The 54,954-nt window shown below is 62.4% G+C and carries 60 protein-coding genes (2 of these 60 running past the window's edge); 53 read left to right on the forward strand and 7 right to left on the reverse strand.

What is annotated here, in order from left to right; genetic code table 11:
- Positions 1-264 carry the 5' portion of a glutamine--fructose-6-phosphate transaminase (isomerizing) gene (gene glmS, locus P1U55_RS01680; protein WP_301045736.1) on the reverse strand. 1,551 nt of this gene lie to the left of the window's left edge, so the window shows 264 of its 1,815 coding nt (coding positions 1-264); the start codon lies at positions 262-264; its stop codon lies beyond the left edge, outside the window.
- Positions 265-1,623, reverse strand: coding sequence for a bifunctional UDP-N-acetylglucosamine diphosphorylase/glucosamine-1-phosphate N-acetyltransferase GlmU (gene glmU, locus P1U55_RS01685; RefSeq protein ID WP_301045737.1), 1,359 nt, complete (start codon positions 1,621-1,623; stop codon positions 265-267). It abuts the gene before it with no gap.
- A 112-nt stretch (positions 1,624-1,735) separates the two neighbouring features.
- Here glmU and P1U55_RS01690 point away from each other — a divergent pair, with 112 nt between their 5' ends.
- From P1U55_RS01690 to P1U55_RS01740, 11 genes are all read left to right on the forward strand, one after another.
- Positions 1,736-2,404, forward strand: a complete 669-nt coding sequence (locus P1U55_RS01690) for an HAD-IA family hydrolase (RefSeq protein ID WP_301045738.1) — start codon at positions 1,736-1,738, stop codon at positions 2,402-2,404.
- Between the two features lie 31 nt (positions 2,405-2,435).
- Positions 2,436-3,644 (forward strand): aminotransferase class I/II-fold pyridoxal phosphate-dependent enzyme, encoded by a 1,209-nt coding sequence (locus P1U55_RS01695; protein WP_301045739.1) that lies wholly within the window; start codon positions 2,436-2,438, stop codon positions 3,642-3,644.
- Entirely contained in the window at positions 3,641-4,537 is an 897-nt protein-coding gene (locus P1U55_RS01700) for a serine hydrolase (protein ID WP_301045740.1), read from the forward strand. Before P1U55_RS01695 ends, P1U55_RS01700 begins: the two co-directional genes overlap by 4 nt.
- Before the next feature lie 60 nt (positions 4,538-4,597).
- Positions 4,598-5,758, forward strand: coding sequence for an acyl-CoA dehydrogenase family protein (locus P1U55_RS01705; protein WP_301045741.1), 1,161 nt, complete (start codon positions 4,598-4,600; stop codon positions 5,756-5,758).
- Positions 5,759-5,968: 210 nt separating this feature from the next.
- A complete protein-coding gene (locus tag P1U55_RS01710; RefSeq protein WP_301045742.1) occupies positions 5,969-6,784 on the forward strand; it encodes an EcsC family protein in 816 nt (271 codons plus the stop codon).
- Positions 6,781-8,391, forward strand: coding sequence for a carboxyl transferase domain-containing protein (locus P1U55_RS01715; protein WP_301045743.1), 1,611 nt, complete (start codon positions 6,781-6,783; stop codon positions 8,389-8,391). The genes P1U55_RS01710 and P1U55_RS01715 overlap by 4 nt, the downstream gene beginning before the upstream one ends.
- 10 nt (positions 8,392-8,401) lie before the next feature.
- On the forward strand, positions 8,402-8,872 hold the full coding sequence (locus tag P1U55_RS01720) for a hypothetical protein (RefSeq protein ID WP_301045744.1): 471 nt from the start codon (positions 8,402-8,404) through the stop codon (positions 8,870-8,872).
- Positions 8,862-10,793, forward strand: coding sequence for a biotin carboxylase N-terminal domain-containing protein (locus P1U55_RS01725; protein WP_301045745.1), 1,932 nt, complete (start codon positions 8,862-8,864; stop codon positions 10,791-10,793). Before P1U55_RS01720 ends, P1U55_RS01725 begins: the two co-directional genes overlap by 11 nt.
- Positions 10,790-11,488 (forward strand): glutathione S-transferase family protein, encoded by a 699-nt coding sequence (locus P1U55_RS01730; RefSeq protein ID WP_301045746.1) that lies wholly within the window; start codon positions 10,790-10,792, stop codon positions 11,486-11,488. Before P1U55_RS01725 ends, P1U55_RS01730 begins: the two co-directional genes overlap by 4 nt.
- On the forward strand, positions 11,485-12,339 hold the full coding sequence (locus tag P1U55_RS01735; RefSeq protein ID WP_301045747.1) for a hydroxymethylglutaryl-CoA lyase: 855 nt from the start codon (positions 11,485-11,487) through the stop codon (positions 12,337-12,339). Before P1U55_RS01730 ends, P1U55_RS01735 begins: the two co-directional genes overlap by 4 nt.
- Positions 12,340-12,527: 188 nt before the next feature.
- Positions 12,528-13,655, forward strand: coding sequence for a lytic murein transglycosylase (locus P1U55_RS01740; RefSeq protein WP_301045748.1), 1,128 nt, complete (start codon positions 12,528-12,530; stop codon positions 13,653-13,655).
- 27 nt (positions 13,656-13,682) lie between these two features.
- On the opposite strand, the gene P1U55_RS01745 is transcribed toward P1U55_RS01740, so the two are convergent.
- Positions 13,683-13,982, reverse strand: coding sequence for a DUF1127 domain-containing protein (locus P1U55_RS01745; protein ID WP_301045749.1), 300 nt, complete (start codon positions 13,980-13,982; stop codon positions 13,683-13,685).
- Positions 13,983-14,084: 102 nt separating this feature from the next.
- Here P1U55_RS01745 and P1U55_RS01750 point away from each other — a divergent pair, with 102 nt between their 5' ends.
- The 32 genes from P1U55_RS01750 (at position 14,085) to P1U55_RS01905 (ending at position 39,999) form a co-directional block, all read left to right on the forward strand.
- On the forward strand, positions 14,085-14,957 hold the full coding sequence (locus P1U55_RS01750) for a LysR family transcriptional regulator (RefSeq protein ID WP_301045750.1): 873 nt from the start codon (positions 14,085-14,087) through the stop codon (positions 14,955-14,957).
- A 154-nt stretch (positions 14,958-15,111) separates the two neighbouring features.
- The gene (locus tag P1U55_RS01755) at positions 15,112-15,477 is read left to right on the forward strand and encodes an NADH-quinone oxidoreductase subunit A (protein WP_301045751.1); all 366 of its coding nucleotides are present in this window, start codon (positions 15,112-15,114) and stop codon (positions 15,475-15,477) included.
- Positions 15,477-16,001, forward strand: coding sequence for an NADH-quinone oxidoreductase subunit B family protein (locus tag P1U55_RS01760; RefSeq protein WP_301045823.1), 525 nt, complete (start codon positions 15,477-15,479; stop codon positions 15,999-16,001). Before P1U55_RS01755 ends, P1U55_RS01760 begins: the two co-directional genes overlap by 1 nt.
- A 46-nt stretch (positions 16,002-16,047) precedes the next feature.
- Positions 16,048-16,659, forward strand: a complete 612-nt coding sequence (locus tag P1U55_RS01765; RefSeq protein ID WP_301045752.1) for an NADH-quinone oxidoreductase subunit C — start codon at positions 16,048-16,050, stop codon at positions 16,657-16,659.
- A gap of 5 nt (positions 16,660-16,664) precedes the next feature.
- Positions 16,665-17,561, forward strand: a complete 897-nt coding sequence (locus tag P1U55_RS01770) for a sulfotransferase (RefSeq protein WP_301045753.1) — start codon at positions 16,665-16,667, stop codon at positions 17,559-17,561.
- A 4-nt stretch (positions 17,562-17,565) separates the two neighbouring features.
- A complete protein-coding gene (locus P1U55_RS01775) occupies positions 17,566-18,780 on the forward strand; it encodes an NADH-quinone oxidoreductase subunit D (protein WP_301045754.1) in 1,215 nt (404 codons plus the stop codon).
- On the forward strand, positions 18,777-19,061 hold the full coding sequence (locus tag P1U55_RS01780) for a hypothetical protein (RefSeq protein ID WP_301045755.1): 285 nt from the start codon (positions 18,777-18,779) through the stop codon (positions 19,059-19,061). The genes P1U55_RS01775 and P1U55_RS01780 overlap by 4 nt, the downstream gene beginning before the upstream one ends.
- Positions 19,040-19,300, forward strand: coding sequence for a hypothetical protein (locus P1U55_RS01785; protein ID WP_301045756.1), 261 nt, complete (start codon positions 19,040-19,042; stop codon positions 19,298-19,300). The genes P1U55_RS01780 and P1U55_RS01785 overlap by 22 nt, the downstream gene beginning before the upstream one ends.
- Positions 19,300-20,709 (forward strand): NADH-quinone oxidoreductase subunit NuoE, encoded by a 1,410-nt coding sequence (nuoE, locus tag P1U55_RS01790; protein ID WP_301045757.1) that lies wholly within the window; start codon positions 19,300-19,302, stop codon positions 20,707-20,709. The genes P1U55_RS01785 and nuoE overlap by 1 nt, the downstream gene beginning before the upstream one ends.
- Positions 20,710-20,715: 6 nt before the next feature.
- The gene (locus P1U55_RS01795; protein ID WP_301045758.1) at positions 20,716-21,516 is read left to right on the forward strand and encodes a hypothetical protein; all 801 of its coding nucleotides are present in this window, start codon (positions 20,716-20,718) and stop codon (positions 21,514-21,516) included.
- A complete protein-coding gene (locus P1U55_RS01800) occupies positions 21,513-21,725 on the forward strand; it encodes a DUF5337 family protein (protein WP_301045759.1) in 213 nt (70 codons plus the stop codon). Before P1U55_RS01795 ends, P1U55_RS01800 begins: the two co-directional genes overlap by 4 nt.
- 94 nt (positions 21,726-21,819) lie before the next feature.
- Positions 21,820-23,103 (forward strand): NADH-quinone oxidoreductase subunit NuoF, encoded by a 1,284-nt coding sequence (nuoF, locus tag P1U55_RS01805; RefSeq protein WP_301045760.1) that lies wholly within the window; start codon positions 21,820-21,822, stop codon positions 23,101-23,103.
- A gap of 350 nt (positions 23,104-23,453) precedes the next feature.
- Positions 23,454-23,906, forward strand: coding sequence for an NINE protein (locus P1U55_RS01810; protein ID WP_301045761.1), 453 nt, complete (start codon positions 23,454-23,456; stop codon positions 23,904-23,906).
- 25 nt (positions 23,907-23,931) lie between these two features.
- Positions 23,932-24,231, forward strand: a complete 300-nt coding sequence (locus tag P1U55_RS01815; RefSeq protein ID WP_301045762.1) for a hypothetical protein — start codon at positions 23,932-23,934, stop codon at positions 24,229-24,231.
- Positions 24,232-24,391: 160 nt separating this feature from the next.
- Positions 24,392-24,808 (forward strand): DUF5333 domain-containing protein, encoded by a 417-nt coding sequence (locus P1U55_RS01820; RefSeq protein WP_301045763.1) that lies wholly within the window; start codon positions 24,392-24,394, stop codon positions 24,806-24,808.
- 240 nt (positions 24,809-25,048) lie between these two features.
- Positions 25,049-27,079, forward strand: a complete 2,031-nt coding sequence (gene nuoG / locus P1U55_RS01825) for an NADH-quinone oxidoreductase subunit NuoG (protein ID WP_301045764.1) — start codon at positions 25,049-25,051, stop codon at positions 27,077-27,079.
- A gap of 27 nt (positions 27,080-27,106) precedes the next feature.
- On the forward strand, positions 27,107-27,544 hold the full coding sequence (locus tag P1U55_RS01830; protein WP_301045765.1) for a hypothetical protein: 438 nt from the start codon (positions 27,107-27,109) through the stop codon (positions 27,542-27,544).
- Positions 27,545-27,558: 14 nt separating this feature from the next.
- Positions 27,559-28,599 carry an NADH-quinone oxidoreductase subunit NuoH gene (nuoH, locus tag P1U55_RS01835; RefSeq protein WP_301045766.1) on the forward strand — a complete coding sequence of 347 codons (1,041 nt, stop codon included), beginning with the start codon at positions 27,559-27,561 and terminating at the stop codon, positions 28,597-28,599.
- A gap of 1 nt (position 28,600) precedes the next feature.
- Positions 28,601-29,050: a hypothetical protein gene (locus tag P1U55_RS01840; RefSeq protein WP_301045767.1), complete on the forward strand. Its 450-nt coding sequence runs from the start codon at positions 28,601-28,603 to the stop codon at positions 29,048-29,050.
- 9 nt (positions 29,051-29,059) lie between these two features.
- A complete protein-coding gene (gene nuoI / locus P1U55_RS01845) occupies positions 29,060-29,554 on the forward strand; it encodes an NADH-quinone oxidoreductase subunit NuoI (RefSeq protein WP_301045768.1) in 495 nt (164 codons plus the stop codon).
- Positions 29,551-29,895 (forward strand): carboxymuconolactone decarboxylase family protein, encoded by a 345-nt coding sequence (locus P1U55_RS01850; protein WP_301045769.1) that lies wholly within the window; start codon positions 29,551-29,553, stop codon positions 29,893-29,895. The genes nuoI and P1U55_RS01850 overlap by 4 nt, the downstream gene beginning before the upstream one ends.
- Positions 29,892-30,302 (forward strand): carboxymuconolactone decarboxylase family protein, encoded by a 411-nt coding sequence (locus tag P1U55_RS01855; protein ID WP_301045770.1) that lies wholly within the window; start codon positions 29,892-29,894, stop codon positions 30,300-30,302. The genes P1U55_RS01850 and P1U55_RS01855 overlap by 4 nt, the downstream gene beginning before the upstream one ends.
- Positions 30,299-30,913: an NADH-quinone oxidoreductase subunit J gene (locus P1U55_RS01860; protein WP_301045771.1), complete on the forward strand. Its 615-nt coding sequence runs from the start codon at positions 30,299-30,301 to the stop codon at positions 30,911-30,913. Before P1U55_RS01855 ends, P1U55_RS01860 begins: the two co-directional genes overlap by 4 nt.
- Complete coding sequence (locus P1U55_RS01865) at positions 30,913-31,065, forward strand: hypothetical protein (RefSeq protein WP_301045772.1); 153 nt, start codon at positions 30,913-30,915, stop codon at positions 31,063-31,065. Before P1U55_RS01860 ends, P1U55_RS01865 begins: the two co-directional genes overlap by 1 nt.
- A complete protein-coding gene (locus tag P1U55_RS01870; RefSeq protein WP_301045773.1) occupies positions 31,065-31,343 on the forward strand; it encodes a hypothetical protein in 279 nt (92 codons plus the stop codon). The genes P1U55_RS01865 and P1U55_RS01870 overlap by 1 nt, the downstream gene beginning before the upstream one ends.
- Positions 31,343-31,648, forward strand: a complete 306-nt coding sequence (gene nuoK / locus P1U55_RS01875; protein WP_301045774.1) for an NADH-quinone oxidoreductase subunit NuoK — start codon at positions 31,343-31,345, stop codon at positions 31,646-31,648. The genes P1U55_RS01870 and nuoK overlap by 1 nt, the downstream gene beginning before the upstream one ends.
- 6 nt (positions 31,649-31,654) lie before the next feature.
- The gene (gene nuoL, locus P1U55_RS01880; RefSeq protein ID WP_301045775.1) at positions 31,655-33,781 is read left to right on the forward strand and encodes an NADH-quinone oxidoreductase subunit L; all 2,127 of its coding nucleotides are present in this window, start codon (positions 31,655-31,657) and stop codon (positions 33,779-33,781) included.
- 1 nt (position 33,782) lies between these two features.
- Positions 33,783-35,339, forward strand: coding sequence for an NADH-quinone oxidoreductase subunit M (locus P1U55_RS01885; protein ID WP_301045776.1), 1,557 nt, complete (start codon positions 33,783-33,785; stop codon positions 35,337-35,339).
- A 1-nt stretch (position 35,340) separates the two neighbouring features.
- On the forward strand, positions 35,341-36,783 hold the full coding sequence (gene nuoN / locus P1U55_RS01890) for an NADH-quinone oxidoreductase subunit NuoN (protein WP_301045777.1): 1,443 nt from the start codon (positions 35,341-35,343) through the stop codon (positions 36,781-36,783).
- Positions 36,773-37,537, forward strand: coding sequence for a biotin--[acetyl-CoA-carboxylase] ligase (locus P1U55_RS01895; protein WP_301045778.1), 765 nt, complete (start codon positions 36,773-36,775; stop codon positions 37,535-37,537). The genes nuoN and P1U55_RS01895 overlap by 11 nt, the downstream gene beginning before the upstream one ends.
- A gap of 15 nt (positions 37,538-37,552) precedes the next feature.
- Positions 37,553-38,329, forward strand: a complete 777-nt coding sequence (locus tag P1U55_RS01900) for a type III pantothenate kinase (protein ID WP_301045779.1) — start codon at positions 37,553-37,555, stop codon at positions 38,327-38,329.
- Positions 38,326-39,999 carry a ribonuclease J gene (locus P1U55_RS01905; protein WP_301045780.1) on the forward strand — a complete coding sequence of 558 codons (1,674 nt, stop codon included), beginning with the start codon at positions 38,326-38,328 and terminating at the stop codon, positions 39,997-39,999. Before P1U55_RS01900 ends, P1U55_RS01905 begins: the two co-directional genes overlap by 4 nt.
- A 99-nt stretch (positions 40,000-40,098) precedes the next feature.
- On the opposite strand, the gene P1U55_RS01910 is transcribed toward P1U55_RS01905, so the two are convergent.
- Positions 40,099-41,658, reverse strand: a complete 1,560-nt coding sequence (locus P1U55_RS01910; protein WP_301045781.1) for a DEAD/DEAH box helicase — start codon at positions 41,656-41,658, stop codon at positions 40,099-40,101.
- A gap of 126 nt (positions 41,659-41,784) precedes the next feature.
- Positions 41,785-42,615, reverse strand: a complete 831-nt coding sequence (locus P1U55_RS01915) for an alpha/beta hydrolase (protein ID WP_301045782.1) — start codon at positions 42,613-42,615, stop codon at positions 41,785-41,787.
- A gap of 259 nt (positions 42,616-42,874) precedes the next feature.
- On the opposite strand from P1U55_RS01915, the gene P1U55_RS01920 reads away from it, so the two are divergent.
- Genes P1U55_RS01920 through P1U55_RS01955 form a run of 8 tightly spaced genes read left to right on the forward strand, consistent with a single transcriptional unit; the run spans position 42,875 to position 51,323 of the window.
- Positions 42,875-43,618, forward strand: a complete 744-nt coding sequence (locus tag P1U55_RS01920) for an IclR family transcriptional regulator (RefSeq protein ID WP_301045783.1) — start codon at positions 42,875-42,877, stop codon at positions 43,616-43,618.
- Positions 43,615-44,385, forward strand: coding sequence for an enoyl-CoA hydratase/isomerase family protein (locus P1U55_RS01925; RefSeq protein WP_301045784.1), 771 nt, complete (start codon positions 43,615-43,617; stop codon positions 44,383-44,385). Before P1U55_RS01920 ends, P1U55_RS01925 begins: the two co-directional genes overlap by 4 nt.
- The gene (locus P1U55_RS01930) at positions 44,382-45,992 is read left to right on the forward strand and encodes a methylmalonyl-CoA mutase (RefSeq protein ID WP_301045785.1); all 1,611 of its coding nucleotides are present in this window, start codon (positions 44,382-44,384) and stop codon (positions 45,990-45,992) included. The genes P1U55_RS01925 and P1U55_RS01930 overlap by 4 nt, the downstream gene beginning before the upstream one ends.
- Positions 45,993-45,996: 4 nt before the next feature.
- Positions 45,997-46,392: a cobalamin B12-binding domain-containing protein gene (locus tag P1U55_RS01935; protein ID WP_301045786.1), complete on the forward strand. Its 396-nt coding sequence runs from the start codon at positions 45,997-45,999 to the stop codon at positions 46,390-46,392.
- On the forward strand, positions 46,392-47,507 hold the full coding sequence (locus tag P1U55_RS01940) for a CoA transferase (protein WP_301045787.1): 1,116 nt from the start codon (positions 46,392-46,394) through the stop codon (positions 47,505-47,507). The genes P1U55_RS01935 and P1U55_RS01940 overlap by 1 nt, the downstream gene beginning before the upstream one ends.
- Positions 47,508-47,512: 5 nt before the next feature.
- On the forward strand, positions 47,513-48,397 hold the full coding sequence (locus tag P1U55_RS01945; protein WP_301045788.1) for a GTP-binding protein: 885 nt from the start codon (positions 47,513-47,515) through the stop codon (positions 48,395-48,397).
- Positions 48,398-48,419: 22 nt separating this feature from the next.
- Positions 48,420-49,391 (forward strand): TAXI family TRAP transporter solute-binding subunit, encoded by a 972-nt coding sequence (locus P1U55_RS01950; RefSeq protein WP_301045789.1) that lies wholly within the window; start codon positions 48,420-48,422, stop codon positions 49,389-49,391.
- 27 nt (positions 49,392-49,418) lie between these two features.
- Positions 49,419-51,323, forward strand: a complete 1,905-nt coding sequence (locus tag P1U55_RS01955) for a TRAP transporter fused permease subunit (RefSeq protein ID WP_301045790.1) — start codon at positions 49,419-49,421, stop codon at positions 51,321-51,323.
- A 199-nt stretch (positions 51,324-51,522) separates the two neighbouring features.
- Here the strand turns inward: P1U55_RS01955 and P1U55_RS01960 are convergent, their stop codons facing one another.
- The gene (locus P1U55_RS01960; RefSeq protein ID WP_301045792.1) at positions 51,523-53,115 is read right to left on the reverse strand and encodes a peptide chain release factor 3; all 1,593 of its coding nucleotides are present in this window, start codon (positions 53,113-53,115) and stop codon (positions 51,523-51,525) included.
- Between the two features lie 72 nt (positions 53,116-53,187).
- On the opposite strand from P1U55_RS01960, the gene P1U55_RS01965 reads away from it, so the two are divergent.
- The gene (locus tag P1U55_RS01965) at positions 53,188-53,451 is read left to right on the forward strand and encodes a Rho termination factor (RefSeq protein WP_301045793.1); all 264 of its coding nucleotides are present in this window, start codon (positions 53,188-53,190) and stop codon (positions 53,449-53,451) included.
- Here the strand turns inward: P1U55_RS01965 and P1U55_RS01970 are convergent.
- Positions 53,448-54,458 carry a Hint domain-containing protein gene (locus P1U55_RS01970; RefSeq protein WP_301045794.1) on the reverse strand — a complete coding sequence of 337 codons (1,011 nt, stop codon included), beginning with the start codon at positions 54,456-54,458 and terminating at the stop codon, positions 53,448-53,450. The genes P1U55_RS01965 and P1U55_RS01970 overlap by 4 nt on opposite strands.
- Positions 54,459-54,728: 270 nt before the next feature.
- Here P1U55_RS01970 and P1U55_RS01975 point away from each other — a divergent pair, with 270 nt between their 5' ends.
- Positions 54,729-54,954: the 5' portion of an SDR family oxidoreductase gene (locus P1U55_RS01975; RefSeq protein ID WP_301045795.1), read on the forward strand. It continues 554 nt past the right edge of the window; the window shows 226 of its 780 coding nt (coding positions 1-226); its start codon is at positions 54,729-54,731; its stop codon lies off the right edge, out of view.

Genomic DNA, 54,954 nt, shown 5'->3' on the forward strand with positions numbered 1-54,954 from the left:
GTGGGGGTGGGCGTTGCTTTCGGTTGGCGCGCCGTGTGTGGCCCAGCGGGTGTGGCCGATGCCTGCCTTGCCCGCCAGCGGCTCATGCACCAGCTTATCGGACAGGTTCACCAGCTTGCCGGTGGCGCGGCGGCGCTCCAGCGTGCCTTCGTTGACGGTGGCGATGCCGGCGCTGTCATAGCCGCGATATTCCAGCCGTTTGAGGGCTTCAACCAGCAGCGGCGCTGCCTCGTGATCGCCCAGAACTCCAACGATTCCGCACATTTACTTTGCCTCTTTCATCTTGGCCATCTTCGCGGCCTTGAGTTTGCCCATGAGTTTGCGCGCCAGTCCGGGCTTGGTGGTTTGGCGGGCGCGGCCAAGGGCAAGCGCGCCATCTTCAACATCGCGGGTGATCACCGAGCCGGAGGCGGTGAGCGCCTCGTCGCCCACCCGAACCGGGGCGACAAGCATGGTGGAGGAGCCGATGAAGGCGCGCGCGCCGATCTCGGTGTGGTGTTTGAAATACCCGTCATAATTGCAGGTAACGGTGCCTGCGCCGATATTTGCGCCGTCGCCAACCGTTGCATCACCGATGTAGCTGAGGTGGTTGATCTTTGCGCCTTCGCCCACTTCGGCGTTCTTGACCTCACAAAAGTTGCCGACCTTGGCGTTATTGGCCAGCTCCGCGCCGGGGCGCAGGCGGGCATAGGGGCCAACAATGGCCCCGGTGGACACATGGCAGCCTTCAAGGTGGGAAAAGGCGCGGATGGTGGCGCCGGTTTCAACCGTAACGCCGGGGCCGAAGATAACATGCGGCTCAATGGTGGCGTCGCGCCCGAGGTGGGTATCGTGGGCGAAATACACGGTTTCAGGGGCGGTGAGGGTGACGCCTGCGGTGAGGGCTTCGGCGCGGGCGCGGGACTGAAAGGCGGCCTCGGCGGCGGCAAGATCGGCGCGGGAGTTGATGCCCATGGTTTCGGCCTCGTCACAGGTGACGACCCCGCAGGAGAGGCCGCGGGCGCGGGCAATGGCGATGACATCGGTGAGGTAATATTCGCCTGAGGCATTATCGTTGGTGACATCATCGAGCAGCGAGAACAGCTCTGCCGCATCCGCGCAGATAACGCCTGAGTTGCAGAGGGTTATGGCGCGTTCTTTATCTGTGGCGTCCTTGAATTCGACGATGGCATCAAGGCTGTCACCAGACATTTTGAGGCGGCCATAGCGGGCCGGGTCGACAGGTTCGAAGCCGAGCACCACGACGGCATGGCCAGAGGCGCGGGCCTTGGCCATGGCGGAGAGGGTTTCGGGGCGGATGAAGGGCGTGTCGCCGTAAAGTACGATGGCATCGCCGGTGACGCCTTCCAGAGCGGAGCGGGCTTGCTGCACCGCGTGGCCGGTGCCGAGCTGCTCGGATTGCAGCACGACCTGCGCTTCGGGGGCGGCCTCATTGGTGGCTTTTGCCACCGCTTCGGCCCCGTGCCCGGCGACCACGACGATGCGCTCTGGCGCAACGGACGCGCCGGCGCGAATGGCATGGGCGATCAGCGGCGCATGGGCGATCTGGTGCAGCACCTTGGGCTGGTCTGACTGCATCCGCGTGCCCTGGCCTGCCGCAAGGATGATGAGGCTGGTGGTCATCTGCTCTTTTCCGCCCTTTTATTCTGATTGTCTCCGTTTTATCGACAAGGGCCGAAACGGCAAGGGGCTGGGGCCTCAATTGACGTGTCAGAATGTGACAGGAGGCCAAGAAATGCGCGCTGTGATCTTTGATCTGGACGGAACGTTGGCGGATACCTCGAAAGACCTGATCGCGGCGGCCAATGCCTGCTTTGAGGCGCGGGGGTTGGGGGCGTTGCTTGATCCGGTTGGCGATGCGGGCACGGCCTTTCGGGGCGGGCGGGCGATGCTGACCCTTGGGGTTGAGCGGGCCGAGGGCTATGGCGCGGCGCTGGTGGAGGAGGATTATCCACGGCTGTTGGCGTTTTATGGCGAGAACATTGATGCGCAGACCGAGCTTTATCCCGGTGCGGTAGAGGCGGTGGAGGCGCTGCGCCATGACGGTTTTGCGGTGGGCATTTGCACCAACAAGCCGGAGGGGCTGGCAGAGGAGTTGCTGGCGCGGCTTGGCATCAGGGGGTTGTTTGGCTCGATGATCGGGGCCGATACGCTGCCGGTGAGAAAGCCGGACCCGGCCCCCTATTTTGCCGCGTTGGAGCAGGCAGGCGGCACGCGCGGCCTGTTGGTGGGCGACACCGAGACCGACCGCAAGACGGCGCGGGCGGCCAACTGCCCTTCGGTGCTGGTCACCTTCGGTCCGGATGGGCGGGGTGTGGAGGCGCTTGAGCCTGAGGCGACGATTGATCACTTTGATGAGTTGCCGGGCGTTGTAGCGCGTTTGCTCGCCGAGGGGACCGGTTGACGGGGCGCAACCCGCGCCGCAGGGTGCAGAGATGAGCGAGATATTCAAAGGCAATTTCACCCAGCAGGAGCCGCTGCCAGAAGCGTCGCTTGCGGCCGCGCAAGAGGTGCTGGGGCATGGGCGATTGCATCGCTATAACCTCACGCCGGGTGAGGCGGGCGAGGTGGCGCTGCTGGAGCAGGAGTTTGCCGCGTTTACCGGGGCGAGCTATTGCCTTGCCACGGCTTCGGGCGGCTCGGCCATTGGGGTGGCGTTGAGGGCGGTTGGGGTGCAGCCGGGCGATGCGGTGCTGACCAATGCCTTCACGCTGGCGCCGGTGCCGGGGGCGATTGCGGCGCTTGGGGCGCGGTCGATCTTTGTGGAGGTCACCGAGGATCTGGTGATTGATCAGGACGATCTGGCCGCAAAGCTGGGGCAGGCGCAGGTGCTGCTTTTGAGCCATATGCGCGGGCACATCTGCGATATGGATCGGCTGATGGCGCTGTGTGATGCGGCGGGTGTCACCGTGGTTGAGGACTGTGCGCACACCATGGGCGCCACCTGGAAAGGCGTGCCGAGCGGGCGGCATGGGGCGGTGGCCTGCTACTCGACGCAGACCTACAAGCATCTCAACTCGGGCGAGGGTGGCCTGCTGATCACCAACGACGAGGATATTGCGGCGCGGGCTGTGCTGCTTTCAGGCTCCTACATGCTTTATGAGCGGCATTTGGCGGCGCCGGGACCAGAGGTGTTTGAGCGCCATCGTATGGAGGTGCCCAATATCTCGGGGCGGATGGACAACCTGCGCGCCGCGATCTTGCGGCCGCAACTGGCGGACCTGCCACGCCAGATTGCCCGCTGGAACGAGCGCTACAGCGTGGTTGAAGAGGGCCTGCGCGGCACGCCCGGTTTGCAGATTGTGGCGCGCGGCGAGGGCGAGGCCTTTGTGGGCTCCTCGATCCAGGTGCTGCTGCCCGGCTGGAGGCCGGAAGCGGTGCAAGAGGTACTGGCGAGGTGTGCGAAAAGGGGCGTGGAGCTGAAATGGTTTGGCGGGGCGACGCCGGTGGGCTTTACCTCGCGCTATGCCCATTGGGAATATGCCGCGCCAGAGGCGCTGCCGCGCACCGATGCGGTGCTCGCGGGGCTGATTGACATGCGATTGCCGCTCACCTTCAGCCTTGAGGATTGCGCGCTGATTGCCCGGATCATCCGCGCCGAGGTGGGGGCGGTGTACCAGGCGAAGACCGCGAGTGCGGGATGAGCGCACCGCCGATGCACGCCCATTGGATCACCGCTTCGGGGCGGGAAGGTGCTGAGGGCGATGCGGAGGCGCTGTTCCCGTGGTGGAGCTTTGGCAAAACGGTGATCGCCGCCTGCGCCCTGCGGCTGGTCGAGGATGGGCGGCTTGCGCTGGACGCGCGGTGCGAGGGCGGCGACTGGACCCTGCGCCAGCTATTGGCCCATCGCGCTGGCTTGCCAGACTACGGGCCCTTCAAGGCCTACCATGATGCTGTTGCCGCCGGAGAGGCGCCGTGGCCACGCCAGAAGCTGTGGGAGGTGGCGCTTTCCAAGGGGATGTTTGCCAAGCCGGGGCAGGATTTTTGCTATTCCAACCTTGGATACATGCTGATCCGCGAGCAGATTGAGGCGGTCACGGGAATGGGCCTTGGGGCGGTCGTGAAGGACATGATCACCGGGCCGCTTGGGCTGGAGCAGGTGTCGCTGGCGGAAACGCCAGAGGCTTTTGCCGCGACGCATTGGGAGATGCATGGCTATGATCCGCGTTGGGTCTATCACGGCTGCCTCATCGGCACGGCGCGGGAGGCGGCGGTCTTGTTGCAGGCTTTGGTGGCGGGGAAGATTTTATCGCGGCCAAGCCTTGACGCGATGCTGGAGCGGCGGGTGCTGGGCGGCGCTTTGGAGGGCAGGCCGTGGACAGTTTGTGGCTATGGCCTTGGGGTGATGACGGGGGAGGTTGGCGCGGTGGGGCGGGCGATTGGGCACTCGGGCGCGGGGCCGTTTTGCGTGAACGCGGTTTACCATTTCCCCGATGGGGCAGACCCGATCACGGTGGCCTGTTTCAACGCGGGCCGGGATGAGGGGATGAGCGAATTTGCGGCCACCCGGATTGCAGGGGGTCAGAGTATCTCTTGACGGGGGAGATTCTGCGTCCTACTATTTGAACGCTTGTTCAATAAACCGGGAGGGGCGGGCATGTTTCTGGCGTCTATGAAGTTTGATCTGGGTGAGGAAGTTGAGGCGCTGCGCGATATGGTGCACCGCTTCGCACAGGAGCGGGTGAAGCCAATCGCCGCCGAAGTGGACTCCTCAAACGAGTTCCCCGCGCCGCTGTGGCGCGAGATGGGCGAATTGGGCCTGCTGGGGGTGACCGTTTCGGAGGAATACGGTGGCGCGGACATGGGCTATCTGGCTCATGCGGTTGCGGTGGAAGAAATGGCGCGGGCCTCGGCCTCGGTGAGCCTCAGCTACGGCGCACATTCCAACCTCTGCGTGAACCAGATCAGCCTGAACGGCTCGCCGGAGCAGAAGGCGAAATACCTGCCAAAGCTGGTGAGCGGCGAGAATGTTGGCGCGCTGGCGATGAGCGAAGTGAGTGCGGGCAGCGATGTGGTGTCGATGAGCCTCAGGGCCGAAAAGCGCAACGATCACTACAGGTTGAACGGCACGAAATACTGGATCACCAACGGGCCGGACGCCAACACGCTGGTGGTTTACGCCAAAACCGACCCGGAGGCCGGGGCCAAGGGAATCACCGCCTTCCTCATTGAAAAAGAGATGACGGGGTTCTCGACCAGCCCGCATTTTGACAAGCTCGGGATGCGCGGTTCAAACACTGCCGAGCTGATCTTCGAGGATGTTGAAGTGCCGTTTGAGAACGTGCTTGGCGAAGAGGGCGGCGGCGTGCGGGTGCTGATGAGCGGCCTTGATTACGAGCGCGTGGTGCTGGCCGCCATCGGGCCGGGGATCATTGCGGCCTGCCTGGATGAGGTGATGCCTTACATGGTGGAGCGCAAGCAGTTCGGCAAACCTGTCGGGACGTTCCAGCTTATGCAGGGCAAGATCGCGGATATGTATACCTCGCTGAACTCCAGCCGTGCCTATGTGTATGAGGTTGCCAAGGCCTGTGACCGGGGCGAGGTGACGCGCGCCGATGCCGCCGCCTGCTGCCTTTATGCCTCTGAGCAGGCGATGGTGCAGGCGCATCAGGCGGTGCAGGCGATGGGCGGCGCGGGCTTTATGGCCGACGCCCCCGTGGCACGGCTTTTCCGTGATGCCAAGCTGATGGAGATCGGGGCCGGCACCAGCGAGATCCGCCGGATGCTGGTGGGGCGTGAGCTGATGGGGGCGATGTGACGGCGGTCTTGATCCATTTTGGGTTGAGCGGCTCGGCGCTGGCGCAGCGGTCCTGTGGCCGCGCGGGGATTTCAGGGGCAGGGTGCGCCGCTGAGGTCATGGTCGTGCGCAATGGTCGGGCGGCACCGGGCAGGGGCCTGCAATGATTTCATGCCTGATGATCGGCACCGGGCGGCGGGCGCTTTGCCTTGCAAGCCAAGTGGGGAAGATGTGAGCCAGCCGCAAGATGATCTTCCGGACAAGGACCGCCGTTTGGAGGCGGCGCTGGCGGCGGCTTTGGCCGAGCAAAAGCGCTATGAAGAAAAGCGTTACAGCCGGTTGGGGCGCGGCGCCGAAAAGGCGACGGCCCCGATGGGGCGTTTCCTGCGTCGTTTCGTGCCGCCGGGCACCTTGCGCAAGGCGCTGATCATGGCGGATCGCGGCGCGGGGCTGACCTTGCCGCGTGACCTGGGCAGCCATGACATGGACAGCATCCTGTCCTGTGACGCGGCCGCCGTAAGGGTGCAGGGCTGGTCAACCGGCTCTGGCGCGGCGTCGGGCGCGGCGGCGGGCTGGTTTGGTGGCTTGGGCATGACGCTGGACATTCCGGCGACGATTTCGCTGGCTGCACGAACGGTGCGGGCCACCGGCCAGTGCTATGGCTTTACCGGGGCGGGCGATGAAGAGCTGGTGTATCGCCTGATGGTGTTGGAGCTGGCGACGGTGCGCGGGCTTGAGGCGAGGAAGGATTCCTTGGGGAAAGTCAACCAGTTGGCGCGAGAACTTCAATCACCCGAGGTGCGCTATATCCTCGAAAAAGGGGCCGATTGGGTTGTGGACAAGGCGGTTGATCGGGTAGCGCGGGGCTTGGGCACCGACCTGCTCAAACGCAAGGCGGCACAGGTAGTGCCGCTGGCGGGCGCGGCGATTGGCGCGGGCGTCAACGCAAGTTTTCAGACGGATGTCGCGCGGGCGGCACGATATGGGTATCGGGTGCGCTGGTTGATGCATCGACAGTTGCTGCCAGCGCCGGAGGAGACAACATGAAGATCAAATCGCAACTTTCTGTAAATACGGATGAATACCGTGAAAATGTAGCGGCCTCCGAGGCCGCGCTGGCGCGGGCCAAAGCGGCGGCTGAGGCCGCAGCGGCAGGCGGCGGCGAGCGTGCCAAAGAGCGGCATTTGAGCCGGGGCAAGATGCTGCCGCGTGACCGGGTGGCCGCGTTGCTCGACCCCGGCTCGCCCTTCCTTGAGGTGGGCGCAACGGCGGCGCATGGCATGTATGACAGCGCGGCCCCGGCAGCGGGGATGATCGCGGGCGTGGGCCGGGTAATGGGCCGCGACGTGATGGTGCTGTGCAACGATGCCACCGTGAAGGGCGGAACCTATTATCCGATGTCGGTGAAAAAGCACCTGCGGGCGCAGGAGATTGCCGAGGAATGCCGGCTGCCCTGTGTTTACCTTGTGGATTCGGGCGGGGCGAACCTGCCCAACCAGGATGAGGTTTTTCCGGATCGTGACCACTTTGGCCGGATCTTCTACAATCAGGCGCAGATGAGCGCCAAGGGGATTGCGCAGATTGCCGTGGTCATGGGCTCTTGCACCGCAGGCGGGGCCTATGTGCCTGCGATGAGCGATGTGTCGATCATTGTGAAGGAGCAGGGCACGATCTTCCTGGCCGGGCCGCCCTTGGTGAAAGCGGCAACAGGCGAGATAGTGACCGCCGAGGAATTGGGCGGCGGGGATGTGCACACGCGCCTTTCCGGCGTGGCCGATATGCTGGCCGAGGATGACGCGCACGCGCTGGCCTTGGCACGCCAGGCAATAGGCTCGCTGGAAGGCTACCGCGCCACAGAGGCCCGCCCCGAGTTGCGAGAGCCGCTTGCCCCGGCCTATGACCCGGAGGAATTGCTTGGCCTCGTGCCCTCTGATCCGCGCCGCCCGTGGGACATTACCGAGGTGATCGCGCGGATCGTGGATGGCTCGCGCTTTGATGCCTTCAAGCCGCGCTTTGGGGAAACGCTGGTATGTGGGTTTGCCCATATCGAAGGGATTCCGGTGGGGATTATCGCCAACAACGGCGTGCTGTTCTCGGAGAGTGCCGTGAAGGGCGCGCATTTTGTGCAGCTGTGCTCGCAGCGCGGTATCCCCTTGGTTTTCTTGCAAAACATCACCGGCTTCATGGTGGGCCGCAAGTATGAGAACGAGGGTATCGCCCGCCATGGTGCCAAGTTGGTGACCGCGGTTGCCACCACATCGGTGCCTAAGGTGACGATGATCGTTGGCGGCTCTTTTGGCGCGGGCAACTACGGTATGGCCGGGCGCGCCTATAGCCCGCGTTTCCTGTGGACATGGCCGACCAGCCGGATCAGCGTGATGGGCGGCGAACAGGCGGCGGGCGTGTTGGCGACGGTAAAGCGCGATGCGATCGAGCGCGGTGGTGGAAACTGGAGCGAAGACGAGGAAGCCGCCTTCAAGCAGCCGGTGCTTGACCAGTTTGCCGAGCAGTCAGACCCGCTTTACGCCAGCGCAAGGCTTTGGGATGACGGCATCGTTGATCCGCGCAAATCGCGGCAGGTCTTGGCGCTGTCGCTTCGCGCGGCGCTGAACGCGCCTGTCGAGGAGACACGCTTTGGCGTATTTCGGATGTGAGGAGAGGGCGATGAGCGACGGCAAGCCCGACGGGCAGTTCACCCCCGGCCCGGTTGATCCGGTGTCCGGGCAGAGGTGGGTTTATGTGACCCCGCAGATGGTGGGCAAGCACCCGCAGGGGCGGCTTAATCTGGCGCTCTACGGGGTAATCTTGTTCTTTGTGGCGATGGCGGCCTGGCGCTTTGTGCTTTGGGCCTACGGTTTTTCCGGCGTGTGGTTCGGGCTGGAGATCATCATCTTTGGTCTCGCGGCTGTGGCGCTGTTTTTCCGGGTGGCACCGGCGGCGTGGCTTGGCATTGCCAGCTGCGCCATGATGCTGATCGACTTTGCCACCGGCTTGAAGCTGGTGTGGGGTGTGCAAATCTGGGCGATAGCAGAGGTAATCGCGGCGCTGGTGGTTGGGTTTTACCTGCTCACCGGGGCGCGGCCAAATCTGATCTATCGGCACCGATATCTAATGGAGGGCGGGGATGTTTCATAAGGTTCTCATAGCCAATCGAGGCGAAATCGCCTGCCGGGTGATTGAAAGCTGTCGCAAGCTGGGCGTGGCCTCGGTTGCGGTTTATTCCGAGGCGGATGCAAATGCGCGGCATGTGGCGCTGGCCGACGAGGCGGTGCTGATCGGGCCTGCGCCAAGTGCGCAGAGCTACCTTGATATGGCCAAGGTGATTGCTGCGGCCAAGGCAACGGGCGCGGAGGCGATCCATCCGGGCTATGGCTTTCTCAGCGAAAACCCGGATTTCGTGGAAGCCTGTAACGCCGAGGGCATCACCTTTATCGGGCCGGATGCGGCAGCGATCCGGGCGATGGGGCTGAAGGATGCGGCCAAGGCGCGGATGGAGGCGGCGGGCGTGCCCGTGGTGCCGGGCTATCACGGCGAAGAGCAAGACCCCGGCCGGCTTGAGCTTGAGGCGGAGGCCGTTGGCTATCCGGTTCTGATCAAGGCGGTGGCGGGCGGCGGAGGCCGTGGGATGCGGTTGGTGGAGGATGCGGCGCATTTCCTCCATGCGCTAGAGTCCGCGCGGGCCGAGGCGCTTGGCGCCTTTGGCAACGGCGATGTGCTGATCGAGAAATACATCGAACATCCGCGCCACATTGAGGTGCAGGTTTTTGGCGATGGCACCCGTGCGGTGCATTTGTTTGAGCGTGATTGCAGCTTGCAACGCCGCCATCAGAAGGTGATCGAGGAGGCCCCGGCCCCCGGCATGGTCCCCGAGGTGCGCGAAGCGATGGGCGCGGCGGCGGTAAGGGCCGCCGAGGCGATTGGCTACTCGGGCGCGGGCACGGTGGAGTTTATCGTGGACGGGGCCGGCGGGCTGCGGGCTGATGGCTTTTGGTTCATGGAGATGAACACGCGCTTGCAGGTGGAGCATCCGGTGAGCGAAGAAATCACCGGGGTTGATCTGGTGGAATGGCAGTTGCGGGTGGCCTCGGGCGAGCCGCTGCCAGCGGTGCAGGATGATCTGGCGATCACCGGCCACGCGATGGAAGCACGGCTTTACGCCGAAGACCCGGCAGCGGGCTTTTTGCCTGCGGTGGGGCGGCTGGAGCGGCTGCGCTTTGGCCCGGCGCGGGTGGATACCGGGGTGGAAGAGGGCGATGAGATCAGCCCGCATTACGACCCGATGATCGCAAAGCTCACCTGCTGGGGCGAAGACCGCGAGGTGGCGCGCGCCGCCCTGGCGCGGGCCCTGGCCGAAACCGATGTGGCGGGGGTTGTTACCAACCTGGGCTTCCTGGGCCGCCTGGTGGGGCATGAGGCGTTTCGCAGCGGGGATGTCGAAACCGGGCTGATTGGCCGCGAGGTTGACGCGCTGGTGCAACCGCTGGAAGGTGGCCCGCTGTTTGCGCTTGCCGCCGTGGAAGCGCTGGGGCTGGGCGAGGCCTCGGTTGATGAGGGCTTTGCGCTTTGGCAACCTTTCGAGTGGCCGGTGAAGCTGATGCGCGGCGAGGTGGCCTTTGAGGGGCGCGTGGCTGCCCTTGGCGGCGCAGCCTACCGGGTGCAGATCGCGGAAGCGTCGTTTCACTGTGAGCGCGGGCCGAAGGGCTGGAGCATTGATGGCCAGACGATGCAGGCGCATGCCGAGCGGATTGGCAATGCGGTTTATGTTTATGGTGCGGAGCCGATGGTCTTTGCCTTGGCAGACCCGCTGGAAGGCGGTGGCGAAGAGACGAGCGAGGGCGCGGTTCTGGCCCCTATGCCCGGCGTGTTGCGGGCCTTGCATGTGCGCGAGGGCGACAGCGTGCAAGCGGGCGACCGGCTTGCGGTGATGGAAGCGATGAAGATGGAACACGTGATGCGCGCGCCCTATGACGGCGTGGTGGCACGCTGCGCGGTGACGGAGGGAGACCAGCTGGACGCCGGGGCGCTGATCGTTGAACTGGAGGGGGAAGAATCGTGAGCGAAGGCGAAAATGCAGATCAGGCGCAGGGGGGGCGTGCGGTGAAGTTGCACCATTCTGCCCAGACACGCTCAATGCGGGTGCTATGGCTGCTCAATGAGCTTGGCGTTGAATTTGAGCTTGTGGAGCATGCGATGGACGGCTCGCTGCGCTCTCCATCCTATTTGGCGCTGCATCCGGCGGGCCGGGTGCCCTGCCTTGAGGTGGGCGACGAGGTTTGGTGGGAATCCGGCGCGATCATCGAACTGTTGTGCGAGCACTTTCCCGAAGGTGGCCTGGGGCGGATGCCGGGGCAACCGGAGCGGGCGGAGTGGTTGTCGTGGCTCCATTTTTCGGAAACCATCAGCCAGCATGTTGCGGCGCTGACCCAGCAGCACGTCATGCTTTTTGATGATGCGATGCGCTCGCCCGTTGTGACAAAACTGGAAGCGGCGCGGACCGGCAAGTGCCTTGATGCGCTGGAAGAGCGGTTGAACGGGCGCGATTACCTGCTGGATGGCGGGTTTTCGGCGGCGGATGTGGCTGTGGGGCAGGCGGTCTATTCCGCGCAGCGGTTTCACCGGATCGGCGAGCGCCCGGCGCTGGCGGCGTGGTGGGCGCGGATCGAAGGGCGCCCGGCGTTCAAGGCTGCGCTGCCACAACCCGGCGAAAAGCTGCTTTATGAGCGCGATTTCTACGCGCCGTGGGAGGGATGATGCAGGCTGAGATTTTTGAAGTAGGGCCAAGGGACGGGCTGCAAAACGAGGCGGCGGTGATTGACGTGGCGGCCAAGGTGGCGCTGATTGATTGCCTCTCGCGCGCCGGGTTCAAGCGGATCGAGGCGGCGAGTTTTGTCAGCCCCAAGTGGGTGCCGCAGATGGCGGCCTCGGGCGAGGTGATGGCCGCGATCACCCGTGCGCCGGGCGTGGGATACTGGGCGTTGACGCCAAACATGCGCGGCTATGAGCGCGCAAAGGCGGCGGGTTGCGATGGGGTGGCGGTGTTTGCGGCCGCCAGCGAGGGCTTTAGCAAGGCCAACCTGAACTGCTCGATCGCTGAAAGCCTTGAGCGTTTTGCCCCGGTGCTGGAGGCCGCCAAGGCGGATGAGGTGCCGGTGCGCGGCTATGTGTCGGTCGTGACCGATTGCCCGTTTGACGGCGAGATTGCCCCCGAAGCGGTGGCCAAGGTGGCCGGGGCCTTGCGCCGGATGGGCTGCGCCGAGATATCGCTGGGCGAAACGCTGGGGCGCGGGGTGCCCGAACGGGTGGATGCCATGCTGGCCGCAGTGCTCGAGGAAGTCCCGGCGGAGGAATTGGCGGGGCATTTCCACGATACCAGTGGCGGAGCGCTGGCCAATATCGAGGTGGCTCTGGCGCGCGGTTTGCGGATTTTCGATGCTGCGGTTGGCGGGTTGGGCGGCTGCCCCTATGCGCCGGGTGCGGCGGGCAATGTGGCGACCGAGGCGGTGGCGGTTCGGCTGGCCGAACTCGGCTATGAAACCGGGCTTGATAAAGATGTTCTGGCCGAGGCCGGAGCCATGGCGCGTGCCATGCGCAACGGCGGGTGAAACGGTATTTCACAGCCGGGTGCGCGGGATGATCCCGTTTGGGGTGGGTGCAGGCGTTGCCGGTGCGCCCTAGGGATCGCGGCGGTTTTTGAAAGGCGCAATCCCGCTTGACCGGGCTGAGACTTCTCTGGATACGCCCCGCGTGATCCGCTAGCCTCGCGCCAAAGAGGCAAGCGGGGAGACACCCGATGATCGAGCGACGCAGTTTTCTACTTTCCGGGGCGGCCCTGTCCCTTTTGAGCGCCTGTGGCGGGGCGGATCGGTTTGCCGATGGCGGCTCTGTTGCCACGGTTGATCCGGGGCTGAGGCCGCAGCGCAATGCCGGGTATGATGCCTGGGTGGCGGCGTTTCGGGGCCGCGCTGCCGCGAAGGGCTTGCGTGAGGATGTGATCGCGCGGGCGTTCCGCAACGCCGGGTTTTTGCCCGGCGTGGTTGAGCGGGACCGCAACCAAACCGAATTCAAGCGCAGTTTCGAGGACTACCTTTCACTGGTGGCCAACGAAGAGAAGGTGCAGCAGGGCCGGGCCGCCTATGCCCGCGAACGGCGGGTGCTGGACGCGGTAGAGGCGAAATACGGCGTTGCCTCGCAGATCGTTTGCGCGATTTGGGGCGTCGAGAGCAATTTTGGCACCCGAATGGGCGATATTCCGGTGATTTCGGCGCTGTCGACGCTGGCCTATGACGGGCGGCGCGGGGCGTTTTTTGAAGGGCAGTTGATTGCGGCGCTGAAGATCCTGCAAGCGGGGGATGTCTCTCCTGAGCGGATGACCGGCAGTTGGGCGGGCGCGATGGGGCATACCCAGTTCATCCCGACGAGCTATCTGGCTTTTGCGGTGGATTTTACTGGCGACGGGCGGCGTGACATTTGGGGCGCAAACCCGGCGGATGGGCTGGCCTCGACCGCCGCTTACCTTTCGCGCAATGGCTGGGCGCGGGGAGGCGGTTGGTCACGCGAGGACGCGAGCGGCACGATGCAGCCCGATCCGGGCGGGCCGCGCTTTTCTGTCAGCGGGAATTTCCGGGTGATCAAGCGTTACAACAATTCGGACAGCTACGCGCTGGCGGTGGGCTATCTGGCGGACCGGATCGCGGGCGGCGGGCCGCTGAGGCAAAAGTTTGGGCCAGACCGCTATGGCCTGACGCAGCCGCAGCGCAAACGCTTGCAGGAATTGCTGAACCGCGCGGGCTTTGATGTGGGCAAACCCGATGGGGTGCTTGGCCCCAAGAGCCGGGCCGCGATTGAAGCTTACCAGCGCGAGGCCGGGCTGCCGGTGACGGGCAATCCATCACCGGCGTTGCTGGCGCGGCTGGGGTAGGGCGAATTTCCACGCTGGAGCAAAGGCTTAGCGTGCCCGCAGGCGCGGGCGCTCAAGGTCGGCTGCGCGGTTGGCGGTGGCGCGATGGGCGAGGGTATCGCTCAGATCGCCGGGAGGGGTGAGCGCCTCGTTCACGTCGGCGCGGGTGAGGCCGATGTCCCGCAGCAGGTGGTCATCGAGCCGCGAAAGGGCGGCGGCGCGGCGGCGGTTGACCCTGAGCGTGGCGCGGACCTCAAAATTCAGGCGAATGGCGCGGGCGAGGCGGGTGATGAGGCTGCGCAGGATGGGAAGGTGCGCGGCGGCGGGTGTCATTGGGAAGTCGGTCATTGGGCTGTCTCCTTGTTTGCTGATCCAAGGGTGAGGCTTGACGAGCGTTCAATCAAACGGATAACATTGACCATATCGTTCAGAAAAATTGAAGGATAACCGATGTCCGCTCCGGCCCTTGATACCGATCTTGTGCGCACCTTCCTCGCGATTGCCGAGGCGGGGAGTTTCAGCGCCGCTGCCGAGCGGGTGTTGCGCACGCCCTCGGCGGTTTCGATGCAGATGAAGCGGCTTGAGGAGCAACTGGGGCGCAGCCTGTTTGAGCGGTTGCCCCGTGAGGTGCGACTCACCGCCGACGGCGAGGTGTTTCACAGCTATGCCGAGGAAATCATGCGGGTTTCCGAAGCGGCGATGGCGCGGTTTACCCAGCCAAAACTGGCCGGGTTGGTGCGGCTTGGGGCGCATGAGGATTTTGGCATTCACCACTTGCCAACGATCCTTGCCCGCTTTGCCGCCACCCATCCAAACGTGGATTTGCGGGTGTATCTCAAACCATCCGAGCAACTGCGCAGGATGTTTGAGGCCGGGGAGCTTGATGTGAGCCTGCACACGGTGTGCGCCTTTGACGGAGGTGCCGGCCGCCTGGTGCATGAGGAGTCGCTGGTGTGGGCGGGCAAGCGGGGCGGGCGGGCCTGGCAGGGCGATCCGTTGCCCATGGCGCTGGCCGAAGAGGGCTGTGCCTGGCGCACATCCGCACTGAAGAGCCTGACCAAGCTGGGGCGAGAGGGGCGGGTGGCCTATACCAGCGAGAACGGCAAGGCGCTGGTTGCGGCAATGGAGGCGGATCTGGCGATCACGCCGATGCCGGCGTCAGGGCTAGCGGCGGGCCATGAGCGGCTGGGCAAACGGCACGGGCTGGAGGACCTCGGGCGCTATCAATTGCGCATGTTGCAAAAGGAAGATGCCGGATGCGCCGCCGAGGCGCTGGCCGATCATGTTTTAGGCAGTTTCCAGCCCGCGATGGCGGCGGAATGACAGCCGCGCCAACCGCGTCAAATCACCCGGAAATTGAGGGGCCTGCCGGTTGACCCTCTCGCGGGGCAGGGGTAAGACCGGAGCTAGCCACGACACGTGTGCCCGGGGCCCTTCTGCCGCCCCGCCAAGGCCCGCGTGAATTAAGGAGCCGGTCTTGGACACATTGCTCAGTGAATACCTGCCCATCGTCATCTTTCTGGGTGTCGCCATTGCGCTCGGCCTCGTGCTGATCCTGGCGGCCGTAGTTTTGGCGGTACGCAACCCCGATGCAGAGAAGGTGAGCGCCTACGAATGCGGGTTTAACGCCTTTGACGATGCGCGGATGAAGTTTGACGTGCGGTTCTACCTTGTCGCGATCCTCTTCATCATCTTCGATCTGGAAATCGCCTTCCTGTTCCCGTGGGCTATTGCCTTTCAGGACATCTCGATGGCGGCTTTCTGGTCAATGATGGTGTTTATCGCGGTGCTGACCGTGGGCTTTGCCTATGAGTGGAAGAAGGGAGCGCTGGAATGGGAGTGATGACGGGCGACAACACTGCCGGGGCCGACAAGGATTATGCGCTTCAGGAACTGAACCGTGACTTGCAGGACAAGGGCTTTTTGCTCACCTCCACCGAGGATCTGATCAACTGGGCGCGCACCGGCAGCCTGCACTGGATGACCTTTGGCCTTGCCTGCTGCGCCATTGAGATGATGCACACCTCGATGCCGCGCTACGATGCCGAGCGTTTCGGGATCGCGCCGCGCGCCAGCCCGCGCCAGAGCGACGTGATGATCGTGGCCGGCACGCTGACCAACAAGATGGCCCCGGCGCTGCGCAAGGTTTACGACCAGATGCCAGAGCCGCGCTACGTGATCTCGATGGGCTCCTGCGCCAATGGCGGCGGTTACTACCACTACAGCTATTCGGTGGTGCGTGGCTGTGACCGGATCGTGCCGGTCGACATTTATGTGCCGGGATGCCCGCCGACCGCAGAGGCGCTGATGTATGGGTTGCTGCAACTCCAGCGCCGTATCCGCCGCACCGGGACACTGGTGCGCTAAGCGGCGCACCGGGTGGTTTTTACCCCGACCCCAGAAGGGAAAGAGCATGACTGAAGCCCTCAACGAGCTTGGCCAGCATATCGAGATGAAGCGGCCCGATTGCGTGGTTGCGTGGGATGTGTCTTTTGGTGAGCTGAATGTCGATGTGGCCCCGTCAAACCTGCCGGGGTTTGTCGAGTTTCTGAAAGCCGACGCCAACTGCCGCTTTTCGACGCTGATCGACGTTACGGCGGTGGATTACCCCGAGCGCGAAAAGCGCTTTGATGTGGTTTACCACTTCCTCAGCATGTACCAGAACCACCGCATCCGCCTGCGCGCTGCGGTGCGCGATGAAGAAATGGTGCCCTCGATCGTGGAGCAATTCCCTGCCGCCAACTGGTTGGAGCGCGAGGTTTTTGATATGTTCGGGATCATGTTCTCGGGCCACCCCGATCTGCGCCGCATCCTCACCGATTATGGCTTTCGCGGCCATCCGCTGCGCAAGGACTTCCCCACCACGGGCTATACCGAGGTGCGCTATGACGAGGTTGAAAAGCGGGTGGTTTATGAGCCGGTGCAGCTAACGCAGGAATACCGCCAGTTTGATTTCATGTCGCCATGGGAGGGGGCTGAATACATCCTGCCCGGCGATGAGAAACCCGAAGAGGCCAAGGGCTAGGCCAGATGGGCGAACGGGCAACATTGCTCTATGGGATCGGTGCTCCGAAAACCGGCACGAGCTGGCTTTACAGCTATCTCGAAGGGCACCCCGAGTGCGCAATGCCGCTTGTGAAAGAGATGCACTATTTCGACACGGTCGAGGGCGTGCTTGCGAACTGGCATCAGGACATGCTGATCCGCCAGATCACCAGCCAGCGCGACCGCGTCGAGCGGATTGAAGCCGGGCAGGAAGAAGGGCGCGCGCCGCGTGTGCGCCGCCGGATCGCCGGGCTGGAGCGGCTTTTGGCCGCGCTGATGATCGGCGAGGCAGACCCACGCGCCTATCTTGATGTGCTTTATGAACGGGCAGGCGAGGCCAAGGTGGTTGCCGATTTTACGCCCGCTTATTGCATGTTGCCGCTCTCCCGCCTCACCATGATGGCCGGGCTGGTCGAACAGACGCGGTTTTTGTTCATCATGCGCGACCCGGTAGAACGGTTTTGGTCACAGTGCCGCTTTCAGGCGGCCAACCGCGTGAAGCGGGGCGGGGCTGCGGATGTGGAAAAGGTGGCCAATACGCTGGTGGATCGCACATTGCGCGGCGAGGAAACCGAGATTTTCCAACGCAGCGACTATGCCAGCGTGCTCACCAAGCTGGACGCGCTGCCGCGTGATACGGTGAAGGTGTTGTTTTACGAGGACTTGTTTGAGCAAGAGACGCTCGACACGCTTTGCACCTTCCTCGGTATCGCCTCGCATAAGGCTGTTTTCAACGAGCCGCGCAACTCAAGCCCCGCGCTGGCGCTTGACGAAGGCCGCCGCGCGGCGCTGCAACGGATGCTTGCCCCGCAATACGCGGCGGCACACGACAAAATGGGCGCGCTGCCGGACGGCTGGTCGCGCAACATGGAAAGGGTCTGAGACCATGGATGGCAAATTCGAAGACGCGATGACGGGCGAGCAGAAGATTCGCAACTTCAACATCAACTTCGGCCCGCAACACCCTGCCGCGCATGGTGTTTTGCGGCTGGTGCTGGAGCTTGACGGCGAAATCGTAGAGCGCTGTGACCCGCATGTTGGCCTGCTGCACCGTGGCACCGAAAAGCTGATGGAAAGCCGGACCTACCTGCAAAACCTGCCCTATCTGGACCGGCTCGATTATGTCGCCCCGATGAACCAGGAGCACGCCTGGTGCCTTGCGATCGAGCGGCTCACCGGGGTGGAGGTTCCGCGCCGCGCCAGCCTGATCCGCGTGCTTTATTCCGAGATTGGCCGGGTGCTGAACCACCTGCTGAACGTGACCACCCAAGCCATGGACGTGGGCGCGCTGACGCCGCCGCTCTGGGGTTTTGAAGAGCGCGAAAAACTGATGATCTTCTATGAGCGTGCCTGCGGCGCGCGCCTGCACGCGGCCTATTTCCGCCCCGGTGGCGTGCATCAGGATCTGCCGCCTGAGCTGCTTGATGATATCGAAACCTGGGCGCATGAGTTCCCCCCTGTGCTGAAAGACATTGACGGGCTGCTCACCGAGAACCGCATCTTCAAGCAGCGCAACGCCGATATTGGCGTGATTTCGCAGCAGGATGCGCTTGACTGGGGCTATACCGGCGTGATGGTGCGGGGCTCTGGCATGGCGTGGGATTTGCGCCGTGCGCAGCCTTATGAGTGCTACGACGAGTTCGATTTTCAGGTGCCTGTCGGCAAGAACGGTGATTGCTATGATCGCTATCTTGTGCGGATGGAAGAGATGCGCCAATCGACCTCGATCATCCTGCAAGCCATTGAAAAGCTTCGCGCGCCCGAGGGGCAGGGCGATATTCTGGCGCGCGGCAAGGTGACTCCGCCGAAGCGTGGCGAGATGAAACGCTCGATGGAGGCACTGATCCACCATTTCAAGCTTTATACCGAGGGTTTCCATGTGCCCGAGGGGGAAGTTTATGCCGCCGTTGAGGCGCCCAAGGGCGAGTTCGGCGTTTACATGAAATCGGACGGCAGCAACAAACCCTACCGCGCCAAGCTGCGTGCGCCGGGCTTTTTGCACCTGCAATCCATGGACTTTATCGCCGGAGGCCACCAACTCGCCGATATTGCCGCCATCCTCGGCTCGCTGGATATCGTCTTTGGGGAGGTCGACAGGTGAGGGAGAAGCGCCTTCTCTGCATTGTGGCGGTTGCTTTGGCCTGCACCGCCGGGCAGGGCGTTGCGCAAAGCGCCTGCCCGCTGCCCGCCAAACTGTGTGGCGAACTGTCCGCCGGGCCATTGCGCCAGCAGGTTGCGGATTTTCATGGCGTGACCAATGACAAGACCAGATCCGGCATGTTCGTGGCGGGATTCAAAACCGCCATGACCATGGGCGAGCGCAAGAACGCCCGCACCTTTTACATGAGCGGCAGCCAAAAATGCGCCTGGGTGAAAGCGTGAATATGGTCCACGCCTTTCTGCCTCTTGCGGGCTTTTTGCTGATCATGATCGCGGCCTTTTCGGTGGCGACCTTTGCCGCGCGGCGCGTGCCCTCGGCGGGGCTGGCCTATCTGGCCTCGATCGGGCTGGGGATTGCCACGGTGATCGTGCTGACCCTGAGCTTTAGCCTTGTCATGTCCTTTTCGCTTTTGAACACGGCGCCCCGCGCGCCCGTCACCCTCACACCGGGAGAGAACTGATGCTTCGTCGTCTTTATCACGAGCAGCCCGAGAGCTTTGCCTTTACGCCCGCCAATCAGGCGTGGGCAGAGGCGCAGATTACGAAATATCCCGAGGGGCGGCAGGCCAGTGCGGTAATCCCGCTGCTTTGGCGCGCGCAGGAGCAAGAGGGCTGGGTGACCCGCCCGGCGATTGAGCATGTGGCGAATATGTTGGGGATGGCCAATATCCGGGTGATGGAAGTGGCCTCCTTTTACTTCATGTTCCAGCTGCAACCTGTTGGAAGTGTTGCGCATATTCAAGTTTGTGGCACAACCTCCTGCATGATTTGTGGTGCCGAGGATCTGATGGCTGTTTGCCAGGAAAAGATCGCGCCAAACGCGCATGAGGTTTCGGAAGATGGCAAGCTGAGCTGGGAAGAGGTGGAATGCCTTGGCTCTTGCGCCAACGCGCCAATGGCCCAGATCGGCAAGGATTATTACGAGGATCTCACCGCCGAGCGGTTTGGCGAGATCATCGACGAGCTTCGCGCGGGCAAGGTGCCGGTGCCGGGGCCGCAGAATGGCCGCTTTGCAGCGGAGCCGCTGGCCGGGCTGACCAGCCTGAAAGAGCATGAGAGCGGCAAGACCAAGTATAACGCCTCGGTGCAACGGGCGACCGAGATTGGCGATACCGTCAAGCGCATTGATGGCACCGAAGTGCCGCTGCTCACCCCTTGGGCAGGCAAGAACGCGACCCCCACAAGCAAGGCCCGTGTTGAGGCCGCAGGCGGGATTGAAGGGGCAGAAGCCGCCACCCCCGACAAGCCTGCTGCTGCCAAGGCCGCCTCGGAGGCCGATCGTGCCAAGGTAGAGGGCGCGGGCGACGTTGAGCGCAAGGCCGAGGCTGGCAAGGACGGCGACAGCCCCAAGGGCCAGCCGACCGCACCTTCCGGGGAGGCCGGGGCCACCGGCACTTCCAAGGGGGATGGTGACAGCAGCGGGGCCGAAGGCGCCAAGCCGGGGCCGAAGGCGGGCAAGGCCGATACGGCGGGCGAGGCCACCGAGCAGCCGCAGGATGCGGGCAGCGAGGCTGGCAAGGAAGGCGCGGCGGGGGCTGAAAAGCCAAGTGCCGCGGCCTCATCGGAGGCACCTGCCGGGCCGGGCACCAAGCCAGAGACGCTTTCAGAGGCGCGCGGCGGCAAGGCCGATGACCTGAAGGCGATCAAAGGTGTTGGGCCGAAGCTGGAGAAAATGCTGAACTCCATGGGCTTTTACCATTTTGACCAAATCGCCAAATGGTCGGATGATGAGATGGATTGGGTCGACCAGAACCTTGAAGGGTTCAAGGGCCGGGCGCGGCGTGACGAATGGGTCAGCCAGGCGGCGACACTTGCCGAGGGCGGCGAAACCGAATTTTCCAAGCGGGTCAACAAGGGCGATGTTTACTGATCTGCGGTGAAAGCCCTGCCAAAGCGGCGGGGCGGCAGCGCAGGTGCAACGGACAAGGGAACGTACAAGGGCGATATGGTGAACCAGTATAACAGCATGTTCGAAGGCCATGACGACCGCCGCGATTGGCGTCGTGGTCACGCCCGTGGGGTGGCGGACCTGCTGTGGGAATACTATCAGCCCAAGTCGATGATTGATCTGGGCGGCGGCATGGGGTTTTTCCTTGCCGAGGCGGCGAAGCGCGGCACCAGGGTGCGCGGTGTTGATGGCCCCTGGGTCAACGAGTTGGAAACCGAGCAGCCGCTGGAAGACTATACCATTCACAACCTTGAAGAGCCGTTTGACCTTGGCAAGAAGCGCTTTGACATGGCGGTTTCGCTGGAGGTGGCCGAGCATTTGCCCAAGGAGCGCGGCGAAGGCTTTGTTGACGATTTGTGCCGCCTGTCGACCAAGGTGCTCTTTTCTGCCGCCATTCCGGGGCAAAAGGGCAAGGGGCACATCAACTGCCAGTGGCAGGGCTATTGGGCCGGGCTGTTTGCCGAGCGGGGCTATCGCTGCTTTGATCCCTTTCGTCGTCGCCTTGTGGGCGTTGAGGATATGGCGCCTTGGTTCCAGCAAAACCTGCTGCTTTACGTCAAGACCGGCGCGAAAGTGCCCGAAAGCCTCGCCCCGCATGAGATTCCGCATGAGGCGGCAAGCTATGTGATGCCCCGCTGGTATAACCAGAAGGTTGATTTTCTGCGCAAGCGGATGAAGGAATTTCGCAAACGGGCCGAAGAGGCCGAGGCGAAACTGGCCGAACAATGAGCAGCCCCGAGCAAGATCGTGACTTTGCCCGCGCGGGCCGCAAGCTGGCGCTGATGGTGGCGGGGGCTGGCGTGCTGGCGATCATCGCGCCTTGGCTGGTGCAAAAGCTCGGCGTGGAGCCGCGTTACGAAATACTGATCTATCTCATTGCGATGGCGGTCTTTGCCTATGCGATGGTGCAGCTTGTGATGCTGTGGAGGCGGCGCTAGCCGTCGAATGTAATTTGCGCCAGTTGGCACTGGCAAAACCTTTGTCCTTCGGCTATTTCCGCTGGAGTGCGAAGCCAGATATGGAGCCCGCCCGATGTTGCAGGACAGCGACCGCATCTTCACCAATGTTTACGGTATGCATGACCGGACCCTGAAGGGTGCGCAGGCGCGTGGCCACTGGGATGGCACGGCGGAGATCATCAAGAAGGGCCGTGACTGGATCGTTGATGAGATGAAGGCGAGCGGCTTGCGTGGCCGGGGCGGAGCGGGCTTTCCGACCGGTTTGAAATGGTCGTTCATGCCCAAGGAAAGCGATGGCCGCCCGGCATATCTTGTTGTGAACGCTGACGAATCGGAGCCGGGGACCTGCAAGGACCGGGAGATCATGCGCCACGATCCGCACACGCTGATCGAAGGTTGCCTGATTGCCAGTTTCGCGATGAATGCCAACACCTGCTACATCTACATCCGCGGCGAATACATCCGCGAGCGTGAGGCGCTGCAAGCGGCGATTGACGAAGCCTATGATGCCGGTCTGGTCGGCAAGAACGCCTCTGGCTCGGGCTGGGATTTTGATATTTTCCTCGCCCATGGCGCGGGGGCCTATATTTGCGGTGAAGAAACCGCGCTGCTGGAAAGCCTTGAGGGCAAGAAGGGGATGCCGCGCATGAAGCCGCCGTTCCCGGCGGGCGCGGGGCTTTATGGCTGCCCGACAACGGTGAACAACGTGGAGAGCATCGCCGTGGTGCCCACGATTTTGCGCCGGGGTGGTGAGTGGTTTGCAGGCTTTGGCCGTCCCAACAACACCGGCACCAAGCTGTTTGCAATCTCGGGCCATGTGAACAACCCCTGCGTTGTGGAAGAAGAGATGTCGATCGGCTTTGAGGAGTTGATCGAGAAGCACTGCGGCGGGATTCGCGGCGGCTGGGACAACCTGCTGGCGGTGATCCCCGGCGGCTCATCGGTTCCTTGTGTGCGCGGTGAAAACATGCGCAACGCGACGATGGATTTTGATTACCTGCGCAATGAGCTGGGCTCGGGCCTTGGCACGGCGGCGGTGATCGTGATGGACAAGAACACCGATATCATCAAGGCGATCTGGCGCTTGAGCAAGTTTTACAAGCACGAAAGCTGCGGCCAGTGCACGCCGTGCCGCGAAGGCACCGGCTGGATGATGCGGGTGATGGACCGTTTGGTGAAGGGCGATGCGAGTGTCGAGGAGATCGACATGTTGTTCGATGTGACCAAGCAGGTAGAGGGCCACACGATTTGTGCTCTTGGCGATGCCGCCGCTTGGCCCATCCAAGGCCTTATCCGCAACTTCCGCGATGTGATCGAGGATCGCATCAAGCACAAGCGGGCGATCGCGGCGGAGTGACGGGCGGGGCGTTTCGCACCTTCCAGATTGCCCGCTAAAACGGGGTTTTGTTTTCGATTTCGCTTGGCAGTGATCTGCCTCTGCGTGGGCTACTGCTGTGGTATCGCCGGGCGTGTGGGTGGCTTTGTGCTGCTATTAGAGAGTTTCGGGCGCTTCGCGCAGGCCGTCGCTTTATGTGGCCGGGGTGGGGGTACCAGAGGGTTTTGATCATGCCGGTGATTCCCCTTGTTCCACTAAACTCGTTCCCTACGGTGGCGCGGTGTCCGAAGGGGTAGGCCATTGCCTTGCCTGCCATTTCGGGTAGGCTCCTGCCGCAATTGAACACAAAGATATTTTGAAGGAGGGCCGCTATGCGGGGTGAAATTTTGACCTATGACGCGCAAACGGCGCGTGGGCTGATCAGCGGCGAAGACGGGCAGCGCTACGAGTTTGCCGGGACCGATGTGAAGGATCGCTTTAACCTGATCCGCCCCGGAATGCCGGTCGATTTTCAGGCCGATAACGGGCTTGCCCGCTCCATCTATCCGGTTGGCGTGATGACGGGGGCCAGCCCGGAAAAGGAAAAGCTGGTTGCCGGGCTGTTGGCGCTGTTTCTGGGTGGGCTTGGGGTGCACAAGTTTTATCTTGGTTACACCGGCGCGGGTGTGGCCATGCTGTGCTTGTCGGTGTTTGGCATCATCCTGCTGGCGATTCCCACGCTGATTATTGCCGTGATCGCCATGGTCGAGGCGATCCTGTACCTGACCAAGACCGACGAAGATTTTCAGCAGATCTATGTGGATGGAAAGCGCCCCTGGTTCTGATCGGGGCGTAAAGGGAGCGAGCGCGATGGATATGCAGGTTTTTTCGGCGATTGGCGCGATGATCGGGGTGATCTCCTCCTTGGTTTTCATCGCCTCTGTGGTGATCGTGGCGCGCAAGGCCGGGTTGGGCATGGGGGGCACGGTGATCGCGGCGATTCTCGTAGCGCTCCTGGGGCTGGTCGCGCCCTTGCTCTACGAGACGGCGGTCCGGTTTCTGGGCGTGCCGGGCGAGTGGGTGATGATTGTCTTCCCGTTGACCGGCCTGCTTTCGACGGTGGTGTTGCTTGTGGTTGCCTTGGTGCCGTGGCCCGCCACGCGGCGCTGAAACGGCGGGTTTCTGCCGGAATCCAATGAAAACCGGGGTTTAGCGCCGCCGTAACCCGATGACATTGGCGCTGTTATTGCATAGCAGCCCCGCTCTCCCCATGTGGTTTTGTGACAGACGGGCGATTGACCCGTGAGGAACAGGCAAGAAGGCGAGACACATGACATTCGCGAAAAAGACGATGGCAGCAGCGGTTTTGGCGGTGATCGCCGCGCTGGGGTTTACCGGGGTGGCAACGGCCAAATCGCTGGCAGACAGCAAATCGGTCAACGCGGGGCTGGTGGCGATTGGCGTGGCTGATGAGATCCGCCGCAATTGCCCCGATATCAATGCGCGCATGGTGAAGGCCTATACCTACCTCAATTCGCTTGAGCGGCAGGCCAAGGCAGAGGGTTTCAGCCAGTCGGAAATTGACGCTTATGTTGACGACAAGGCGCAAAAGGCGCGTTTGATCGAAGTTGCAAAGAAATACATGGCCTCGAAGGGCGTGGATGGCTCGGCGGAGAGCTATTGCAAACTCGGTCATCAGGAGATTGCGGGCGGCACCAAGGTAGGCGCACTTTTGCGAGAAAAATAGGGCTTTTTCCCCAGGCCGCTGCGCGCATTTTTTCTGCAAGGCTTCGAATGTGTTGGGCTGGAACCGGGTTTGCATGGGCGTTGCGGATAAATCCCGTGGCTCATTACGGATTTTTCGCGGGCGGGAGGGTTGAATGCCCCCGCCCGTAAGCCTAGAAAGCGCATAGCATCACCCGGATGCGGCGCGGCGGGGCAGGGGCCCCGGGCAGACGCCCGCCGGGGGCAGCCAAGAGGGCCCCGCATGAGCGACCTGCGCAAGATCATCATTGACGACAAGGAAGTTGAAGTAGAAGGCGCGTTGACGCTCATCCAGGCCTGTGAACAGGCCGGGGTGGAAGTGCCGCGTTTTTGCTACCATGAACGCCTGTCAATCGCCGGAAACTGCCGGATGTGTCTGGTTGAGGTTGTTGGCGGTCCGCCGAAGCCCGCCGCCTCCTGCGCCATGCAGGTCAAGGATCTGCGCCCCGGCAAGGACGGTGAGCCGCCCGTTGTCAAAACCAACAGCCCGATGGTGAAGAAGGCCCGCGAAGGGGTGATGGAGTTTTTGCTCATCAACCATCCGCTGGATTGCCCGATTTGTGATCAGGGCGGCGAGTGCGATCTACAGGATCAGGCGATGGCCTATGGTGTGGATTTCTCGCGCTACCGCGAACCAAAGCGCGCGGTGGATGACCTTGATCTTGGCCCGTTGGTCGAGACTCACATGACCCGCTGCATCTCCTGCACCCGCTGTGTGCGCTTCACCTCCGAGGTGGCCGGCATCACCCAGATGGGCCAGATCGGGCGCGGCGAAGATTCGGAAATTACCTCATACTTGGGCGAAACGCTGGATAGCGAGCTTCAGGGCAATATCATTGATCTTTGCCCGGTGGGTGCTTTGGTGAGTAAGCCCTACGCCTTTACCGCTCGCCCGTGGGAGTTGACCAAGACCGAAACCATTGATGTGATGGACGCGCTTGGCTCCAGCATTCGGGTGGATACCAAGGGGCGCGAAGTGATGCGCATCCTGCCGCGCAACCATGACGGGGTGAACGAAGAGTGGCTTTCGGACAAGTCGCGCTTTGTGTGGGACGGCTTGCGCCGCCAGCGCCTCGACAAGCCCTACATCCGTGAAAACGGCAAGCTGCGCGCCGCAAGCTGGGGCGAGGCCTTGGACAAGGTGGCCGAGGCAACCGAGGGCAAGGCGATCACCGGGATTGTTGGCGATCTGGCCCCTGTTGAGGCGGTTTTCGCGCTCAAGCAATTGGTTGAAAGCCGGGGCGGCAAGATCGAGTGCCGTACGGATGGGGCCAAGCTGCCTGCGGGCAACCGCTCGGGCTATGTGGGCACCGCCAGCATCGAAGATATCGACAGTGCCGATATGATCCAGTTGATCGGCTGTAACCCGCGCGCCGAGGCTCCGGTGCTGAACGCGCGGATTCGCAAGGCGTGGATCAATGGCGCAACCGTGGGCCTCGTGGGCGAGGCCGTGGATCTGACCTATGATTACGAGCATCTCGGCAATGATCGCGCCGCACTGGAAGAGCTTTCCGGCAAGGAAATCAGCGACGAAACCCGCGACGAGAAGAACACGCTGGTGATCGTGGGGCAGGGAGCCTTGCGCGAGGCCGACGGCGCTGCCGTGCTGGGCCACGCGATGAAACTGGCCGAAAATGCTGGGGCCAAACTGCTGGTGCTGCATAGTGCCGCATCGCGCGTGGGCGCCATGGATGTGGGCGCTGTCACCGAAGGCGGCCTTGACGCCGCCATCGACGGGGCCGAGGTGATCTATAACCTTGGCGCGGATGAGGTTGAGGTCGCTGACGGGGCCTTCGTGATTTATCAGGGCAGCCATGGCGACCGGGGCGCACACCGCGCCGATGTGATCCTGCCTGCCGCCGCCTGGACCGAGGAGCAGGGCCTTTTCGTGAACACCGAAGGGCGGCCGCAACTGGCGCTGCGGGCGGGCTTCCCCCCCGGCGACGCCAAGGAAAACTGGGCGATCCTGCGCGCCCTCTCCGAGAAGATGTCGGGCGAAACCCAGCCGTGGAACAACCTTGCGCAACTGCGTCAGGCGCTGGTGGCCGAGGTGCCGCATCTCGCCGAGGTCGACACCGTGCCGCAGAACGACTGGCAGGCGGTTGAGGCGGGCAGCCTTGGCAAAGCGGCCTTCGTTTATGCCGTGAAAGACCACTACCTGACCAACCCCATCGCCCGCGCTTCTGCCGTGATGGCCGACCTTTCGGCGCGGACCAAGGCCCGCCGCGAAGGCCAGCAAATGGCGGCGGAGTAGGCGCTCTTGGGGGTATCCAGGATCATAATGACCGCCGCCCTCGCGCTGGCAACCGCAGCCTGCGAGGCAAGCGGGCCCAAGGGCCATGGCATTGCCTTTGACAACCCTGATGGGGACGCGTTGCCAGAGGTGGTGACGCGCCGCGCGCAAAGCTTTGAGCCTGTGTATCGAGGCATTGAAACGCGCTTGCTTGACGGTGATCTAGTGGGTTTCGTCGTTGAGATGGAAGGCGCGCGCGATGAGCAGGACGTTGAGGAATACGCGCTTTGCGCCGCCGCGCAATACACGCTGATCAGGGACTACGGATTCTTGAGGAAGCTCCGCACTCGGGTGGCCGAAGAGGCTGGCCTTTGGCGTGCGGATGCTGTTTACACCATATCGCCAGCGCTCCCGAGCGGGCCAACCAAAATCGACGCGCAAGTGACGGTTGAGGATTGTGCCGCACGGGGCATACCCACGGTTTGAGGACGAAGGCATCGATGGCAGATTTCTTTCTGAACACAGGTTTTGGATACACCCTGCTGCTGGTGGGCCAAGTTCTTTTGATCGTGGTGCCGCTTCTGGTGGCTCTTGCCTTCCTGATGTACGCCGACCGCAAGATCTGGGCCGCCGTCCAGATGCGCAGAGGCCCCAACATCGTGGGGGTATTCGGCCTGCTGCAAAGCTTTGCGGATTTCCTGAAATACATCGTCAAAGAGGTCGTGGTGCCCGCCGGGGCCGACAAGGCCGTGTTTTTCCTGGCGCCGATGATCTCGCTGGTGATGGCACTTATCGCCTGGGCGGTGATCCCGTTTAACGACGGTTGGGTGCTGTCTGACATCAACGTGGCCATCCTTTATGTGTTCGCCGTCTCCTCGCTGGAGGTTTACGGCGTGATCATGGGGGGCTGGGCCTCAAACTCGAAGTATCCCTTCCTTGGCAGCCTGCGCTCTGCGGCGCAGATGATCAGCTACGAGGTGTCGATTGGCCTGATCATCATTGGCGTGATCCTTTCGACCGGCAGCATGAACTTCAGTGACATCGTTGGCGCACAAGATACCGGCTGGGGCATGCTCGGCTGGTACTGGCTGCCGCATTTCCCGATGGTGTTCCTGTTCTTCATCTCGGCGCTGGCCGAAACCAACCGCCCGCCGTTTGACCTGCCCGAAGCCGAATCCGAACTGGTGGCTGGCTATCAGGTGGAATACTCCTCCACGCCCTTCCTCCTCTTCATGATTGGTGAGCTGGTGGCGGTGGTGCTGATGTGCGCCTTGATTACGCTGATGTTCTTTGGGGGCTGGCTGTCGCCCATTCCGGGGCTGCCCGACGGGATCCTCTGGTTCATCGCCAAGATGCTGTTCTTCTTCTTCATCTTCTCGATGGTGAAGGCGATCACCCCGCGCTACCGCTACGACCAGTTGATGCGGATCGGTTGGAAGGTGTTCCTGCCGTTCTCGCTGGCCTGGGTCGTGTTGATCGCGTTTTTGGTGAAGTTCGAAGTTTTTGGTGCCTTCTGGGCCCGCTATGCGATGGGAGGCTAATATGACTGACAAAGAAATGACGCCCGCCGAGACCGTGGCAACCTGGATGGAAGACGCGCCACACCAAACGATTTATGGCGAAGCGCAGGAGTTTCGCAAAATCCTGCTGGGCCATTTTGGCGAGAAAAAGCCCGATTGGGAGCAGCTGACCCCTGAGGCTGTTGGCGAGGTGGTCAACGCCTGGATCGCGCGTGACAGGATGGGCTATGAGCTGCCGCAGATTGAGGGCGAGCAACTGGCCACCACCGGCAAGGTTGTTGCTGGCTGGCTCCAGGAACATGCCGCCAAGGTGAAGAAGCCCGCGCTGGTGAGCGTGGACGAGTTCACCGGCGTGCTGCACGCCGTACACTGTTCGCTGCGGGGCCTTGACCCCTCCGCCGAGCAAAAAGAAAACGCCGAGCGGATGAAGAATGCCCCCGCGATGCGTAGCAATTTCAGCCTGCGGGGATAGGCGAGCAATATGACCCAGATCGACTGGAACCGCGCGACCAAGTATTTTTTCCTCTCCGACTGGATCGAGGGGTTTCGGCTTGGTCTGAAGTATTTCTTCTCGCCCAAGGTGACGTTGAACTACCCGCATGAAAAAGGCCCGTTGAGCCCGCGTTTTCGTGGCGAACATGCTTTGCGCCGCTATCCCAACGGGGAAGAGCGCTGCATTGCCTGCAAGCTGTGCGAGGCGATCTGCCCGGCGCAGGCGATCACCATTGATGCCGAGCCGCGGGAAGATGGCTCGCGCCGCACCACCCGCTATGACATCGACATGACCAAGTGCATCTACTGCGGCTTTTGCCAGGAAGCCTGCCCGGTGGATGCCATTGTCGAGGGGCCGAACTTTGAGTTTGCCGCCGAAACCCGAGAGGAGCTGTTTTACGACAAGGACAAGCTGCTTGATAACGGTGCCCGCTGGGAAGCCGAGATTGCCCGCAACCTTGAGATGGATGCGCCTTACCGATGAGCGACGCGCAACGCACCAACGCCCCCGAGGCGGATGCCTATGCAAGGGGCAAGCCACTTTCGGAGGCCTGCAATCCGGGCCTCGAAGAGGTGTTGGCCGGGCGTTATGACGCGCTGTTGCCGGGCATGTCACGCTCGATGGTCGAGGTGCCTTGGGGGCATGTCTACAATCGCGGCGTGGTCGAAGATAAAACGCGCTTCCTTGCCATCATTGCCGGGCTGACAGCGCTTGGCGGGCAGGCCCTTCCGCAGCTCAAGGTGCATGTCGGCTTCCGGGCGGCGATCAACGCGCTGAACGAGGCGATGGGGGTCTTTGAGGCCGAAGAGGGGGAAAGCGCATGACCGAGAATTTCACCAAGTTCTTCCAACAGTGGGTGGATGCGGGCCAGGAAATGGCCAAAAACGTGAACCCTGATCTGGCCTCGTTCAAGATGCCCGGCCTTGGAGACTGGATGCCCACCATGCCCAAGGACATGATGGATGCGATGATGGGCAAAACCTTTAATCCCGACGGGTTGAGCGCCAAGACGCGGCTGCTGGTTACGTTGGCCGCGCTCACTGTTCTGGGCGCGCAGGCGGAAGATCAGATCACCATCACCGTGCGCCACGCGCTGGAAGCTGGCGCATCGGCGCAGGAAGTGGCCGAGGTGATTGCCATGATGTCGATGTTTGGCGGCGTGCCCGCGATGACCAAGGCCATGGAGCTTGCCCAGGCCGAAATCGAGAAACACAAGGGAGAGGGCGCATGACCGTCGCCGACTTCGCCTTTTATCTGGCCTCCATCATCGTGGTGGTCTCGGGCCTTTTTGTGGTGATAAGCCGCAACCCGGTGCACTCGGTGCTCTGGTTGATCCTCGCCTTCCTCAGCTCGGCGGGCCTGTTCGTTTTGCTCGGGGCGGAATTTGTCGCGATGCTGCTGGTGATCGTCTACGTGGGCGCGGTGGCGGTGCTGTTCCTCTTCGTGGTGATGATGCTCGATGTGGATTTCGCCGAGTTGCGGGCCGAAATGGCGCGTTATGTGCCGCTGGCGGGCCTCATTGGCGTGGTGCTCCTGATGGAGCTTGGCATGGTGTATGGCGCCTGGACTTCGGCTGAGGGCGTGGACTTGGCGGGCAACCTTTCAGCGCTGACCGCTGTTGAAACGCAAAACACCGGTCTGTTGGGCCTTGTGCTTTATGACCAGTATTTCCTGCTGTTCCAGCTTGCCGGGCTGATCCTGTTGGTGGCCATGATCGGGGCGATCGTGCTGACCCTGCGCCACCGCCCGGACATCAAGCGCCAGGATATTCTGGCGCAGATGTACCGCGATCCGGCCAAGGCGATGGAGTTGAAAGACGTGAAACCGGGGCAGGGTCTCTGATGATCGACCTCGCGCATATGGCCCTTGGCACGCTCGGCCTGAGCGGCATTGCCGCGCTTTGGGTGGCCAAGGCGCTTGGCAGTGTGGTGCTGTTGCGGGTCTATCGCCGCTGGCGTATCCGTCGTCGCGTCCGGCTGGGACAGGGGGCGTGATGCGGGGATCTTGCGCCACTGTCTTCTGCGCCGATCTGGCCGCTGAGGCCTGCAACGCTGTGGAGCCGGGCTTTTGCCTTGGGCGCACCCGCTGGGATCGCACCAAAATGATGCGCTCTGAAAAGCGCGACCCGCTGGATCAAAGGCGCAGCGGGCTGGCCCGCACCGCGCTGCGCGTCAGCGATACGAAAACCAGCCGCGAAACATGCGGTTGCCGCGCGGCCTTCCCCGGCCTGCGCACTGCAAAGAAACGGTTCAAAATGGAGCCCGAGACCTGATGGTTGGACTAGAACATTACCTCACGGTCGCGGCGGCATTGTTCGTCATCGGCATTTTCGGCATCTTCCTCAACCGGAAGAACGTTATCATCATCCTGATGTCGATCGAATTGATGCTGCTTGCGGTCAATATCAACCTCGTCGCCTTCTCCGCATTTCAGGGCAACGTGATCGGGCAGGTCTTTACGCTGTTCGTGCTCACCGTCGCCGCCGCCGAGGCCGCCATTGGCCTCGCCATTCTCGTCTGCTTCTTCCGCAACCGTGGCACGATCGCGGTGGAAGACGTCAACAATATGAAGGGGTAGGGGAACATGGAAACCATCATCCTCTTCGCACCGCTGGTCGGGGCAATACTCTGTGGCTTTGGCTGGCGGATCGTCGGCGAAAAGGCCGGTATGGTTATCGCCACCGGCCTGCTGTTTCTTTCGGCGCTGTTGAGCTGGATCGTGTTCCTGTCATTTGACGGGCACATGGAGCAAATCCAGATCCTGCGCTGGATCGAAAGCGGCACCCTGGCCACCGATTGGGCGATCCGGGTGGACCGGTTGACGGCCATCATGCTGATCGTCGTCACCACGGTTTCGTCGCTCGTGCACCTCTACAGCTTTGGCTACATGGCGCATGACAACCACTTCCGCGAAGGCGAAAGCTATCGCCCCCGATTCTTTGCCTACCTGTCGTTCTTCACCTTCACCATGCTGGCGCTGGTGACCTCCGACAACCTTTTGCAAATGTTCTTTGGCTGGGAAGGCGTGGGCGTTGCCTCATACCTGCTGATCGGGTTTTACATCCGCAAGCCAAGCGCCGGTGCGGCGGCGATGAAGGCCTTTATCGTCAACCGTGTGGGCGACTTTGGCTTTGCCCTCGGCATCTTCGGGCTGTTTTTCCTGACCGACAGCGTGGACTTTGATGTGGTGTTCGCCTCGGCCCCTGAACTGGCTGAAACCAACGTCACCTTCCTGTGGCAACAGTGGAACGCGGCCAACCTCATCGCCTTCCTGCTCTTCGTCGGGGCGATGGGTAAATCGGCGCAGTTGTTCCTGCACACATGGCTGCCGGACGCGATGGAAGGGCCAACGCCGGTGTCGGCGCTGATCCACGCCGCAACCATGGTGACGGCGGGTGTGTTCCTTGTTTGCCGGATGTCGCCGTTGATGGAATTTGCGCCTTCGGCGACCACCTTCATCGTCTATATCGGGGCCTTCACCGCCTTCTTCGCGGCGACTGTGGGCCTTGTGCAAAACGACATCAAGCGTGTGATCGCCTATTCAACCTGTTCGCAGCTTGGCTACATGTTCGTGGCCGCGGGCGTGGGCATGTATTCGGCGGCGATGTTCCACCTGTTGACTCACGCGTTCTTCAAAGCGCTGTTGTTCCTTGGCGCTGGTTCGGTGATCCACGGGATGCACCATGAGCAGGACATGCGGAACTATGGCGCGCTGCGTCAGAAGATGCCGATGACCTTCTGGGCGATGATGATCGGCACGCTGGCGATCACCGGCGTGGGCATTCCGCTCACCTATATCGGCTTTGCCGGATTCTTCTCGAAGGATGCGATCATCGAGAGCGCCTATGCCGCCGGCACCCCTGCCGGGATGTTGGGCTTCTGGCTGCTGGTGATCGCGGCAGCGATGACCTCCTTCTACTCCTGGCGGCTGATGTTCATGACCTTCTTTGGGCAGGCGCGGGGCGACAAGCACACCCATGAGCACGCCCATGAAAGCCCGATGACGATGCTCATCCCGCTTGGTGTGCTCTCGCTTGGGGCGATCTTTGCCGGGATGGTCTGGATGTCGTCGTTCTTTGGGCACACCGACGAGGTGGCCGAGTTCTACGCGATCCCGCTGGCCGGGGAGGTGCATGCCGAAGCCGGGCACGGCGAAGTGGCGAGCGAGGCCGAGGGCCACGGTGACGCTGCGGCTGAGGATCATGGCGCGGGTGCCATGGCCGAGGGCGCGCATCACGCCGCCTTTGGCGGTGCGCCGGGCGACGGCGCGCTTTACTTCGGGCCGGAAAACACCGTGCTGGACGATGCGCATGAGGTGCCAACGTGGGTGAAGCTCTCGCCCTTCATCGCCATGGCGCTTGGCTTTGTGCTGGCTTGGGTGTTTTACATCCGCCAGCCGGATGCGCCGCGCAAGCTGGCCGAGAACCAGCCGATCCTTTATCGCTTCCTGCTCAACAAGTGGTATTTCGACGAAATCTACGATGCCATCTTTGTGCGCCCGGCGCTGAAGCTTGGTAAATTCCTGTGGAAGAAGGGCGATGGCACCGTCATCGATGGTGGGGTCAACGGCGTCGCCATGGGGATCATTCCCTTCTTCACCCGGCTCGCGGGCCGGGCACAATCTGGCTACATCTTCACCTATGTGGCGGCGATGGTGCTGGGGATCGTGGTGCTTGTCACCTGGATGTCGATCGCCGGAGGGGCGCAATAATATGGACAACCTGCTTTCGATCATCACCTTCATCCCGGCGATTGCAGCGGCCATTCTGGCGCTGTTCCTGCGGGGCAATGATCCGGCGGCGCAGAAGAACGCCAAGTGGCTCGCGATGATCGCCACCGGCGCGACCTTCGTGGTTTCGCTGTTCCTGATCGCCCAGTTCGAGCCTTCGAACACCGATTTCCAGTTCGTTGAAGAACGCAGCTGGATGATGGGCCTCAGCTACAAGATGGGCGTTGACGGGATTTCGATCCTGTTCGTCATGCTCACCACCTTCCTGATGCCGCTGGTGATCTGGTCGGCTTGGAACGTGAACGTGCGCGTCAAGGAATACATGATCGCCTTCCTCTTGCTGGAAACGCTGATGCTTGGCGTGTTCTGCGCGCTTGATCTGGTGCTTTTCTACCTGTTTTTCGAGGCAGGCCTGATCCCGATGTTCTTGATCATCGGCATCTGGGGCGGCGCAAACCGGATTTACGCGGCCTTCAAGTTTTTCCTCTACACCTTCCTTGGCTCGGTGCTGATGCTGGTGGCGATGATCGCCATGTATGTGGATGCGGGCACCACCGATATTGCGCTTTTGTTGAAGCATGAGTTCTCCAGCGGTGGGATGAGCCTGTTCGGGATGCAGATCGTTGGCGGGTTGCAAACGCTGCTGTTCCTCGCGTTTTTTGCCAGTTTCGCGGTGAAAATGCCGATGTGGCCGGTGCACACCTGGCTGCCGGATGCGCACGTTCAGGCGCCCACGGCGGGTTCTGTGGTGCTGGCGGCGGTGCTGCTCAAGATGGGCGGCTACGGCTTCTTGCGCTTCTCGTTGCCGATGTTCCCGGTTGGCTCGGATGTGATGGCGCCGCTGGTGCTGTGGATGAGCGCAATTGCGATCGTTTACACCTCGCTCGTGGCCATGGCGCAGGAAGACATGAAGAAGCTCATCGCGTACTCTTCGGTCGCGCATATGGGCTATGTCACCATGGGTATCTTTGCCGCCAACCAGCAGGGCATTGATGGCGCGATCTTCCAGATGATCAGCCACGGCTTTGTTTCGGGCGCGCTCTTCCTGATCGTTGGCGTGATCTACGACCGGATGCACACCCGCGAGATTGATGCCTATGGTGGCCTCGTCAACCGGATGCCGGCCTATGCGCTGATCTTCATGTTCTTCACCATGGCCAATGTCGGCCTGCCCGGCACCTCCGGGTTTGTGGGCGAGTTCCTGACGCTGATGGGCATTTTCCAGGTCAACACCTGGGTTGCCGTTGTGGCCACTACGGGCTTGATCCTGAGTGCCTGCTACGCGCTTTGGCTCTATCGCCGGGTGATGCTGGGCGATCTGATCAAGGAAAGCCTGAAGACCATCACCGATATGTCCCGCCGCGAGCGCGCGATCTTTGCGCCGCTGGTGGTGATGACCCTGTTGCTCGGCGTTTACCCCGCCCTTGTGACCGATCTGATCGGCCCCTCGGTGGAAGCGCTGGTTGGAAATTACGAGACGGCCCTGGCCGAGCATGCGCCCGATGCGGCGGTGACGGCTGCGGAAACGGGAGACCACTAAGATGATTTCTTCGGACCTCGCGATCATCCTGCCGGAGATCTTCCTGTCGCTCTTCGCGATGGCGTCTCTGGTATTCGCCGTCTACACCAAGAAAGACGAGCTGGCGCCAACCATGGTCTGGGCCACTTCGGCGGTGATGCTGGCCGTTGCCTTCTGGGTGCTGCTCTCGGGCGGCGAGAGCCATGTGGCCTTCGGGGGCCTCTTCATCGACGATAGCTTTGCCCGGTTCGCCAAGGTGCTGATCCTCGTGTCGGCGGCCTGTGTGCTGCTGATGAGCCAGGATTTCATGGCGAAGCGCGGGTTGCTCAAGTTTGAGTATCCGGTGCTGGTGGTGCTCGCGGTTGTTGGCATGATGATGATGGTTTCCGCCGGTGATCTCATGTCGCTTTACATGGGCCTCGAGTTGCAATCGCTGGCGCTTTACGTTGTGGCCGCCCTGCGCCGCGACGGGGTGAAATCCACCGAGGCTGGCCTCAAATACTTTGTTCTGGGCGCACTCAGTTCAGGCCTTCTGCTCTACGGCGCCTCGCTCACCTATGGCTACGCGGGCACAACGTTGTTCTCGGGCATCATCACCGCTGCGGGCGAGGGCGTAATGCCAACCGGGCTGCTCTTTGGCCTTGTTTTCATCATCTCGGGCCTTGCCTTCAAGATCAGCGCCGTGCCGTTCCACATGTGGACGCCGGACGTGTATGAAGGTGCGCCAACGCCGATCACCGCGTTTTTTGCCACCGCGCCCAAGGTTGCGGCCATGGCGCTTTTTGCCCGCGTCATGCATGACGCTTTTGGCAATGCCACCCACGATTGGGGGCAGGTGCTGGCGCTGCTGGCGCTGCTCTCGATGTTCCTTGGTTCCATCGCGGCGCTGGGGCAACGCGACATTAAAAGGCTGATGGCGTATTCCTCGATTGCTCACATGGGCTATGCGCTTGTGGGCCTTGCTTCGGGCACCGAGCAGGGCGTGCAGTCGATGCTGGTTTACATGTCGATCTACGTGACCATGAACATCGGCACCTTTGCCTTCATCATGTCGATGGAGCGCGACGGGCGGCACATCACCGCGATTGACGGGTTGAAGCAGTTTGCCTCGAAAGAACCACTGAAGGCGCTGGCGTTGCTGCTGTTGATGTTCTCGCTTGCCGGGGTTCCGCCGTTGCTTGGCTTCTTTGGCAAGTTCACGGTGCTGCGGGCGGCGGTTGACGCCAATATGACCTGGCTCGCCGTGGCCGGGGCCGTGGCCTCGGTGATCGGCGCGTTCTATTACCTGCGGATTGTCTACTACATGTACTTCGGTGACGAGACCGAGCAGGCGGTAGATGGCAAGATGCAGCCGGTGGCCTTTGGCTTCCTCATGGCCTCGGCAGCGATCATGCTGCTTGGCGTGATCAACCTGTTCGGCGTGGATGGCTACGCCGCCACGGCCGCGGCAGCCCTTGTCAACTGAGGGCGCTTGGCCCGCAGCGACGGGGCTGATCACGCTGCAAAGCTGCGCGTCCACGATGCAGGAAGCGCGGCAGCGCTTTGCTGAATTTACCGGCCCGACATGGCTGCTTTCACATCGCCAAACCGGCGGGCACGGGCGGCGCGGGCGGCCCTGGGCCAATCCGGCCGGGGCGTTTACGGCGACGCTGGCGATCCCGCACCCCGGCACCGCCGAAGCGGCAGCGCAGCGCAGTTTCATCGCCGCATTAGCGCTGTTTGATGCGGTGGCCGAGGTTACCGGTCGCCCCGAAGCGCTTTCGCTCAAATGGCCGAATGATGTGTTGCTGAACGGCGGCAAACTGGCGGGCATTCTGCTCGAAAGCCTTAACCCGCGCCCCAATGGCCAGCTTGACGGGCTGCTGATTGGTTTGGGGGTGAACCTGATCCAGCCGCCTGAGGGCAGTGAGGTTGAGGCGCGCGCGGTGCGCCCCGTGGCCCTTGCCGCCGAGACCGGCATCACCGTTACCCCAGAGGATTTTCTGTCTCATCTTGCTCCGGCCTTTGCCGCGCATGAGCAGCGCTTTGCCACCCACGGCTTTGGCCCGATCCGCTCGGCATGGCTGGCCCGTGCCGCCAAACTGGGGCAAACCATCACGGCAAGGATGCCCCGCGAAGAGATCACCGGCACCTTTCGCAGCATAAACGAGATGGGCTACCTTCAACTTGACACACCCAAAGGCCTGGTTGGCATTGCTGCTGCCGAGGTCTTTTTTTGAGAAGGGGGCGGGCACATGCTGCTCTGCATTGATTGTGGGAATACCAACACCGTGTTTTCTGTCTGGGACACGGACAAGTTTGTCGCGACCCTGCGCACCTCCACCGAACATCAGCGCACGGCGGATCAATACTGGGTCTGGTTCTCGCAACTGATGGAACACCGGGGCATCGCCATAGACATCGACGCGGTGATCATTTCAACCACCGTGCCGCGTGTGGTGTTCAACCTGCGGGTCTTTACTGATCGCTATTTCAACGTGCGCCCGATGGTGGTTGGCAAGCCCGAATGCGCGCTGCCCCAGATGCCGCGTGTGGATGCCGGGGTGAGCGTGGGGCCGGACCGGTTGGTGAACACGGCGGGGGCGTTTGATCGCCATGGCGGCGATTTGATCGTGGTGGATTTCGGCACCGCCACCACCTTTGATGTGGTGGCCGAGGACGGAGCCTATGTGGGCGGTGTCATCGCGCCCGGCGTGAACCTCAGCCTTGAAGCGCTGCACGCGTCGGCCGCCGCACTTCCGCATGTGGATGTGACCAAACCCGAAAAGGTGATTGGCACCAATACGGTGGAGTGCATGCAATCTGGCGTGTTCTGGGGATATGTGGGCCTGGTCAACGGGGTTTGCGACCGAATCAAAGGTGAATATGGCCGTGAAATGCGGGTGATCGCCACGGGTGGGCTTGCGCCGCTGTTCCAGATGGGACATGCCCGCTTCGACGCATTAGAAGACGATCTAACAATGCATGGGCTGCGAGTGATCCATGCGCATAATGAGAGGCTTACGGCATGAGCGGTGGCAAAGAGCGGCTGATTTACCTTCCCTTGGGCGGGGCTGGCGAGGTGGGCATGAACGCCTATGTCTACGGCTACGGCAAACCGGGAAAGGAGCGGCTGATCCTTGTGGATATCGGCGTGACCTTCCCTGATATGGACAGCACGCCGGGGGTGGATCTGATCTTCCCTGACATGACCTGGCTCATCAAGAACAAGGACCGGCTGGAGGCGATTTTCATCACCCATGGCCATGAAGACCATGTTGGCGGTATTGGCCACTTCTGGGCGCAGCTTGGGGCCCCGGTTTATGCCCGCCGCTTTACCGCCGCGCTGGCGGTGCGCAAGATGGATGAGCAGGGCGTGGATGTGAACAACATGCACGCGGTTGGCCCTTGGCCAGAGATGGTGGAAGCGGGGCCGCTTTCGGTCAGCTTTTTGCCGGTCAGCCACTCGATCCCCGAAAGCTCGGGCCTTGTGATCGACTCGCCTGCGGGCCGCGTTGTGCATACCGGCGACTTCAAGCTTGATGGCAATCCGGTGGTGGGAGAGGCATTTTCGCCCGCGTTGTGGAACGAGGTCGCCGAACCGGGCGTGATCGCGCTGGCGTGTGACTCAACCAATATCATGGTGCCGCATCCGGGCCGCTCGGAGGCCACGCTGCCACCGGCGATTGCCAAGTTCATCAAGGACAGCACCGGCATGGTGGTGGCAACCACCTTCGCCTCCAATGTCGCGCGGGTAAAAACGCTGGCCGAGGCTGGCCATGCGGCCGGGCGCTCGGTGTGCCTGTTGGGGCGCGCGATGAAGCGGATGGTTGCCGTTGGGGTCGACACGGGCGTGCTGGAGGATTTTCCCCACACCGTGACCCCGGAAGAAGCCACCGGAATCCCGCGCGAAAACCTGCTGCTCATCGTCACCGGCTCGCAGGGCGAGCGCCGGGCGGCATCGGCGCAATTGGCGCGCGGCAAGTTTCTTGGCCTTTCGATGAAGGAAGGAGACACCTTCCTGTTTTCCTCCAAAACCATTCCCGGCAACGAGCGCGGCGTGTTGCGCATTGTGAATGCGTTTTCCGAGATGGGCGTGGATGTGGTGGATGACAGTTCGGGCCTTTACCATGTGTCGGGTCATGCCAACCGGCCAGACCTGGAGGCGATGCATGATCTGATGCGCCCCAAGATGCTGATCCCCATGCATGGCGAGCACCGGATGCTGCGCGCCCATGCCAATGTGGGCGAGGCCAAGGGCATCCCTTCGGTTGTCGCGGTCAATGGCTCGATGGTGGATCTCACCGGCGATCGCCCCGAAATCGTGGAGCATGTCGAAACCGGACGGACCTATCTGGATGGCTCGGTGAAGATCGGCGCGATGGACGGCGTGGTGCGGGACCGTATCCGCGTGGCGCTCAACGGCCAGGTCTTTGTGACCCTGATTATGGACGAGAATGACGAACCCCTGGGCGAGCCCTGGGCCGAACTGGTTGGCCTGCCCGAAACCGGCCGCTCGCGCGCACCGCTGGTTGAGCTGATCGAGGCGGCGGCAGATAGCTTCCTTGGGCGCGCCGAAGACAAAGTGTTGACGGACGATGACAAGATCGAGGAAGGGCTACGCCGCGTGGTGCGGCAGGTCTCGGTTGAGGAGATCGGCAAGAAGCCCGAGGTGAAAGTGGTGATCAGCCGTTTGAGCTAGGGCAGGGTGGGCGATGAGCGTCGCCCCCTTGAAACCCACACAAAAAAGGCCCGCATCTCGATGAGAGGCGCGGGCCTTTTATCGTTTCTGCGAAGGGCTTTAAGCCTCTTCGCTGGTTGTTGGATCGGGGGCTTCCTGCCGCTCCGAGAAGCTGCGGGCGATGAAATCAGGCATGTGGTCGCCCAGCCCTTGTGGGGCGGCGCCGCCTTCTTCGCGGTCACTCCGGCGGCCACGGCCTCGGCCACCACGCGAGCGGCGGCGACCCTTTTCGCCTTCGGCCTCATCCTGCTCACGCGCGGGGCGCTCCGGCTGGGCCTGCTCGGGCGCGGTGGTCGCGGCTTCGGCGGCCACAGGTTCTTCAACAGGGGAAGCGTCCGGGCTTGGGGCCTCGGCCTCTTCCTTTTGTGCCTCGGGCTTTTTCCGGCTGCGCGAGCGGCGCTCCCGCTTGGGCTTTTCCTCGGCGGCGGCCTCGCTTGGGGCGTCGTCGCCTGAAGTCTCCACAGAAGGAGCGGCTCCGGGGGCGTCGATCCGGGGGATCTCCATTTCGACAAGACGCTCGATGTCGGCAAAGTTGCGATCATCGGCGGGGGCGCAGATCATCAATGTGGTGCCCTTGCGCCCGGCGCGGCCGGTGCGGCCAATGCGGTGAACGTAGTCTTCGGCGTGCGACGGCACATCGTAGTTGAACACATGGCTCACAGCGGGAATATCAAGCCCACGGGCGGCCACATCCGAGGCCACAAGGAAGGTGATCGAGCCATCGCGGAAGCCATCAAGCGTGCGCATCCGCTGTGATTGGTCAAGATCGCCGTGGATCGGCGAGGCGTTATAACCGCTCTTTTTCAAGGACTTGGCCACCACATCCACATCAACCTTGCGGTTGCAGAAGATGATCGCGTTTGTGCAGGCTTCACCTTCACCGTCGATCATGTCGCGCAGCAGCTTGCGCTTTTCGGTGCCGGCACGGTCGCGGCGCGATGGTTTGAACATCACCACGCCCTGTTTGATGTTCTCGCCGGTTGTGGCGGCGCGGGCGACCTCGATCTTGGCGGGGTTGCTCAGGAAGGTGTTGGTGATCCGCTCGATCTCAGGCGCCATCGTGGCCGAGAAGAACAGCGTTTGCCGGGTGAAAGGCGTGAGGCCAAAAATGCGCTCGATATCTGGGATGAAGCCCATGTCGAGCATCCGGTCGGCCTCATCGACCACCATGATCTGCACGCCGGTGAGCAGCAGCTTGCCGCGCTCGAAATGGTCAAGCAGGCGGCCCGGCGTGGCGATCAGCACGTCAACACCCTTGTCGATCAGCTTGTCTTGCTCGCCAAAGGAAACACCGCCGATGAGCAGCGCCTTGGTCAGCTTGGTATGCTTGGCATAAACATCGAAGTTTTCCGCAACCTGTGCGGCCAGCTCGCGGGTGGGGGCGAGCACAAGGCTACGCGGCATCCGGGCGCGGGCACGGCCACGCTTGAGCATCGAGATCATCGGCAGCGTGAAGCTGGCGGTCTTGCCGGTGCCTGTTTGGGCAATGCCGAGCACATCGCGGCCCTCAAGCGCAGGCGGAATGGCGCCGGCCTGAATTGGGGTAGGGGTTTCGTAACCGGCTTCTTCGACGGCTTTCAGGACCTTCGGGTCCAACTTCAGATCAGAAAATTTTGTCATGTACGTCCATGGTTTGCAGGGAAATCCCGCGGAATGGGACGCAAATTCCGGGCGCCCCGCAGACTCGCCTCGCGCGCATCGCGTGGCGTTGTGCCGCGAGGTATCGCAAAAGAGCGCAGAGGTCAATCAGCCCACGCCGGTTGAAGCAAGGAACTGGTCAACCCTATCGGTATAAGGGCCGGGCATTCCGAGGGTGGAATTGATCGCGGAATGCGACAGCGCCACTTCCAGCACCTCGGCGCGCCCGCCGCGCGCCTTTACCTGCCGCGCAAAGGCGCGCGCGGCGGGCAGCGGCCCGCGCCGTTTGGTGGAACAAACCAGCAGAAAGGGCGCGGTGCCGGTTTGAAGGCGGGCACGGGGCGAGGCGCGCTCCCAAAACGCGCGGCTTTCGCCAAAGGCCGCCCGGTGAATGCGCGATGGGCGGCGGCGCATCGTAGTCTCGGCGTCATAAACTTCTGTATCCAGCGGCACGGTCGCCGCCCAGGGGTGCGCGCCCCATTGCCGGGCAAGGCCGGGATCGGCCCCGAGCAGGGCCACCAGATGCGCCCCGGCAGAATGGCCCATCAAGGCCATGCGCTTGGTGTCCAGCCCCCAAGAGGCGGCGTTCGCCTGAATATGCGAAATCCCGCGCGCCAGATCGGTGGCCTGCTGGAGCGGATCGGCCTCTGGCAGCAGGCGGGTATTGACCGACACGAAGCCAAGGCCACGGCCCGTCCAATGTGCGGCCTTCGCCTCCCAGACAGCGTCATTGCCCTTGTCGCCATATTGCCAACCGCCGCCGTGCATGAACACCACCATCGGCCCTTTTGGCGTGCTTTCGGGGAGATACACATCATACCGCTGGAGCGCATGGCCCCCATAGGCCACATCGCGCAGCACCTTGGGCGCGGCGCAGGTGGGGGTAGCGGCAAAGGCGGCAAGGCCAGCAAGCGTGGCGCGGCGAGTCAGGTGGAGCATGGCATATCCTTCTGCGCGGTAGGGTAGCCACGCCAGAGGGAGGATCAAGAGGGCGTGCGTTGCGCCCCGGCGCGACACGGCGCTTTTGCACGATTTTAGGCCAGCCTGCTGGCCGCGGCGGCAGGAGGGCTGTCGCAAACTTTGCCACTTTGCCACCCGGTTTTGCCACTCCGTTCACACGCGGCGGCAAAGCCTCTTCACCGGGGGTGCAATTTTCATGCTTGACAAAATTCAACATACAGAAGAGTTTTTCCATATTATGAATTTTGCAGATGCCTCCTCCACCCGCGCCGTTCGCCTGTTCGAGGCCTTCGCCTCGGTGGGCGCCCCCCAGTCCCTCAGCGAGATTTCTGATCTCCTCAATACACCGCTCAGCACCTGCCATGGGCTGGTGCGGGCGTTGCAAAACGGGGGATACCTTTACTCGAACGCCGCCTCGCGCCGCCATTATCCCACGCGAAGGTTGCTGCAGATCGCCGAAACGATCGCCGGGAACGACCCTGTCGTGACATATTTTGATCCGCACATGGCCGATCTCAGGGATCTTACCGCCGAGACGGTTATCCTTGGGGCGCTTCAAAAGGACTCGGTTGTTTACCTGAGCGTCGCAGAGAGCCCGAGCACGATCCGCTACAGCGCCAGACCCGGCGATATCAAGCCGCTGTATTCCAGTGCCTTGGGCAAACTGATGCTGGGAGAAGCCTCCCCCCGGCAGCGCGCCGCGCTTATCGCGGGGCTGTCGCTGGAGGCGATCACAGAGAACACGCTGACCGATGCCGACACGCTGCGCGACGATCTGGAAGAGGCGCGGGGCAGGGGGCTTTATGTCACCTGCGGCGAAAACGTATCGGAGGTGATGGCGATCGCGGCCCCGGCGCGCATCGCGGGCGAAACCTACGGCGTTGCGGTTGCGGGGCCAATTGCGCGGATGCAAGGCAAGCGCGATGAGATTGAACAGGCCCTGCTGGCGGCCTGCGCGCGGATTGGGGGAGATTTCCGATGACGTCACTTGTCGAGGTCACAAAGCGCGATGCCGTTCTGCATGTTTGCATCAACCGCCCCGAAAAGCGCAACGCGCTGAGCATGGAAACGCTGGATGCCGTTTGCGCCGCCTTCGGCGCGGCGGTGGATGACGACCTGAAGCTGGCGGTCCTGACCGGTGCGGGCGACAAGAGCTTTGCCGCCGGAGGCGACCTTAAGGAACTCGCCTCCGTCAAGGGGGAAGACGCCGCCGTTACGATGGCCAATCGCGCCAAGACGGCCCTCACGGCCGTGCGGAACTTTCCGCTGCCGGTCATTGCCGCGTTGAACGGCGATGCCCTGGGGGGCGGGGCCGAACTGGCGATGGCCTGCGACATGCGGGTTGCCGCTTCGCACGCAAGGATCGGTTTCATTCAAGGCAAGCTGGGGATCACCTCGGCCTGGGGCGGGGGGGTTGACCTTATGCGCCTGATCGGACCCGCGCGGGCGTTGCAGATGATGACCCGGATGGAGGTGCTGGCCCCCGCCGATGCAAGCGCGATGGGGCTTTACAATGCGACCGCCGGGGAGGGGGTATCGCTGGAGGAGGCGCTGGAAGATTTCATCGCGCCCATGCGCGGCCAGTCGCCACATGTCATGCGGTCTTTCAAGGAACTCGCGTTGCATCTGCGCCGGAACGACAGAGCCGAAATGGACAAGCTCGAAACCCATAACTTCGGTTTTGCCTGGGCACACCCCGATCATGACCGCGCCGTCGAACGGCTGCTGAACAGGACAAACGTGAAATGACAAAACCGGCTTCAACCACCCAGCACGACCACCTGTCGCGCACCCCTTCCGGGATAGAGGTTCCGATCACGGTCACACCCGAGATGGCCGGAGAAGCCGCCCTGGGCGCGCCGGGGCAGTTTCCGTTTACGCGTGGCATTTTCGAGAACGGGTATCGCGGCAGGCTCTGGACGATCCGGCAATACTCGGGCTTCGGCACGGCGGAATCCACCAACGAGCGCTATCGGTTCCTGCTCGATCGCGGCCAGACCGGGCTGTCGGTGGCGCTCGATCTGCCAACCCAGTGCGGCTATGACCCCGATGACGAGATGGCCATGTCAGAGATCGGCAAGGTCGGGGTGTCGCTGTCGACGCTGGCGGAGGCCGAAATCCTGTTCGACCAGATCGACCTGTCGAAAATCTCCACGTCGTTCACCATCAACGGCACGGCGGCGATCATCTACGCGATGTATCTTGCGGTTGCTGACAAGAAAGGCGTGCCGCGCGCGCAGCTGACCGGGACGATCCAGAACGACATTCTCAAGGAATACGTCGCCCGCGGAACGTGGATCTTCCCGGTGAGGCCATCGATGCGCCTGATCGCTGACTCGGTCCTTTATGCCAACGAGCAGACACCGCGCTTCAACCCGATCTCCATTGCCGGCGCGCATGTGCGCGATGCCGGGTGCACGGCGGCGGAGGAGATGGCCTATACCCTGGCCAACGGCCTCGCCTATGTTGACGAATTCAAGCGACGGGGCGGCGATATCGACCATTTCGCCAAGCGGTTGAGCTTTTTCTTTTACGTCCACATGGACCTCTTCGAGGAGGTTGCCAAGTTTCGCGCCGGTCGGCGGATGTGGGCCAAAATGCTCTCGGAACGCTATGGTGTGAGCGATGAAAAGGCGCTCCAGTTCCGCTTTGGCGTGGTGTGCGGCGGCTCTTCCCTGACGGCGGCACAACCGATGAACAACGTGGTGCGCGTTGGCATTGAAACGATGGCTGCCGTAATGGGCGGCGCGCAGTCGATCTTTACCTGCGCCTTCGACGAAGCTTACCAGATCCCGACCGAAAACAGCGCCGAGATCGCGCTGCGCACACAACAGATCGTGGCGCAGGAAAGCGGCGTGGCCCGCACGGTCGACCCGCTGGGGGGCAGCTATTACGTGGAGTGGCTGACCGACCAGATGGAAGAGATGATCGGCACAATCATGGACGAGGTTGACGCCTACGGCGGCGTCGTGAAGGCGATCGAGGACGGATACCTGCAAGCCAAGATCGCCGAGCGCGCCAAGGAGCGCAAGGAAGCGACCGACAGCGGCGCGCGGCCCGTGGTTGGCGTCAACGTCGGCACCCGTGACAAGAGCGAAAGCGACCGGGGCGAGATGTTCAGCCAGGACCCGGAAACGGTCAAACAAGTGCTGGAAAAGCACAAGCGCACCATGGAGCGCCGGGATCAGGCCGCCGTCGACAAGGCGCTCGCCGCCCTGGGCGCGGCGGCTGCAACGGATACCGAGAACGTCATGCCGCATCTGGTCGATTGCTGCCACGCCTACGCCACCGTGGGCGAGATGGTGGCAACCCTGAAAAAGGAATGGGGCGAATTCCAGGAACCCATAAGGTTTTGATGACATGACACTTGAAAAGAAACGCATCCTGATCGCCAAGCCCGGCCTCGACGGCCACGACGTGGGCGCCAAGGTGATCGCGCTGGCCCTGCGCGACGCGGGCGCCGAGGTGATCTATACCGGCCTGCGCCGCAGCCCCGAGCAGATCGTGCGCATCGCGGTGGACGAAGACGTGGACATGCTGGGCCTGTCGATTTTGTCCGGCAGTCACAAGGAACTGGCCACCTCCATCATAGCACGGTTGCGGGAGGAAGACGCCGGGGACATCAAGGTTTTCGTCGGCGGCACGATCCCGGAAGAGGACTTCGAGGCGCTGCGCGCCGAGGGGGTCTCGGGCATCTTCACCAGCGAAATGACGATCGAATCCGTCATCGCCGAAGTCGACAGCCAGCTTTCCTGATGGCGGGGCCGCTCACAGGCAAGACCATCATCGAGGTCGGCCATATGTTGGCCGGTCCCTATTGCGGGATGCTGCTGTCTGACCTTGGGGCGCGGGTCATCAAGGTGGAGTCCCCCGAAGGCGATATCGGGCGCAACATCGGGCCGCATCATGTGGGCGGGCACAACACCTATTTCGCCTCCCTCAATCGCGGCAAGGAAAGCGTGACGCTCGATCTTGGCTCGCAGGAGGGGAAGGCCGGTCTTTCACGGCTCGTCGGTATGGCAGACGGATTGCTCACCAACCTGCGCCCGTCGGCGATCAAGAAACTGGGGCTGACCTATGACAGCCTGAAAGAGATCAAGCCCCGCCTCGCCTGCCTCGCGCTGACAGGCTACGGGCTCGATGGCCCTTACGCCGATTCCCCCGCCTACGACTACGTTATTCAGGCGATGACCGGCGTGATGCTGTTGACCGGAGATCCGGATGGTCCGCCGGTGAAATCGGGGTATTCGGCGGTGGACAATTCCGCCGGTATCATGGGGGCTTTGGGGCTGGTCGCAAAGATGCTGGAAGGCAAGGGCGGGCAGGTCGACGTGTCGATGTACGACACGATGATGTCACAGATGAACTATCTCGGGAGCAGCTACCTCAATTCGGGCGAGCTCCCCAAGCGGATCAAGGACGGGGGGCACCCCTTCATCGTGCCCGCGCAGCTGTTTCGCACGAAAGAGGGCTACGTCGTGCTCTTTATCACGCACGACAAGTTCTGGCGGGTCTTTGCGGAATCGCTGGGGGAGCCCGAATGGCTCAGCGATCCGAGGTTTTCCACGATGTCCGGGCGGTCGGCGAACAGGGATATCGTTGTTGCTCAGATTTCCGCGCGGCTGTTGGAGAAGACCGCAGAGGAATGGGTTGAGCAATTCGCCCCGCTGGGGCTTGTCGTGGCCTCTCTCTGCTCGTTGCCAGATGCGCTGGAGGGACCGCTCAGCGCATCGCGCAACATGGTGATCGAGATCCCGGTTGATGGCGACACGCTGCGCCTGATCGGCAGCGCCATCAAGATCGCGGGCGAAGCCCCGGATTTCCGCGCGCCGCCTGCGTTGGGTGAGCATAACGCCCAACTGTTGGAATAGCGGCAATGAGCACCGATACGCCCCTCAACCGCCGCCAGATATCGCGGGAGCTGACCCGGATCGCGAATGCATCGGTACGGGATGTGCTGGACACCATCGGTCACAGCGAGGCGCCTGCCGCGTTCCGCATCGGGATCACCGGCCCGCCAGGGGGCGGCAAATCGACCCTGATCAACGCCCTGGTCAAGGATCGCCTGAAAAACCGCAGCGACACGAGGTTGGCGGTGCTGGCCATTGATCCCTCCAGCCCGGTGAGCGGCGGCGCGATCCTTGGGGACCGCATCCGGATGGATGCAATTGCCGATCTGCCGGGCCTCTACCTGCGGTCCCTGTCGAGCCGGGGCGCGCGCAATGGGCTGTGTGACAATATCGTGGACCTGCTCACCCTGCTGGAGACCCACGGTTTTGACGAGGTAGTGCTGGAAACCGTCGGAGTTGGCCAATCAGAAGTTGCCGTGCATGAGGTTGTCGACACGCTGGTGGTGATCGTGCCCCCTGATGCAGGCGACAGCGTGCAAACCATGAAGTCCGGCATCCTCGAAATGGCTGACATTGTCGTTGTCACCAAGGCCGACCAGCCGGGCGCGCGGCGCATGGCCTCCGATCTTGCCGCCGTGTTGCGCAAGCGCGGCGACCGGGATGTGCCCGTATTGCAGACCGAAGCCGAGGGGGCCGGGGTCGCCGCGCTGAACCAGGCTATCAACGACCACCGCGCCTGGCTCGCGGCGAACCATCCGCATGCCCTGACGCGGGAGAACAGGCGGCGGTATCACCTGCAGGCTCTGATCGAGCGGCAGGTTCAGGACGCATTGAAAGCGAAGGGAGACATTACGCGCGGCACGCTGACCGCATCTTACGACCGACTGCTCGCAGCCTTGCGGGTGAAATGAAACCGAATGGGAGGAGACCATCATGAACAGAACTTTCAAGGGAGTTACAGTGGCGGCGGCACTATTGGCCGCCGGGGTCGCGCATGCGCAAGACAGGCTGACAATGGGCGCGACCCACAGCGCCTCGTCGTTTTATGCTTACCAGGTAGGGATCACGAATTTCCTCAACACTGCCGTCGAGACCGTTAATATCAACGTTCGGGAGCTTGGGGGCGCTGAAGTATCGACCGAGGCGCTGTTGCGCGACGAAGTGGATATGGGTATTTCCGTTACCTCATCGGACTTCGCGGCGCTGAACGGGGTGGAGCCTTTCAGCGGCAAGGCCGAAAAGCTGCGCACGCTTTACTACTTTGCGCCGCTGCCGCTGAATTTCGTGGTGGCCGCCGATGCCGGTGTTGACACTGTCGATGCGCTTGCCGGCGCGGCCTTCAACCCCGGTGGGCGCGGCACATCGACCGAGCGCCAGGTTGAGCAGGTCATGGAAACCATCGGCGTCACCCCCGATTGGCTTCGTGCCGAAGGCGGCGATGCGCTGGATGCCTTCCAGAACGGCCAGATCGTGGGGTTCGTGAAGGGGGGCAACCACCCCGATGGCTACATTCAGCAGGCGGCTTCTGCCCGCGACATCGTGTTCCTCTCGCTGGATGAGGCCCAGCGCAACAGCGTGATCGAGGCCTATCCGTTCTTCAGCGCCGCAAAGAGCACCCCAAGCACGTTCTACGGTGAGACCGAAGGCGAGGTGTCCACGCTGCAAACGGCCATCGGCATCAACACCACGACAAACCTTGACGAGGAAACCGCCTACCAGATCGCCAAAGCCGTGTTCTCTGACGCGGGCAAGCAGGCGGCTTCCGAGGTGTATGCCCCGGCCAAAACCATCGACGTGGCGCAGCTCACCATCGACGCTGCGGTGGCGCCGCTCCACAAGGGGGTTATTCGCTACCTCGAAGAGGCGGGCTATACCGTGCCCGATGACCTGAAGGCGCAGGACTGACCCTTGCCCCCCACAGCAACCGGGCAAATGGGAGCCTCCGGGGATAGCCCTCTCCGGAGGTTTCCTGCGCGCATCCTGCTGGGCCTCGCGGTCGCCTGGGTGCTGTTCCATCTCGCCGCCGCCGGGTTCGGGTTGGTGGGCAGCCATGTGCTGCGCAGCGTCCACCTCGGCGGGGCGATCATATTGACACTTTGCTTTCAGCCATTGCCGCGTTTCTGGCGGTGGCTGGATGCGCTGCTTATCCTGGCCGTCGCTGCCGCCACGCTTTATCTTGTGGTGCGCAGCGACGCGATCCTGCTGTCGAACTGGTTCACCCATCTCTGGCCCGAACGCATTTTGGGAGCGCTCATGTTTGCGGGCCTCGTCGAAGGTGTGCGCCGGGCTCTTGGCTGGGGCTTCGTTGCGCTGATCGCCGTTTTTGTCGGTTACGCGGTGCTGGGGCCTTATATTCCGGGCACCTTCGGGCATCGCGGCCTGTCGTTCGACCGGCTGATCTTCAGCTTCTACCTCGGCAGCCAGGGTGTGGCCGGTATGCTGATCGGCATCTCTGCCAGCATCGTCGCGCTTTTCCTGATCTTCGGAGAAATCCTGAACGCCAGCGGCGCGGGCAACACCTTCATCAACGTCGCCCTGCGCATCGGTGGATCGTTCCGGGGGGGCGCGGGCATGGTGGCGGTCATCGGCAGCGCTTTCATGGGCATGATCAATGGCAGCGCCGTGGCAAACGTCGCCTCGACCGGGGTGCTGACGATCCCGCTCATGCGCCGCTTGGGCTTCTCGCGCAATCTCGCCGGAGCGATCGAGGCCGTGGCCTCTACCGGAGGGCAATTCATGCCGCCGATCATGGGGCCGGGTGCGTTCCTTATGGCGGAACTACTGGGCATCTCTTATCTTGACGTGGCCGTGACCGCACTGATCCCCTCAACGCTGTTTTACATCGGCCTGCTGCTCGCCGTCTGGCTTTTTGCGGGCAAGAACGGCTTGCAGCCGATCCCGGCAGACATGATCCCCAGCCGCGCAGTTGCCTATGCACCGCTTGCGATGCTGGCCTTGCTGCTGCCAATCGGCGCACTTGTTGGCCTCGTCATCGCGCGCTTTACTGTGCAATACGCGGTCCTCTGCGCCATCCTGATCGCGGCGGCTCTTTTCGTCGTGCAAGCGATCCTGCGCTATAAGCAGCGGCAATCAGACCCGGATGCGGTTTCTCCCACACGGGAGCTGGCCCGCGCCCTGGATTCTTCGGCCCGCAACATCGCCTATGTCGGCATGATCATCGCCGCCGCTCAGATCATCGTGGCGGTCATCAACCTGACCGGCCTTGGCGTTACCCTGTCGCAAATCATCGTCAGCCTCGGGCAAAGCAACCTTATCCTGTCGCTCGTTCTGACGATGGGTGTCGCGATCCTGCTGGGCATGGGGATGCCGACGCCTGCCGCCTATGCCGTGGCCGCAGCCGTGCTGGGGCCACCTCTGGCGCGGCTTGGCCTTGAAATGCTGCCCGCTCACCTGTTCATCTACTATTTCGCCTGCCTTGCGGCGATCACGCCGCCGGTTGCTTCGGCTGTATTTGCCGCCTGCGCGATCAGCCGCGGATCGGTCATCCCCACGGCGGGCCATGCGATCTTGCTGTCGCTCAGCCTGTTCCTCGTGCCTTACCTCTTTGTCATGGACCCGGTGCTGCTGCTGCGGGGCAGCGTGCCCGCCATCGCGTTGGCGGTGGTCACGAGCATGTTGGGCGTGGCGACACTAACGCTGTCGACAATCGGTTACCTCATGGCTCCGATTCCAGGGATCGCGCGGATCGTGCTGGGGATCGCGGCGCTGGCGATGATCGTTCCGGGCTGGGTGAGCGACCTCGTGGGACTATCCATCGCTGGTGTCGTGATGGCTATGTTGCTGTCAGGGAGGTCTCGGCTTGCGGACCCTGGCTGAGGAGGCTTCACAAACGCCCGGTTTCGGCTTCCAAAAGAGGGGCGGAAGCAGGCGGCATGTCAGGGCGGTGTTGTAAAACGCCGCCCGTTTCAAAGAGACATGCCGCCATGGTCAAATCTGCTGTTACACGGATTGAGCTGCCAGCGGAATGTTCACCGACAGGTCCGACAGGAGCCAGAAATAGGGCGTTTCGGGCCTGTCAGGCCTCCTTGGTCGCAGTGAGCGTTATATCGGGGTAATCCCGCGCAACCCGGTCGATATCCCATTGAAGGCGCGTCAGATAAACGATGTCACCGTCATTGTCGGTTGCCATGTGCTGCTTGTTGGCCTGAGCAAATTTCTCAACCGCCTCCTTGGAGCCATTCACCCAGCGGGCCGATGTGAACTGGCTCTGCTCAAAGCGCACGGGAAGCCCGTATTCCATCTCGATCCGGCTGGCCAATACCTCAAACTGAAGCTGCCCGACAACGCCAACGATGAAGCCAGAGCCGATCATCGGTTTAAAGATTTTGGCGGCACCTTCCTCGGCAAACTGCATCAGCGCCTTGTCGAGATGCTTGGCTTTGAGCGGATCACCGGCCCGGCAGGATTGCAGCAACTCCGGTGCAAAACTGGGGATGCCTTTGACCCTGATCGCCTCCCCCTCGGTCAGCGTATCGCCGATGCGCAACTGGCCATGGTTGGGGATGCCGATGATGTCACCGGCCCAGGCCTCTTCGGCAAGTTCGCGGTCAGAGGCCAAAAAGAGCACCGGGTTTGTTATCGCCATCGGCTTCTTGGTGCGCACATGAGTCAGCTTCATGCCGCGCTTGAAATGGCCGGAGGCCATGCGCACAAAGGCCACGCGGTCACGGTGCTTTGGGTCCATATTTGCCTGCACCTTGAAAACGAAACCGGCCACCTTGTCTTCCTCGGGGGCAATCTGGCGCGGCTCGGCGACTTGCGGTTGCGGCTCTGGCCCGAATTGCGCGATGCCGTCCATCAATTCCTTCACGCCGAAGGAGTTGATCGCGGAGCCAAACCAGATTGGCGTCAGCGTGCCATCGGCCAGCGCCTGCGGATCAAGCGGGGGCAGCAGGCCGCGCACCATCTCCACCTCTTCGATCAGCTTTTCGCGCAGATCCTCGGGGATGTGCTCGGCCAACTTCGGATCGTCCAGCCCTTCGATACGGATACTCTCGGCAACCTTGTTGCGGTCTGCCCGGTCCATCAGCTCAAGGCGGTTGTTGAGCATGTCATAACAGCCCATGAAATCACGGCCCACGCCGATGGGCCAGCTCGCCGGGGTGACGTCAATCGCCAGCATTTCCTGGATTTCGTCAATGATCTCAAAGGTGTCGCGGCTCTCCCTGTCCATCTTGTTACAGAAGGTCAGGATCGGCAGGTCGCGCAGGCGGCAGACCTCGAACAGCTTTTGCGTTTGGCTCTCAATCCCCTTGGCGCCATCAATCACCATCACGGCGGCATCCACGGCGGTGAGAGTGCGATAGGTGTCTTCCGAAAAGTCACTGTGGCCGGGCGTGTCCACAAGGTTGAAGCGATAGGTGCCGTAATCAAACGACATGGCGGAGGCCGAAACCGAGATGCCCCGGTCCTTTTCCATCTGCATGAAGTCCGAGCGCGTGCGCCGCGCCTCGCCTTTGGCCCGGACCTGGCCCGCCATCTGGATCGCGCCGCCGTAAAGCAGGAACTTCTCGGTGAGTGTGGTCTTGCCGGCGTCGGGATGCGAGATGATCGCAAAGGTCCGGCGGCGGGCGATTTCGGGCGGCAGAGGTGGGCGGTTGTCCAACATGGGCGGCTTGTAGCAGAGCCGGCGGGAACGGCAAGGTGCGCTGCTGCGTTGGGGAGTTAAAGGAGAAAGACTATGCCAAAGAAAGACCCCGGACCAAGCGTGAAGAACGACGACACCTATGAAGCGCTGCGTGACAAGGGCTACTCAAAGGAAAAATCAGCCCGCATCGCCAATGCTCAGGCCAACGATGATATGAAACCATCCGTAAAAGGCGGCAAGGCCCCGCCATATGAGGAGTGGACGAAGGAGGCGCTTTACGAGCGCGCTCAGGAGCTTGAGATAGATGGTCGCTCAACCATGGATAAGGCGGAGTTGATCGCCGCGTTGCGCGGTTAACGCCCGCCGCCGCCCTTGAAGAGCTTGCGGCGGTATTCCGGGTCCAGCCTGTCTGGCCCTACCTCTGTGCCAAAGGCTGGAGCGTGAGCAACATCACCAAACTCGGCCATCAACCCTTCGGCCATCTCACCCGGCAGGCTTTGGCGGGTGTTTGGTGAAAGCTCCAGTGATTCCACGGGGATACACTCTGCATAGATCACCTCATGCTGATCGAAGACCAGGGTGAAATAATCCACAAAACCGCCCTTGCGGATGTAAACGGAATCGTCGTCCACCAGCAGGCTCGCCTTCACCAGCATCTCGGCGGTTTCGGTCACCCGGTCTGCGCCGCGTTGGTACACAAAGAGCCGCTGATGCTGGCTCAGGATCAGGTCTGACGCGTTGCCAAGCGTGTCTTTGGTGATGACAACAGGGGCATAAGCGCCAACGGCGCGCACCGTTTGCTGGCCGGTCCAACGCACCGGCTGGGCACCATGATCGCGCGTCAGCACCCTGTCACCCACCCTCAGGTCTTCCACCGGGCGTTGCGCACCAGAGGAGAGGGTGATCGCGGTGCCACGGGCAAAGGCAAAGGAGGTGAGATCGGAAAGATGCACCTCACCGGGGTCTTCCGACACGCCAATCAGCGCGTAACCGACCCGCGGTTCAATCGGTTGAAGCGGCAGAACATGCCGGGTGAGGCCCGCGGTGCCCGGCAGTTCGATCACCAGCAGTTCAATGCCGCCCCCGTCGCCGCCCATCACCGTCAGGCGACCGGCAAGGCGGACGGCATCGCCGGCGCGGCCCACTTCGGAGCCATCGCCAACCAGATGCACACCGCTTTCAGAAGCAATCGCCAGCTTGGCAACCTGCGCTTCCTCGGCCAACTCGTACGTGTCGCCTTCGCAAAGCTCGTCGACCGCCTCAAGCACATCGCCAAGGTTGGCCCCCGACGTCACCCGAAGATCATCGCCCGAAAAGACGTGACACATGTAACTGGCCCGCTGTGGCGGAGTGTGACGGCTCATATTGTGGTGTCCTGCGGTGTGGTCATCTACTGTTTCAAACGTCTCTTAAAAACCTGCGCCGCCAAGGCCGCGCAATAACCCCACACCTGCATAGTGGATAGGCAAGCTTGCCGCAGGGGTCAACCAATCGCCGCTAATGGGCCTAGAATGTGGCGAATTAGTTAAAACTGGATGAACAGTCCCGCCCAAGGGGCGCAGATTTTTCAGCGTCTGGCGAATCGCGCGGGGCAGGGGCAGGATGCGGCGAAATTGAAATCAGGAGGAAAAGCCATGGATCTGGGTATCAAGGGAAAGCGCGCGTTGGTTGCAGCTTCCTCGAAGGGCTTGGGGCTAGGTTGCGCCCGCGCCTTGGCCGAAGCGGGCTGCGATCTCATCATGAACGCACGCGGCGAAGAGGCGCTTGAAGCCGCCGCGCAGGCGATCCGCGATGACTTTGGCGTTGAGGTCACAACAGTGGCTTGCGACGTGACCACAGAGGACGGCCGCGCCAAACTGC

Source organism: Vannielia sp., from assembly GCF_029212645.1.
GTDB lineage: Bacteria > Pseudomonadota > Alphaproteobacteria > Rhodobacterales > Rhodobacteraceae > Vannielia.

What these genes read in the sequence shown, in the direction of transcription:
- P1U55_RS01865 (WP_301045772.1), top strand. Translation starts at nt 30,913, where the DNA reads ATGATCGACCTCGCGCATATGGCCCTTGGCACGCTCGGCCTGAGCGGC.
- P1U55_RS01775 (WP_301045754.1), top strand. Translation starts at nt 17,566, where the DNA reads ATGGATGGCAAATTCGAAGACGCGATGACGGGCGAGCAGAAGATTCGC.
- P1U55_RS01740 (WP_301045748.1), top strand. Translation starts at nt 12,528, where the DNA reads ATGATCGAGCGACGCAGTTTTCTACTTTCCGGGGCGGCCCTGTCCCTT.
- P1U55_RS01960 (WP_301045792.1), bottom strand. Translation starts at nt 53,115, where the DNA reads ATGTTGGACAACCGCCCACCTCTGCCGCCCGAAATCGCCCGCCGCCGG.
- nuoL (WP_301045775.1), top strand. Translation starts at nt 31,655, where the DNA reads ATGGAAACCATCATCCTCTTCGCACCGCTGGTCGGGGCAATACTCTGT.
- P1U55_RS01925 (WP_301045784.1), top strand. Translation starts at nt 43,615, where the DNA reads ATGACGTCACTTGTCGAGGTCACAAAGCGCGATGCCGTTCTGCATGTT.
- P1U55_RS01885 (WP_301045776.1), top strand. Translation starts at nt 33,783, where the DNA reads ATGGACAACCTGCTTTCGATCATCACCTTCATCCCGGCGATTGCAGCG.
- P1U55_RS01855 (WP_301045770.1), top strand. Translation starts at nt 29,892, where the DNA reads ATGACCGAGAATTTCACCAAGTTCTTCCAACAGTGGGTGGATGCGGGC.
- P1U55_RS01940 (WP_301045787.1), top strand. Translation starts at nt 46,392, where the DNA reads ATGGCGGGGCCGCTCACAGGCAAGACCATCATCGAGGTCGGCCATATG.
- P1U55_RS01770 (WP_301045753.1), top strand. Translation starts at nt 16,665, where the DNA reads ATGGGCGAACGGGCAACATTGCTCTATGGGATCGGTGCTCCGAAAACC.
- P1U55_RS01910 (WP_301045781.1), bottom strand. Translation starts at nt 41,658, where the DNA reads ATGACAAAATTTTCTGATCTGAAGTTGGACCCGAAGGTCCTGAAAGCC.
- P1U55_RS01765 (WP_301045752.1), top strand. Translation starts at nt 16,048, where the DNA reads ATGACTGAAGCCCTCAACGAGCTTGGCCAGCATATCGAGATGAAGCGG.
- P1U55_RS01830 (WP_301045765.1), top strand. Translation starts at nt 27,107, where the DNA reads ATGACCGCCGCCCTCGCGCTGGCAACCGCAGCCTGCGAGGCAAGCGGG.
- P1U55_RS01735 (WP_301045747.1), top strand. Translation starts at nt 11,485, where the DNA reads ATGATGCAGGCTGAGATTTTTGAAGTAGGGCCAAGGGACGGGCTGCAA.
- nuoG (WP_301045764.1), top strand. Translation starts at nt 25,049, where the DNA reads ATGAGCGACCTGCGCAAGATCATCATTGACGACAAGGAAGTTGAAGTA.
- P1U55_RS01745 (WP_301045749.1), bottom strand. Translation starts at nt 13,982, where the DNA reads ATGACCGACTTCCCAATGACACCCGCCGCCGCGCACCTTCCCATCCTG.
- P1U55_RS01905 (WP_301045780.1), top strand. Translation starts at nt 38,326, where the DNA reads ATGAGCGGTGGCAAAGAGCGGCTGATTTACCTTCCCTTGGGCGGGGCT.
- nuoE (WP_301045757.1), top strand. Translation starts at nt 19,300, where the DNA reads ATGCTTCGTCGTCTTTATCACGAGCAGCCCGAGAGCTTTGCCTTTACG.
- P1U55_RS01810 (WP_301045761.1), top strand. Translation starts at nt 23,454, where the DNA reads ATGCGGGGTGAAATTTTGACCTATGACGCGCAAACGGCGCGTGGGCTG.
- P1U55_RS01970 (WP_301045794.1), bottom strand. Translation starts at nt 54,458, where the DNA reads ATGAGCCGTCACACTCCGCCACAGCGGGCCAGTTACATGTGTCACGTC.
- P1U55_RS01850 (WP_301045769.1), top strand. Translation starts at nt 29,551, where the DNA reads ATGAGCGACGCGCAACGCACCAACGCCCCCGAGGCGGATGCCTATGCA.
- P1U55_RS01900 (WP_301045779.1), top strand. Translation starts at nt 37,553, where the DNA reads ATGCTGCTCTGCATTGATTGTGGGAATACCAACACCGTGTTTTCTGTC.
- P1U55_RS01700 (WP_301045740.1), top strand. Translation starts at nt 3,641, where the DNA reads ATGAGCGCACCGCCGATGCACGCCCATTGGATCACCGCTTCGGGGCGG.
- nuoI (WP_301045768.1), top strand. Translation starts at nt 29,060, where the DNA reads ATGACCCAGATCGACTGGAACCGCGCGACCAAGTATTTTTTCCTCTCC.
- glmU (WP_301045737.1), bottom strand. Translation starts at nt 1,623, where the DNA reads ATGACCACCAGCCTCATCATCCTTGCGGCAGGCCAGGGCACGCGGATG.
- P1U55_RS01945 (WP_301045788.1), top strand. Translation starts at nt 47,513, where the DNA reads ATGAGCACCGATACGCCCCTCAACCGCCGCCAGATATCGCGGGAGCTG.
- P1U55_RS01695 (WP_301045739.1), top strand. Translation starts at nt 2,436, where the DNA reads ATGAGCGAGATATTCAAAGGCAATTTCACCCAGCAGGAGCCGCTGCCA.
- P1U55_RS01930 (WP_301045785.1), top strand. Translation starts at nt 44,382, where the DNA reads ATGACAAAACCGGCTTCAACCACCCAGCACGACCACCTGTCGCGCACC.
- P1U55_RS01725 (WP_301045745.1), top strand. Translation starts at nt 8,862, where the DNA reads ATGTTTCATAAGGTTCTCATAGCCAATCGAGGCGAAATCGCCTGCCGG.
- nuoF (WP_301045760.1), top strand. Translation starts at nt 21,820, where the DNA reads ATGTTGCAGGACAGCGACCGCATCTTCACCAATGTTTACGGTATGCAT.
- P1U55_RS01815 (WP_301045762.1), top strand. Translation starts at nt 23,932, where the DNA reads ATGGATATGCAGGTTTTTTCGGCGATTGGCGCGATGATCGGGGTGATC.
- nuoN (WP_301045777.1), top strand. Translation starts at nt 35,341, where the DNA reads ATGATTTCTTCGGACCTCGCGATCATCCTGCCGGAGATCTTCCTGTCG.
- P1U55_RS01920 (WP_301045783.1), top strand. Translation starts at nt 42,875, where the DNA reads ATGAATTTTGCAGATGCCTCCTCCACCCGCGCCGTTCGCCTGTTCGAG.
- P1U55_RS01750 (WP_301045750.1), top strand. Translation starts at nt 14,085, where the DNA reads ATGTCCGCTCCGGCCCTTGATACCGATCTTGTGCGCACCTTCCTCGCG.
- P1U55_RS01760 (WP_301045823.1), top strand. Translation starts at nt 15,477, where the DNA reads ATGACGGGCGACAACACTGCCGGGGCCGACAAGGATTATGCGCTTCAG.
- P1U55_RS01820 (WP_301045763.1), top strand. Translation starts at nt 24,392, where the DNA reads ATGACATTCGCGAAAAAGACGATGGCAGCAGCGGTTTTGGCGGTGATC.
- P1U55_RS01720 (WP_301045744.1), top strand. Translation starts at nt 8,402, where the DNA reads ATGAGCGACGGCAAGCCCGACGGGCAGTTCACCCCCGGCCCGGTTGAT.
- P1U55_RS01840 (WP_301045767.1), top strand. Translation starts at nt 28,601, where the DNA reads ATGACTGACAAAGAAATGACGCCCGCCGAGACCGTGGCAACCTGGATG.
- P1U55_RS01935 (WP_301045786.1), top strand. Translation starts at nt 45,997, where the DNA reads ATGACACTTGAAAAGAAACGCATCCTGATCGCCAAGCCCGGCCTCGAC.
- nuoK (WP_301045774.1), top strand. Translation starts at nt 31,343, where the DNA reads ATGGTTGGACTAGAACATTACCTCACGGTCGCGGCGGCATTGTTCGTC.
- P1U55_RS01915 (WP_301045782.1), bottom strand. Translation starts at nt 42,615, where the DNA reads ATGCTCCACCTGACTCGCCGCGCCACGCTTGCTGGCCTTGCCGCCTTT.
- nuoH (WP_301045766.1), top strand. Translation starts at nt 27,559, where the DNA reads ATGGCAGATTTCTTTCTGAACACAGGTTTTGGATACACCCTGCTGCTG.
- P1U55_RS01950 (WP_301045789.1), top strand. Translation starts at nt 48,420, where the DNA reads ATGAACAGAACTTTCAAGGGAGTTACAGTGGCGGCGGCACTATTGGCC.
- P1U55_RS01800 (WP_301045759.1), top strand. Translation starts at nt 21,513, where the DNA reads ATGAGCAGCCCCGAGCAAGATCGTGACTTTGCCCGCGCGGGCCGCAAG.
- P1U55_RS01715 (WP_301045743.1), top strand. Translation starts at nt 6,781, where the DNA reads ATGAAGATCAAATCGCAACTTTCTGTAAATACGGATGAATACCGTGAA.
- P1U55_RS01705 (WP_301045741.1), top strand. Translation starts at nt 4,598, where the DNA reads ATGTTTCTGGCGTCTATGAAGTTTGATCTGGGTGAGGAAGTTGAGGCG.
- P1U55_RS01870 (WP_301045773.1), top strand. Translation starts at nt 31,065, where the DNA reads ATGCGGGGATCTTGCGCCACTGTCTTCTGCGCCGATCTGGCCGCTGAG.
- P1U55_RS01860 (WP_301045771.1), top strand. Translation starts at nt 30,299, where the DNA reads ATGACCGTCGCCGACTTCGCCTTTTATCTGGCCTCCATCATCGTGGTG.
- P1U55_RS01690 (WP_301045738.1), top strand. Translation starts at nt 1,736, where the DNA reads ATGCGCGCTGTGATCTTTGATCTGGACGGAACGTTGGCGGATACCTCG.
- P1U55_RS01955 (WP_301045790.1), top strand. Translation starts at nt 49,419, where the DNA reads ATGGGAGCCTCCGGGGATAGCCCTCTCCGGAGGTTTCCTGCGCGCATC.
- P1U55_RS01965 (WP_301045793.1), top strand. Translation starts at nt 53,188, where the DNA reads ATGCCAAAGAAAGACCCCGGACCAAGCGTGAAGAACGACGACACCTAT.
- P1U55_RS01785 (WP_301045756.1), top strand. Translation starts at nt 19,040, where the DNA reads ATGCGCCTGGGTGAAAGCGTGAATATGGTCCACGCCTTTCTGCCTCTT.